This window comes from Rhodococcus aetherivorans (genome assembly GCF_011058165.1).
GTDB lineage: Bacteria > Actinomycetota > Actinomycetes > Mycobacteriales > Mycobacteriaceae > Rhodococcus > Rhodococcus aetherivorans.
Genome location: NZ_JAALEG010000042.1, coordinates 1 through 50,308 on the forward strand (window position 1 = coordinate 1; position 50,308 = coordinate 50,308).

A 50,308-nucleotide genomic window follows, 5' to 3' on the forward strand; every position below is an offset into this window, starting at 1 on the left:
ACCACGGCCCGGTTCTCCGGAGCGGTGTATCCCGGGACGACGGTGAGGTCGGGTGGGGTGGCCAACAACGCGCCCACGACGGGGTGGTCGTGGCGCTGGGCCCACGCCACGGTGATCATCACACCGGCGCTGTGCGCGACCAGCAGCACCGGGCCGGTCGTGCCGGCGACGACCTCGTCGAGGGCGGCGACGCGGGCGGCGAGACCGAACTTGTCGCGCTGCAGCGGCTCGACCGTGGTCACCTTCGGCAGCCGCGCGGCGAGCAGGGTCTGCCAGTGCTCGGCGACGTGGCCGCGCAGGCCCGGCACGATCACCACGGTCGTGGTATCGAGGGTGCTCACTTGTCGGCTCCGGTCTGCTGCGCGGGGGTGGCGGACAGGGTGGCGAGCTTGCGGACGCCGGCGGGGTAGACGCGCTTGCCGGCCAGCAGCACCGCGACCGCGCCCAGGTAGACGAGCGGCGCAAGTTGCAGAGCATTGGCGAGGCTGATCCTGTCCGCGAGGACACCGACGACGAACGGGCCCGCGGCCAGCCCGAGCAGGCTGTTGGCCAGGGTGGTGGTGCCGAACGCCGACGCCCGCACGGTGGGGTGGGTCAGATTGGCGACCATCGCGGTGACCGCGCCGGTGGAGCCGGCGGAGAAGAACGCGCCCAGTCCGAGCAGCACCAGCTGGGCGGTGCCGACCGGCAGCCGGAACCCGACGATCAGCAGTACCCCGGCGGCGAGGCTGATCGCGATCGCGACCGTCCACTTGCGGGCCGGGTCGATGCGGGCGGCCCGGTCGGCGACGATGCCGCACACGATCATGCCGGCGCCGATGAGCAGCACGAAGACCGCGGCCATCGCGGCGGCCTTGTCCGCGGCCAGCCCGTAGGAGCGGCCGAAGAAGCTGGGCAGCCACGCCATCAGCGCGGCGGCGGTGAACATCTGCAGCCCGCCGCCGATGTAGGCGCACAGCACCGCGGGGTTGGTGAACAGGCTCGAAATCGGGGCACGTGCAACCGGGCCCGGCGCCTCGGTGTGGGTGGTGTTCGTGTCGTCGTCGATGGCGTGGCGGGCGAGCTTGCGCTCGCTGACCAGGGCCCAGAACAGCGCGACCAGGATCAGCCCGAAGATCGCCATCGACGCGAAGGACCAGCGCCAGGACAGCTGCACGGCGATGACCCCGCCGAATGCGACGCCGATCACCGACCCGAACGAGCCGCCGGCCATGAACGCACCCGAGAGCGAGGCCCGCAGCCGCGGCGCGAACACGCTGAGCACGACCGCGATACCGACGCTGCCGTAGGCGGCCTCACCGACCCCGACCAGGAACCGGGCGCCGAGCATCTGCTCGTAGGAGCCCGCCACCGCGCACAGCAGGGTCGCCACGCTCCACAACGCGGCCATCACGACGAGGCTGCGCACCCGGCCCCACCGGTCGGCGAGCATCGACAGCGGCAGGGTGAGCAACCCGACCATCAACGCGACCACGCTGTTCAGCGATGCGAGGTGCGAATCCGACAGCGACCATTCGGCTTTCAGGAACGGGAACACCGCACTGAGGACCTGCCGGGACATGTAGTCCGACAGCAGCAGCCCGAAGGTGAGTGCGAACACGAGCCACGGGTAGAACCGGGATCGCCCGCTGCGGCGAGACGGCGCCGACACGGTCGCGGTCCGCTCCGGCGCGGTGGGGGTGAGAGAGGACATGATCTTCCTAAACCTCGGGTGGGGTGGGGAGGAGCGCGATGGCTGGGGGTGAAGTTTGTGGTGCTGACGGCCGGTGGGAGAAAGGGTTCCGCGTGCCCGGGGGCGCGGCACGGGGCGTGGTGTCACGCCCCGCGGGTCACGCGGATGCTGCGTCAGGCGTGCTGGGTGAAGCCGCGCTGGCCGGGGCGGCGGTTGGGTGCGAAGCCGATCTTGGCGAGGGTCTCCTCGGCGCTGGTGTAGTGCTCGTCGAGCTTGTAGATCTCGCGGGCCTCCTTGCCGGTGGCGACCTCGCGACCGAGTTCGTTCGCGATGCGGACGAGCTGTTCGACCTGCGCCACGGAGGTCATCTTCTCGCCCTTGCGGCCCCACAGGGTGTCCTCGGTGCCGCAGCGGGCGTGCAGGCCCATCGCGATGGCCATGGTGTTGACCGGCAGCACGCTGCGCATCAGGGTTTCCAGGGTGAGCACCGCCCCGTCGGGGGTGCGGCGGATGAACTCCATCATGTTGTACGGGTTGGGACCGTCGAAGCCGCCGCCGATGCCGACCCAGGTCACCATCAGCGGGCCGGTGTAGACGCCGCGACGGATCAACCGCTCCACGGTCTCGAGCTGGGCGATGTTGGCGAGCTGGAAGTGCGGCTGGATACCGTTGGCCTGCAGCCGGCGCAGGTGCTCCTCGACCCAGCCCGGCCCGGCCGGGACGGTCATCTCGCGGTAGGCGTCGTAGACCTCGGGGCGCTCGAAGGAGGTGCCGGCGATGTCGTCGGCGGTCATCAGCTCGACGATGTTCATCTGATTGGTGTTGATCGCGATGGTGACCTGGTCGGGCTTGGGGTCGAGTTCGGCGAGCATGTGGCGGGTGTCGTCGGAGAGCCACTTCGCGTCCGCGCCCTCGCCTTCGGGTGCGAACGAGATCGAGCCGCCGACCTGCAGGATCATCTCGGGTACCGCCTCGCGCAGCCGTGCCAGCAGCTCGTTGAACTTCGAGAGCCGCTTGGAGCCCTTGCCGTCGAGTTCCCGCACGTGGATGTGCAGCACGGTCGCGCCGGCCTCGTAGCAGTCCACCGCCTTCTGCACGTGCTCGTCCATGGTCAGTGGCAGGTCCTCGGCGAAGTCGTCGATGTCCCACTCCGGGCCGTAGGGGGCGACGGTGATGACCAGCTTCTCCTGGTTCTCCGGGAACAGGGCGTCGTCGTGGAAGTGCATGGTGGTGCTCCGATCAGAGTTGTGGTGGGGTTGGTGAGGGTGAACGGGACGGGGGAGGGGTCAGAAGGTGGCGTCGCCGACGATGCCGGCGCGTTCCATCTTGCGTACTGCGGGCCAATAGTCCTGCACCGCATAGTGTTGCGTGGATCGGTTGTCCCAGATGGCGACGCTGTCGGGGGTCCAGCGCCACCGCACCTGGTATTCCGGGATCGCGGCCTGGCTGATCAGGTAGCGCAGCAGATCCCCGGCGCCGGGGGCGTAGTCGATGCCGAAGCGGACGTTGTCGGGGGTGTGGTAGTTGACGAAATGGGTGGCGAAGGCGTTGACGAACAGGATCTTCTCCCCGGTTTCCGGATGGGTGCGCACCACCGGGTGCTCGGCGTCGGGGAACCGCTCGTGCAGCGCGTGCCGGGCCTCGAGGGGCATGTTCGCACCGAAGCTGGCCTCGATGCTGTGGCGGGCGCGCAGCCCGTCGATCCGGTCCTTCACCGATTGCGGCAGCCGCGTGTAGGCCAGCGCCATGTTCACCCAGACGGTGTCGCCGCCGACCGGTGGGATCTCCACGGCGCGCAGCACCGAACCCATCGGAGGGTTCTGCCGCCACGTGGCGTCGCAGTGGTAGGCGTTCTCGTAGTGCTCCGGCGCGCTGTCGAGGTCCTTGTAGATCCGCACCAGCCCGGGATGGTCGGGGTCGCTGCCGGCCACCGGGTGATCCTCGAGCGGGCCGAACCGTTCCGCCAGCGCGACGTGCTCGGCGCGGGTGAAGTCCTGCCCGCGCAGGAACAGCACCTTGTGACGCAGCAGCAGCGCACGCAGCTCGGCGAACAGGGCGTCGTCGCGCGACACCTCGCCCAGGTCCACGTCGAACAGCTCCGCACCGATCGTGGCGGTCAACGGCTCGATCCGGAACGGGGTCACCGTCCGTGTCCGCCGGGGCATCTCGATCGTGACAGACATTGCGTTGTCTCCTAGAAGAATTGGGGTTCGGTGACGGTGTCGGGTATTCGCCGGGTTCAGAGGGTGAAGACCGAGGTGCCGATGCTGGCGCCGGCCTCGAGATCGCGGTGTGCGGTCACCGCGTCGGCCAGCTCGTAGCGCTGGTTGATGTCGATGCGGATACGGCCGGCGGCGACGTGGCCGAACACCTCGCCGGCCAGTTCGGCCCGCTCGGCCGGGTCGGCGATGTAGTCCGCCAGCGCGGGACGGGTCACGAACAGCGAGCCCTTCACCGCCAGCGACATCGCGTCGATCGGCGGGATCGGTCCGGACGCGGTGCCGAAGCACACCAGCAGGCCGCGGCGGGCCAGCGAGTCGAGCGAGGTCGCGAAGGTGGAGGCGCCGATGCTGTCGAACACCACCGGCACTCCGACCCCGTCGGTGATCTCGCGGACCCGGGCGGGGACGTTCTCGCGGGTGTAGACGATCACGTGTGCACAGCCGTTGGCGCGGGCGATCTCGGCCTTCGCGTCGCTGGACACGGTGCCGATCACGTTGATGCCCAGCAGATTCGCCCATTGGGTGACGATGGAGCCGACCCCGCCTGCGGCGGCGTGCAGCAGCACCGTGTCCCCGGCGTCCAGCGCGACGATGCGCCGCAGTAGATACGCACTGGTGAGCCCGCGCATGGTCATCGACGCCGCGGTCTCGAACGCGATCCCGCCCGGGAGCGTGATCAGGTGCTCGGCCGGCATCACCCGCTCGGTGCTGTAGGCGCCCAGCGGGCTGCCGGTGTAGGTGACGCGGTCACCCTCCCGCACGTGCGACACGCCGGTGCCGACGGCCTCGACCACACCCGCCGCCTCGACGCCCATGCCGGCGGGCAACGCGGCCGGGTAGAGCCCGGTCCGGAAGTAGGTGTCGGCGAAGTTGAGGCCGACCGCACCGTGGCGGATCCGGACCTCGCCCGGGCCGGGTTCCCCGACCTCGGCGTTCTCCCACCGCAGGACCTCCGGTCCACCGGTCTCGTAGAAACGAACGGCCTTCGCCACGGTATTCTCCTTCTCGGTCCCGGGTGCTCGCGTCGTGACGACTCGGAGATCCGAAACGTTGTGCTGTGGAACAGCTTTTGGATTCGCTCGGGTGCGCCGGTTCGGCTTGTGAGGGCGGTCACCGGGTGGCCCGTGCTGTGATGAACCCAACTCTAGTCGGACCATCCCATGGATACTTATCCTGGCGGGACTCCAAATATTCGCTTCGGGACGCTGCGGCGATCCAGCGGCCTCGCCGGCCCGGGACGTGCATCCCGCCGGGTTCGAGCCGGCTGCATCCCGGATGCGAGGGGCGTGATGGTGTGGGACGGTGTCGGTCGATCGAGCCGACCGGGGCGGCGTCGGTGTGCGACAACGGTGCTCATCGGATTCGCGTGGACTGCAGGCGGTGTGGTCTGTGCGCCATCAACCCTGTCCCGATACGAATAGTCTGCTGACCCGATGAGATAAGTACGGTGGGTGCGGTTCGGCTACCGTGGAGTGGCAAGCCGAAGACCCACATGGGTTCTCGATCGAGTCCCGCACTCCGCGGGCCACGTCCCCAGCACCGGGATCGTCGATGCAGCCGGCCGAGGCGGCCACCTGCCCGACGTGCTCGAAAACACCCGTCGCCACCCCTCAGGAAGATCGATGACCAGGACCATCTATACCGCCGACCACCTCGCCTTTCGTGACACGGTGCGTGACTTCACGCAGCGCCACCTGATTCCGGAGCACGAGCGGATCATCGAGCAGCGGTTCATCGACCGCGAGATCTGGATCGAGGCGGGCAAGCTCGGCCTGCTCGGTCTGGAGGTACCCGAACAGTACGGTGGCAGCGCGGCGGGAGACTACCGGTTCAATGCTGTTGTGGGGGAGGAACTCTCGCGGGTGAGTGCCGCGATCGCGTCGAGTTTCGGCATCCACTACGACATCGTGGCGCCGTATCTGGTGGAGCTGACCACCGAGGAGCAGAAGCAGCGGTGGCTGCCGGGGTTCTGCACCGGTGAACTGGTCGCCGCGATCGCGATGACCGAACCGGCCGCGGGCTCGGACCTGGCCGGATTGAAGACCACCGCCCGACGCGACGGGGAGGACTGGATCCTCAACGGGTCCAAGACGTTCATCACCAACGGTTACCACGCCGACCTGGTGATCGTGGCGGCGAAGACCAGTCCGGAGAAGAAGGCCAAGGGCATCACCCTGTTCGCGGTCGAGACCGGCACGGCGGGCTTCGAACGGGGCCGCAAGCTGGACAAGGTCGGCCAACCCGAGTCCGACACCGCCGAGTTGTTCTTCACCGACGTCCGGGTCCCGGCGGCGAACGTGATCGGCGAGGTCGACGGCGGGTTCGCGCACATGATGCGAATGCTGCCGCAGGAACGGATCTGCGCGGCGGTGTCGAATCTCGCGCACGCCGAGGCGATCCTGGCCGAGACCCTCGACTATGCCCGGGCGCGCAAGGCGTTCGGCCAGGCGATCGGCTCGTTCCAGTACAACAAGTTCCTCTTCGCCGAACTGGTCACCACGCTCGAGGTGGCGCAGGCGTTCGTCGATCGGTGCGTGCAGGCACACACCGAGGGGCGGCTCACCGCGGTGGACGCCGCGAAGGCCAAGTGGTGGAGCTCGCAGGTGCAGAACCAGATCCTCGACAGTTGCGTCCAGCTGCACGGCGGCTACGGGTTCATGAACGAATACCGGGTCGCGCGGGCGTGGAAGGACGCACGGGTGACCAAGATCTGGGCCGGGTCCAACGAGATCATGAAGGAGATCATCGGACGGGACCTCGGACTGTGAGCATCACCGCGCCGGCCACCCACGCGAGCGAACCCACCGAGTGGCTCGCCCGGCTGACGCGCACCCGGTCCGACGCCGCCGCCCGCATCGCGTGGCTGACCGGGGTGCTCGGCTCCATTCGCTGGGCTCCGGCGCTGTGCGTGCCCCTTCGGCCCCACGCCGGTTCGGAGACGACCACCGACCACGACCCCTTTCTCGAACCACACCGGAGAACCACAGCATGACCAATCTCAGTACCAATCTCGTTGTGTCAGCGCGCAACTACCCCGGCAAGACCGCGTTGCGGTGCGGCGAGGACACGCTCGCGTTCGCCGAGTTCGACGCGGCCGCGGCGCGGGTGGCAACCCTGCTCGAGCGGGCCGGGATCGCACCCGGTGACCGGGTCGCGGTGATGCTGCCCAACACCGCGGCGTTCGCGATCGTGTTCTACGGCATCCTGCGGCGCGGCGCGATCGCGGTGCCGATGAACCCCCTGCTGAAGGCCCGCGAGATCGAGTTCTTCCTGACCAACACCGCCGCGTCGGCGCTGTTCGCGACCCCGGTGTTCGCCGAGCAGGCCCGCGCCGCGTCCGACGCGGCCGACGCCCGGTTGTGGCTGGTCGACGACGACGACCTCGCCCGGCTGACCGCCGACCTGCCGGCGCAGGCCGCGCCGGTGGCGCGGGCGGGTGAGGACACCGCGGTGATCCTGCACACCTCGGGCACCACCGGCAAGCCCAAGGGCGCCGAACTCACCCACGCCGGACTGGCCGGCAACGCAGAGGTGACCGCCCGCACCCTGATCCAGATCGGACCCGACGACGTCGTGATGGGCGCACTGCCGCTGTTCCACGTCTTCGGGCTCACCTGTGGGCTCAACGCCTCGGTCCTCGTGGGTGCCACGCTGACACTGGTGCCGCGGTTCGACCCACGAGTCGCGCTCGAGGTGATCGCCCGCGACCGGGTCACCGTGTTCGAGGGCGTGCCGACCATGTACGCCGCGATGCTCGGTGTCGCCGGGGAACTCGACGCGGCGGCGACGGCGAGCCTGCGAGTGTGCGTCTCGGGCGGCGCGTCGCTGCCGGTGGCAGTGCTCACCGACTTCGAGCGGACCTTCGACGCGGTGATCCTGGAAGGCTACGGGCTGTCGGAAACCTCCCCGGTCGCCTCGTTCAACCACCCGGACCGCGTCCGTAAGACCGGCTCGATCGGCACCCCGATCGAGGGCGTGCGGATGCGTGTCGTGGACGGCACCGGTGCCGAGGTTCCGGCCGACCAGCCCGGCGAGATCCAGATCGCGGGACCGAACGTGATGAAGGGCTACTGGAACCTGCCCGAGTCGACCGCGGCCGCGATCGACGCGGCCGGCTGGTTCGCCACCGGCGACATCGGCCGCATCGACACCGACGGCTACTTCTACATCGTGGACCGCAAGAAGGACCTGATCATCCGCGGCGGGTTCAACGTCTACCCCCGCGAGGTCGAGGAGGTCGTCTACGAGCACCCTGCCGTGGCGGAGGCCGCGGTGGTCGGCATCCCGCACGCCAGCCTCGGCGAGGAGATCGGCGCCGCGGTCACGCTCAAGCCCGGCGCGAGCGCCGATCCCGCCGAGATCGTCGCATTCGTCAAACAGCGGGTCGCCGCCTACAAGTATCCGCGCCACATCTGGATCCTCGACACCCTGCCGCAGGGGCCGACCGGCAAGATCCTGCGCCGCGACATCACCATCCCGACCTTCGAAAGCAGCAACCGACCATGACCACCACCACCACCAAGCCGGCACACCGCCCCGACGAGCTCGCCGCGCCGCTGGACCTGCTGCTGGCCGGCTCGGCCCGCGGCGTGGCCGGCCGGATGCTGCCCAACCGATCCTGGGCCCGGCTCGCGGGCGGGCTGGCCACCCGCCCGGGCACGCTCGCGCACCGCGGCGGAAACCTGGCCAAGGAACTCGCTGCGGTCGCCGCCGGCCGCGCCGACCGCGCACCCGGCAAGGGCGACAAACGATTCGCCGACCCGGCGTGGCAGAACAACCCCTGGTTGCACCGCAGCATGCAGGCCTACCTCGCCACCGCCGACACCGCCTATGCCCTGCTCGCGGACGCGGGCTTGGACTGGCGCGACACCGAACGGATGCGGTTCGTGCTCGACAACCTCGTCGAGGGCCTCGCGCCGAGCAACAATCCGCTGCTCAACCCGCTCGGGTGGAAGGCGCTCATCGACACCGGCGGCCTGTCCGTGCTGCGCGGGGCGCGCGCGTTCGCCCGCGACATGGCCACCAAGCCGCGGGTGCCGGCGATGATCGAAGACGGCGCCTACACCCTCGGCGAGACCGTCGCGGTCACACCCGGGGCAGTGGTGTTGCGCACCCCGGTGTTCGAGCTGATCCAGTACGCTCCGCAATCCGCGACCGTGCGCGAGGTGCCGCTGCTGATGGTGCCGCCGGTGATCAACAAGTACTACATCACCGACATCGCCCCCGGTCGCAGCATGATCGAGTACTTCGTCGCCCAGGGCCAGCAGGTGTTCGCCATCTCCTGGCGAAACCCCCACGCCGAGCATCGGGACTGGGACCTCGACACCTACGGCGGCGCGATCCTCGAGGCGATGGACGCCGTCCAGGGGATCACCGGCACCGACCGCACGCATCTGCAGGGCAGCTGCTCGGGCGGGATCCTGGCCGCGACGACCGCCGCGTACCTGGCTGCCACCGGCCACGGCGACCGGGTTGCCGGGCTCACCCTGGCGGTGACCGTGCTCGACCAGGCCCAGGCCGGGTTCGCCGCCGCCGCCCTCGACGCACGCACCGCCGAGACCGCGATCGAACGCTCGCAGTCCAGGGGCTTCCTGGACGGGGACGAGCTGGCCGAGGTGTTCGCCTGGCTGCGCCCGACCGACCTGGTGTGGCGCTACTGGGTCAACAACTACCTGCAGGGACGCCCGCCCGCGCCGTTCGACGTGCTGCATTGGAACGCCGACACCACTCGCATGACCGCCGGCCTGCACCGCGACCTGGTCCGTATCGGCGCTACCAACGCGCTGGCCACCCCCGGCACGATCGACCTGTTGGGCACCCCGATCGACCTCGGAGCGGTCACCGCCGACGCGTACGTGATCGGCGGCATCGCCGACCACATCTCGCCATGGCAGTCCTGCCACCGCAGCGCCGCCCTGCTCGGCGGCGCCGACACCCGGTTCGTGCTCTCCACCAGCGGGCACGTCGCCGCGCTGGTCAACCCACCCGGAAACCCCAAGGCGTCCTTCCGGGTCGGGCCCGTCGACGCGGACACCCCGGAGCAATGGTTCGACCGCGCGACGGTCACCCGCGACTCCTGGTGGCCGGACTACACCACCTGGCTCGCCGCGCGCAGCGGCGCCACCGTCGCCGCACCCACCACGCTCGGCGGCGCCGGCCACTCCCCGCTCGACCCCGCTCCCGGCACCTACGTACACCACATCTGACCCACCACGACCTCAGGAAGCGACATCATGACCACCACACTCGACAACCCGAAAGCACTGCTCGACCTGGTCGGGCACGAACTCGGCCGCACCGACTGGCGCGAGATCACCCAGGAGCAGGTGAACCGGTTCGCCGACGCCACCGGCGACCACCAGTGGATCCACACCGACCCCGACCGGGCGGTGGCCGGACCGTTCGGCACCACCATCGCGCACGGCTACCTCACCCTGTCGCTGACGCCGATCGTGCTCGCCGAGGTACTCGCCATCGACCACCTCGGGATGGCAGTGAACTACGGGGTGAACAAGGTCCGATTCCCCGCGCCGGTCCCGGTCGGAGCCGAACTGCGCGCCACCGTCACCCTCACCGCCGCAGTGGAGAAACCCGCCGGCATCGAGGCCGTGTTCACCCTCACCTACGAGATCCGGGGCGGGACGCGGCCGGTGTGCGTCGCCGAGGTCGTCGTCGTCTACCGATGACCGGAGACGCTCGCACCACGCAGCGCACCCTCACCGTGGGCCGGCAACGCATCCGGGTCCACATCCGGCGCGGGTCGGGGGTGCCGCTGGTGCTGTGCAACGGGATCGGCGCCGGGCTCGAGGTGCTCGACCCGTTCGTCGCCGCCCTCGACCCGGCCACCACGATCGTCCGGTTCGACGTCCCCGGCGTCGGCGGGTCGCGGACCTCGTTCGCGCCCTACGGGTTCGGCTACCTGGCGCGGCTGCTGGGACGGGTCCTCGACCGGCTCGGTATCGGCGTGGTGGACGTACTCGGCCTGTCCTGGGGCGGCGCGCTGGCCCAGCAGTTCGCCTTCCAGAACCCGCGCCGGTGCCGGCGACTCGTGCTCGTCGCCACCGCCACCGGGGCGCTCATGGTGCCCGGACATCCCCGGGTGCTCGCCAAGATGCTCACCGGTCGCCGGTTCACCGACCCCGATCACACCGCAGCGATCGCCGGCCAGATCTACGGCGGCACCGCGAGAAACCAGGGCAGCGACATCGCCGCCCTCTTCGACACCCAGTCCCACGCCGGATCGACGATCGGTTACCTGCACCAGCTGCTCGCCGGCGCCGTGTGGACCAGCCTGCCGATGCTTCCCCTCATCCGCCAACCCACCCTGATCGTCGCCGGCACCGACGACCCCATCGTTCCGATCGTCAACGCCCACATCCTGCACCGACTGCTACCCCACGCCACCCTGTACCTGCACAACGGCGGACATATCGAACCGATCACCAACGCCGGCAGACTCGCCCCGGTGATCGACGCCTTCCTCCACGAACCCGAACAACGATGATGACGATCACCCACGACCGCCGACGCACGCACTCGCGGCCGCCGCCCGCGCGGGGGACCGTCCCCGCGCTGCCGAACAGCCGTCGGTGCGACACGGTGCACGTGATCATCGGTGTCCCCGGCGGCGATTTCGATCGGCGCCATCCGGGGCGTGTCTCACCGCCGGATCGAGCGTATCTTGAGGTGACATAGGTGTTCTCTCCGGGGCGAGAGGTGGGGCCGGACATGAAGCCGTTGGCCCGCTACGCCGCGATCACAGGGTACGCCGACCTGTGCGCGTCGCTGGGCACGGATCCGACGCCACTGCTGCGCAGCGTCGGGCTCGATCCCGCCGGGTTGGGGCTGCCGGACCGGTGGATCCCCGCCGTCGCGATCGCTCGCCTGCTGGAACGCTCGGCCGCCGCGACCCGCTGCCCCGACTTCGCGCTGCGGCTCGTCGAGCGTCGGCGCTTTGCCAGCCTCGGCCCGGTGAGCCTGGTCATCCGGGAGGAACCCGACGTCCGCAGTGCGCTGAAGTTCCTGATGCGCTATCAGCACATGTACAACGAGGCTTTGCGGCTGCGGTTGGTCGAGGCAGAGGACGTGGCGACGATCCGGGTGGGGCTCGAGCTGGGCGAACCCGCCGACACCCGGCAGGCCACGGAACTGGCGATGGGGGTACTGCACGGGCTGTTACGCGATTTCCGCGGCGGCCGCTGGCAGCCCCTGGCGGTCTGCTTCACCCATTTCGCCCCCGAGGACACCAGCGCCCACCTCGAGGCGTTCGGCCCGATGGTCAAGTTCGACCAGGAGTTCTCCGGAATTGTCCTCTACACAAGCGATCTCGACGCTCCCAACGCCATGTCGGGTCCCTCGATCGGACCGTATGCGCGCCAATTCCTCGACACCATCGACACCCGGCCCGAGGCGACGCCCGTCACCCGGGTCCGCGAGCTGATCGAACTGCTGCTGCCCACCGGGCGATGCTCGGTCGAGCAGGTCGCCCGCAGCCTCGGGGTCGACCGGCGCACCGTACACCGCCATCTCGCCGAGGCAGGGCAGAACTACACCGCGGTGCTCACCGCCACCCGCGTGGACCTGGCCGAACACCTCGTCGCCGGCCGCCGCTACTCGCTCACCGAGGTCGCCGATCTGCTCGGCTTCTCCTCGGCAAGCAACTTCTCCCGCTGGTTCAGCAACGAATTCGACTGCAGCCCAAGGCAATGGCGCGCCCAACACCGGACGGACACCGCCGTGCAGGCCGGGAACGCGCTGGTATGACACCGGCATCCGCGCGAACGCGGCGTCCCATATCGAATACACCGTGTCCCGATAGGGACAGTATGCCCTGCCGAATCCGGATACCGTGAGGTGCGTCGCAATTCAGGCCCTGCGGGGAGGTCCCCAGCCGGGTCGGTGACCGTGGCCCGTTCGATCGCGGCGACGTTGATCCCGGCGAGCCGGTCACCGCGAAGTGTCCGTAATGCACCGACGTGGAACAGATCTCGGTCACCCACCGAGCCTGACGGACCCGACCCCACGTCGAATACCTCGACCGGGCCGGGATGCCCGGGCCGACATGACGAAGAAGGAGAGTGTGCAGCGTGCTGGATGCTACCGCGGCCGCGGAGTCCGACCGCAGGGATCCCGACCACGACACGTCGGGCGAAGCGGATACGCGGCCGGCCGCGGGCGTGGGGACCGGCCAGGCCGAGTCGGGCGGCCGAGGCGGAGACGGGCGCAGCGGCGGCCGCGGCACCCGGCTCAACGGGAAGGTCGCGCTCGAACGGGCGCGTGCATCGCTGCCCGGATTGGTGTTGTCTGCCGCCGCGGCGGCGGTGGCAGTTGTCGCGGCGCGCCTGTTGGGTGGGATCAGCCCTCTGCTGATCGCGATCCTGCTCGGCGCGGTGGTCGCGAATCTGGGAACGCTGCCGACGGTCTTCGAGCCGGGTGTGACCGTCGCCTCGCGGCGGCTGCTCCGTATCGGAGTCGCGCTGCTCGGTCTGCAACTGCTGCTGCCGAACGTGCTGGCACTGGGGTGGGGGACGCTCGCGGTGGTCGCTGCGGTGGTCGGCCTGGGCATCGCCGGGTCGATGGCGCTCGGGAAGTTGCTCGGGATCGGCTGGACGCAACGGCTGCTGATCGCGTGCAGTTTCTCGATCTGCGGTGCCGCGGCCGCGGCCGCGGTCGACGGCGTGGTGAACGCACGTAAGCGGGAACTGGTGACCACCATCGCGCTGGTCGTCGTCTTCGGCACCGTGATGATTCCGGCTCTTCCCGCGGCTGCGGCCGCCCTGGGTCTGGACTCGACACAGGCGGGAATGTGGGCCGGCGCGGCGATTCACGAGGTGGCGCAGGTGGTCGCGGCCGGCGGCGCGCTCGACGCGGGGTCGTCGGCCGCGGCGGTGGGCGGCGGTGCCCTGGCCATTGCAGTGACGGTCAAGCTGGCCCGGGTGGCGCTGCTGGCGCCGGTGGTCGCGTGGATCGGGGTGGCGTCACGACGCCGCACCGCCACGCCCACGCAGACGCGGCGACCGCCCTTGGTGCCGCTGTTCCTGGTCGGATTCCTCGCCTGCGTGGCGCTGCGGGCCACCGGTGTTCTCGGACCGGGGTGGCTCGACGCCGCGCGACTGACCCAGACCGCGCTGCTCACCGCCGCGATGTTCGCGCTCGGCACCGGGGTCCGGCTGTCCGTGTTGCGCGGTGTCGGGTGGCGGCCCTTCGCTCTCGCCGCCGCCTCGACGATCATCGTCGCCGCGACCGCGCTCACCGGGGTGCTGCTGGTCGGCTAGCCGGTATGTGGGCGCCGACCCGCCGACGACGAAGGCCCCGGCTGCGCGATGCGCGGTCCGGGGCCTTCGGGAGAGCCGATGACGGGAATCGAACCCGCGTATTCAGCTTGGGAAGCTGATGTTCTACCATTGAACTACATCGGCACGCTGGGCTTTTGCCGATTTCTCGGCTCCGTCCACGCTCGTCGCACACTGTAGCAGACTCCGCACGGACGACGTCACATCCACCCCGGAGCGTTCCGTTTCGAGGGGGAGGTTGTTGCGGCAAACGCCGAGTGGAGGCCTCCGGAACCACCCCCTCGTCGCCGGAACCTCCCGCTCGCACCCGCCGCGACAGCGGCGCGTCGCACCCCCACACTGGGAGCATGAAGGCCACGGGGGAGCGGTCCGAGGCGTCCGAGCTGGCTCGGCTGCTGCTGGACGAGGTGGGCGCGGCGACCGGGGGCGTGCAGGCGATGCACCGCAGCATCTCCGACCGGGTGTTCGGGGCGGTCGCACTGGGCGTCGGGACGCCGGCGCTCGCGGTGAAGGCCGCGCACGACGCGATCGCCGACGGGGTCTATTCCGCGATCAGGGGTGCCGCCGCGGCGACGGGGAAGCTGGCCGCGCTCGGGCTCGCGGAGTCCACCGGCGACCGGTTGCCGTCGGAGAGCGTCCGCGGGGCGATGGCGATCGCCGCGGTCGAGGGCCTCATCGGCGACGTCCTCGAGGCCGAGGGCTCACCGCTGGCGCTGCCGATGTCGGTGCGGGTGGACAGCCGGGCCGTGCCACTCACGACCGAGGGCCTCGCCCGCGCGTTCCCGCACGCGACGGGCCGCGTGGTGGTGTTCGTCCACGGTCTGATGGAGACCGAGACGACGTGGCGGTTCGGCGGCCGCCGCACCTACGGCGAACGACTCGTCGACGATCTCGGCTGCACGTCCGTGTTCGTCCGCTACAACACGGGCCGGCGCATCTCCGCGAACGGTCGGGAGCTGTCGGCGCTGCTCGACGCGCTCGTGCGGGCGTGGCCGCGCAAGGTCGAGCAGCTCGCGTTGATCGGCCATTCCATGGGTGGGCTCGTCGCGCGCAGCGCCTGCTTCTACGGCACCGAGACCGATGCGGCGTGGACTCATCGTGTGCGCCATGTCGTTTCGCTCGGATCCCCGCATCTGGGGGCGCCGCTCGAGCAGGCGGTGCACTACGCGAGCGCCGCGCTCGTCGCAGTCCCGGAGCTGCGGCCGTTCGGGACGCTGCTGCGACGGCGCAGCGCCGGCATCCGCGACCTGAACCAGGGCGCCGTGGTGGACGAGGACTGGTCCGGTCGCGGCATCGACGACCTGCGCCGCGCCGTGTGCCGGGAGGTGCCCCTGCTCGACGGGGCGATGCACTGCTTCGTGTCGGCGACCCTGACGCGCAGCCCGGCTCATCCGCTGGGGCGGTTGCTCGGGGACGGACTCGTCCTGGTGCCGAGCGCGTCGGGGCACGGCCGGACCCGGCGCATCGGCTTCCGCATGGAGGACGGCATGCACCGGGCGCCGGCGCACCATCTGACGCTGCTCAACGACGACGAGGTCTACCGGCAGCTGCTGATGTGGCTGCGTACCGGCCCCGGAGGGGCTAGACCAGCGGACGGCCCGTCCGGATCCGCCGGCGCAGATCGGCCATGAGCAGCCGGTAGGGGGCTTCGCGCAGCGCCACCGGGAGCCGCGAGTTGACCGCCCCGAGGGTGCGCATGAGCCGGTCGAAGCGGCGCTGGTCGCGCGGGCTCCACGGCAGCCGCATCCGGTCGCGGAACATCGGCGGCAGGAAGCCGGCGGTGAGGAACAGGTTGAGCCGGCCGAACAGCAGCGACATCGGGCGGGGCAGGAACCGCATGGCGGCGATGGCGTAGAGATGGTCGCGCACGACGTCGTCGATGTCGACCTTGGCGAGCGCTTCGTTCCAGTACTCCTCGAACGCCTCGCGGTCGATCGGCCACATGTCGGGCTCGACCTGCAGGGTGGTGCCGAAGGTGGCGCCCTTGCGGTAGTACCACTCGACGGCCTCGGCCGGGATCGGTCCGTAGAGCGCGTGGTGCACGTCCTCGAAGCCGCGGTAGATGCACGCGGCCACCCACAGCTGCAGTTCGGGGTCGAAGGCGTTGTATTCGACCGGGCTCGCCTCGGTGGAGCGGACGTGGCGGTGGGCGGTGTTGACGGCGCGCCGGAAGAGTTGCTTCTCCTCGTCGGTGCCGGTGGCCGCGACCGCCAGGTAGGTGAGGGTGGTGCGGGTGCGTTTGATCGGATGGTCGAACAGCCGGCCGGAGGCGACACGGCTCTCGACGACGCCGTAGCCGACGCCGGGGTGGGACAGCTGCATGATGACGTTCGCCGCGCCGGCCATGAGGCCGAGGCCGTCCATGACGTCGTCGAACTCGGCAGGCTTCTCGAGGGTGGTCACGAGGTCGATCCCTTCGTCCGTCCTATATGTGAACACGACTGTAGTCACATATATGATCGGGGTAAAGAGCTCTCCTGAGAAGATGGACGGATGGTGACAGGACGGCTCTACGGGGGACGCGGGGGAGAACAGCGGCAGGCGGAACGGCGGGCGCAGCTCATCGAGGCCGGGCTCGACATCCTCGGCGGACCCGACGGCGATCACACCCTGTCCGTCCGCGGCGTGTGCAAGCGCACCGGCCTGGCCTCACGCTACTTCTACGAAAACTTCCCCGACCGCGACGAACTCACCGTCGCCGTGTACGACCACGTGATCCAGCGGATCGCCGAGAGCACCCTGCGCGCGGTCACGGAGGCACCGCGCGACGAACGGTCGGTGGTCCGGGCCGGCGTGGAGAACATCGTCCGCGAGGTCGCCGAGGACCCGCGCATGGGCCGGCTGATCTTCTCCGTCAGCCAGGCCAACCCCCAGCTGGTGAGCCGGCGACTCGAGTCGTCGCGCATGTTCGCCGGGCTGGTGACGGCGCAGGCGGTGGACTTCTTCGAGGTGAGCTCGACGCCCCGGCTCGACCTCGCGGCGCACTTCGTCGTCGGCGGCCTCGCACAGGTGCTCACGGCGTGGCTCGAGGGCGACAGCCCGCTGAGCCAGGACGAGGTGATCGAGGCCTGCACCGATTTTCTGCTCACGATGTCGTCGCAGGCCCGCTGACGCGACCGGCGGCGACGGACATCCGGCGCGGCTGACAACCTCGAGCGCTCTCGGAGCCGCCCGGTGCGAGTTGTTAGCCTCTACCTCGTGCTGCTCTCCGATCGCGACATCCGCGCCGAGGTCGCCTCCGGGCGTCTCGGCATCGACCCCTTCGATGCGGCGATGGTGCAGCCGTCGAGCGTGGACGTACGGCTCGACAGCCTGTTCCGCGTCTTCAACAACACCCGCTACACGCACATCGACCCCGCGCAGCGCCAGGACGAGCTCACCTCGCTGGTGCAGGCCCCGCCCGGGGAGCCGTTCGTGCTGCACCCGGGCGAGTTCGTGCTCGGCTCGACGATGGAGACGTGCAGCCTGCCCGACGACCTCGCCGGCCGGCTCGAGGGCAAGTCGTCGCTCGGCCGCCTCGGGCTGCTCACCCACTCCACGGCCGGGTTCATCGACCCGGGCTTCAGCGGGCACATCACCCTCGAGCTCTCCAACGTCGCCAACCTGCCGATCACGCTGTGGCCGGGGATGAAGATCGGGCAGTTGTGCCTGTTCCGGCTGACCAGCCCGGCCGAGCACCCCTACGGCAGCGCCGCCGTCGGGTCGAAGTACCAGGGCCAGCGCGGCCCGACGCCGTCGAAGGCGTATCTCAACTTCGTGCGCGAACACCCCGACGCCCGCCCGAGCTGACCGGGCGGTTGTCGCGTCGAAGGGGCGGTTGCTGCGCCGGCCTCTCGGCGTTCGCCGCAACAGGCGCCCCCTCGACACGAGATCCTCCCGTTCAGCCGCCACTTCACAGTCCGGACCGCGATTTCCTGCCAGCGTTCGCACGGTGCCCGGCATAGTGTGAACGGGACAGGGGAGCCGGGTGCGTCCGTCCCGCGAACAGTTCGTCGATGCGGCACTGCGGTGCAGGAGGAGGCGGCCATGTACGGGTGCGAACGGATCGTCCCGGGCGGCGGACGCGGCCTCGGGGGTGTGCGATGACCGCAGCCCCGCATCCGGACGTCGCCGACCTCGTCCTCGCCGGCGGCGGGGTGAAGGGCATCGGCCTCGCCGGTGCCGTCGTGGCTCTGGCCGACGCCGGATACCGGCTCAACCGGGTGTCGGGCACGTCCGCGGGGGCGGTGGTCGGCGCCATCGTCGCGGCCGGATCGAAGGCCGGATGGACGGGCGAGCAGATGCGCGACGCCGTCTTCGGGATCAGGTACCGCAAGTTCCTCGACCCGGGGCCCGTCGAACGGATTCCCCTGCTGGGTCCCGCATTCGGGGTGCTCCGGGGGTCGGGGATCTACCAGGGCGACTACGCGCACGCCTGGATCCGGGACACGCTGAAGGACCTGGGCGTCAGCACCTTCGGGGATCTGCGGATGGAGGACGACGACATCCCGGAGGAGCGACGGTACCGGCTGGTGGTCACCGTCACGGACATCACGCGGGGCCTGCTGGTCCGGCTGCCGTGGGACTACCGGTCGGTCTACGGCCTCGATCCCGACGAGCAGTCGGTGGCCGACGCGGTGCGCGCGTCCATGTCGATCCCGTTCTATTTCCGGCCCGCGACGCTCACCGCCACGTCCGGGTTGACGTCGACACTGGTCGACGGCGGGCTGCTGTCGAACTTCCCGATCGACTCGCTCGACCGGATCGACACCGAGCAACCCCGCTGGCCCACCTTCGGCGTCACCGTGCTGCCGAACCTGCCCGCCGACAACGACAAGGTCCTCCCACCGCTGCGGCTGCTGCGTCCGTTCTCGGCCCTCGGCGACTCCCCGGAGCTGATCGAGGGCATCGTCACCACCGTGCTCGTCGGCCGCGACCAGGCCCACCTCAACCAGCCGTGGGTCAGCGCCCGCACGATCCGGGTCGACTCGACCGAGGTGGGGGTCCTCGACTTCCACCTCGACAAGTCCGAGATCGAGGCACAGTTCGCCAAGGGGTACGAGGCGGCGCAGGGGTTCCTGTCGACCTGGAACTGGGTGGAGTACGTCAAGCGCTACCGTTCCCACGGAAAGAGATGGTGATCCCATGACGGCGCCCGCAGACAGGATCGAATCACTCTTCGCTGCAACGAAGATCGGCGCCCTCGTCACGCTGAAGCGGGACGGGCGGCCGCAGCTCTCCAACATCGTGTACCACTACGACCCCGGCGCCCGGACGTTCTCGGTCTCCATCACCGACGGGCGGGCCAAGACCGCGAACATGCGCCGCGACCCGCGCGTGAGCCTGTATGTCAGCGCCGCCGACGGCTGGGCGTACGCGGTCGCGGAGGGCACCGCCGAACTGTCGCCCGTCGCGAAGGACCCGCACGACGACACCGTCGAGGAACTCGTCGCCCTGTATCGGGCGGTGCAGGGCGAACACCCGGACTGGGACGAGTTCCGGGACGCGATGGTCGCCGACCGCCGGCTCGTGCTGACGATGCGGGTCGAACGGTTCTACGGGATGGCCGGACCGACCGGCTGATCCGGACGATGGGGGAAGGCGATGCCGCGTGCGTCGACAACAGAATTCGCGGCCTCCACTGCGGGGAGGCAGTTCCTCCGCGCCTACGATGCCGTGCTCGCGAAGTGGCCGGCGGACGTCGGCGCAGTGACGGTCGAATCGGAATTCGGCACAACGCATATCAACGTCTGCGGCCGCGAGGACGCGCCGCCGGTCCTCCTGCTGCCCGGAGGGGGAGCGACGTCGACGGTGTGGTTCGCCAACGCCGCCGCGCTCGCCACCCGGTACCGGGTCCTGGCGGTGGATCCGATCGGTGACGTGGGACGGAGTGTCGCGCACGGAAAGCCGATGCGCAGCGTGGACGATCTGCTGTCGTGGCTCGACGGCATCGCGGCGACGCTCGGCCTGTCCTCGTTCCGGCTGGCCGGCCACTCGTACGGGGCGATGATCGCGCTCGCCTACGCGCTCGAACGCCCCGAGCGGATCTCGAACATAGTGTTGCTCGATCCGAATTCGTGCTTCGCCGGGATGCGCGCACAGTACCTCGCCCGCGCGATCCCCCTGCTACTCCGGCCGAGCGGCCACCGCCAGCGCAGCTTCCTCGCGTGGGAGACCGGCGGCCGGCCCCTCGACGCGGACTGGCTGAACCTCGCCGCCCAGGGCGCCGAGCACTTCCCGGCGGCGAAGCTGGTCGTCCCGAAACGCCCCGCACGTCCCACCCTCGCCGGTCTCGCGGTCGACACGACGGTGATTCTCGCGGCCGGCAGCAAGATCCACGACAGCGCGCGGGTGGCGGCCGCGGTCGCGGCGACGAGCTCGCGGCTGCGGCCGGTGATCGTCGAGGGAGCAACGCACCACACGATGCCCATGGTCCCGGCCGCGGAGGTGAATTCCACCCTTCTCGGCACGCTCGGCTGACCACCTGTTCCCGCACGGTCTCGTTCAGTGGGAACGGCGATGTGCGGCATGTCACAAGCCCCTACGTTCGGTCGGTAACAGGCCGTGCGCATCGACGTCCGTCCTGAAATCGACTGTGCGCGCGAGCGCTTCGAGGAAGGGGCGAGATGCCGGTCGCAACGGGCAGGTTTTCCATCCGGCGGTGGACGGCCGCCCTCGGGACGTGCGCGGTGCTGGTGGCCGCGTGCGGCTCCGAGGTGTCCGAGCACTCGGGTGTCACCGACCCGACGATCCCCCTGCGCTACGCGACGGTCTTCGGCGCGTCCTCCTTCGACCCGCACAAGACCAAGATCACCAGTGACGCCACGATGCTCAACCTGGTCTACGACCGGCTCGTGCACCGCGACGTCGACGCGCAACCCGTCCCCGGCCTGGCCGAATCGTGGGAGCTGACGGACGAGTCCCTCACCCTGCATCTGCGCGAGGGGGTGAGCTTCGCCGACGGTTCCCCCGTGGACGCGGCCGCCGTCCGGGCCAACCTGAACCGCGCCCTCGAACCGGACTCGGTGACCGCACCGATGCTCGCCGGGGTCACCGGCATCACGACCCCCGACGATCGCACCGTCGTGCTCGCGCTGGACCGGCCCGGCGCCCAGCTCGTCCTCGCGCTGTCCGACCTGGCCGGGATGATCGTCGACCCCGACGCATTCGGAACCCCGGAGAAGAACGCCGCGCTGGCGCTCACCCCGGCCGGTGCCGGCCGCTACACGGTCACCCGCGCGCAGCCGGGCGCCGAGTACGAGTTCGCCGCGCGGCCCGGCTACTGGGATCCCGACGCGGTCCGCACCGACAGCGTGGTGTGGACCGTGATGACCGATCCGCAGGCCCGGCTCAACGCCGTGTCCTCCGGAGACCTGGACGCCGCCATCACCACGCCACTGACCATCGATGCCGCCGAGCAGCAGGGCCTTCGGGTCGAGACGGCGCTGCGGCTCGACCACATGGCCGTCAACCTCAACCGGTCGCGCGGGGAGTTCGGCAAGCCGGAGGTGCGGCAGGCGCTGGCGTACGCGATCGACCGGCAGTCCATCGCCGACACCGCGATGGAGGGCCACGCCGAGGCCGCGACGCAGAACTTCCCGAAGGACTACTTCGCCTACGAGCCCGACCTGGCCGGAGCCTACCCGTACGACCCCGACAGGGCGCGGGAGCTCCTGGCACAGGCGGGACTGCCGAACGGGTTCTCCTTCACTGCGATCCTGCTCAACCTGCCCGAGAACGTGCAGGTGGCCCAGATCGTGCAGCAACAGCTCACCGAGGTCGGCATCGACATGCAGTTGAAGCCGATGCCGCCGTCCGAAGCCTCCCCGACGTTCAACCGCGGGGACGCCGACGCCGTCGTCACCACCTTCACCGGCCGGTCCGATCCCGCCCTGCTGTTCTCCTCGCTGTACGGGGCGGAGTCTCCGCAGAACCCGTCCCGCAGCACGGCCCCCGGATTCCAGGAGGCCCTGGATGCGGCCAACCGCGAGTCCGATCCGCAGGCGCGCGCCGGCAAGCTCGGCAACGTGTCGAAGCTGGTCAGCGACAACGCGCTCGCGATCCCGCTGGTGTTCTTCGAGCTCGGCTCCACCCTGACCGATCAGGTCGTGGGCTACGAACCCACCCTGCTCGTCGACGAGTGGCGCGGCGTCGGCGTCGCCGCCCCGTGAACCCCTCGACGACCCGAACCCCCCCGAGGAATCTGATGTTTCACAGATCGATGAAGGCCGCCCTGTCCGTGCTCGCCGTCGCCGTCGCGGTGGCCGGGTGCGGCAGTTCCGCGGCGACGGACGCCGCGCAGACCGTCGACCCGAACGCGACTTTGCGCTATGCCACCACCTACGGTGCGTCGTCGTTCGACCCGCACAAGACGAGGATCACCAGCGACTCGATCATGCTCAACCTGGTCTACGACCGGTTGGTGCACCGTGATCGGGACGCGAATCCGATTCCCGGGCTGGCCGAATCGTGGGAGTTCGCCGACGACGGGTCCACCCTGACGCTGCGCCTGCGGCAGGACGTGACGTTCTCCGACGGCACCCCGTTCGACGCCTCCGCGGTGGTGGCCAACCTCGAACGGGCGATGCAGCCCGACTCGATCACCGCCGCCATGCTCGCCGGCGTCGCCGCCGTCGAGGCCCCCGACCCGCAGACCGTGGTCCTGCGACTCGACGGCCCGGGCGGGCAACTCGTGCTCACCCTCTCCGATCTGCCCGGAATGATGGTCAACCCCAACGCGTTCGGCACCCCCGACAAGGACGCCGCCCTGGTGCTGACCCCCGCCGGCACCGGACGCTACACCGTCGCGCACGCACAGCCCGGTGCGCAGTACGAGTTCGTCGCCCGGGACGGCTACTGGGATCCGGAGGCGGTGCAGGCCCGCGCCTTCGAGTGGATCGTGATGACCGATCCGCAGACCCGGGTGAGCGCGGTGGCCTCCGGTCAGCTCGACGCCGCGATCGCCACCCCGCTGTCCGTCGACCCGGCCGAACAACAGGGCCTCGAGTCGCACGTGCAGACCACCCTCAACAACTACGTGCTCAACCTCAACCGGACCCGCAGCGAGTTCGGGAACCTCGAAGTGCGGCAGGCACTCGCCCACGCCGTCGACCGGGAGGCCGTCGTCGAGACCGCACTCGAAGGACACGGCGAGGCCGCCAGCCAGAACTTCCCCTCCGGGTACTTCGCGCACAACGCCGCCCTCGACGGCCAGTACGCGTTCGACCCCGAACGCGCGAAGGCCCTGCTCGCACAGGCCGGTGTGCCGAACGGATTCTCGTTCGTCGCCGGCGCGTCGAACCTGCCGGAGAACCAGCTCATCGCGCAGATCATGCAGGAACAGCTGGCGCGGGTGGGGATCACGATGGAGATCCGGTCGATGACGCCGACCGACCTCAATCCCGCATTCAACCGCGGCGAGCTCGACGCCATCCTCACCACCCTGACCGGTCGCGCCGAACCGTCGCTGCTGCTGACCTCGTACTACGGGCAGGACTCGCCGCAGAACCCGTCGCACGACGATATCCCCGGCTTCCGGGCGGCGATGGAAGCAGCCAACCGGGCCACCGATCCCGGCGAACGTGCCGCCCTGCTCGGGGAGGTGAACGCGGTGGTGATGGATCACGCCGCGATGTTGCCCGTCGCGTTCGCCGACCTGGGTGCAATCACCTCCGGCACCGTCGTCGGCTACGAGCCGAGCCGGGTGCTCGACGAGTGGCGCGGCGTCGGGGTGGCCGCGCCGTAACACCCGTCTTCCTCCCACCCCGCGTCCCGTCTCCATCCCACGCCGAGAATCGGAGAACATCATGGCCCGTCGTACGAGACTCGCCCTGGGCGCCGCGCTGGCCGTCGCGCTCCTCGCCGGGTGCGGGTCCGCCGGCACCGCGACGTCGGACGCCGTCGACCCCCAGGCGACGCTGCGGTACGCCACCACCTACGGGGCGTCGTCCTTCGATCCGCACAAGACCCGGGTCGCGCAGGACAACATCATGCTGACCCAGGTGTACGACCGGCTGGTGCACCGCGACCGGGACGCGAACCCGATTCCGGGACTGGCCGAGTCGTGGGAGTTCTCCGACGACGGCCGCACCCTCACCTTCCACCTGCGGGAGGGACTGCAGTTCCAGGACGGCACCCCGCTGGACGCACAGGCGGTCAAGGCCAACCTCGAACGCGCCCAGGAGCCGGACTCGATCACCACGACGATGCTCGCTCCGGTCGAGGCGATCGAGACCCCCGACCCCACCACGGTGGTGCTGCGGTTGACCGGACCCGGCACACAACTCGTCCTGACCCTGTCCGATCTGCCCGGAATGATGGTCAGCCCGAATGCGTTCGGCACGCCGGAGAAGGACGCCGCCCTGGTGCTGCGACCCGTCGGCGCGGGCCGGTACATCGTCGCCGACGCCCAGCCCGGCGCATCGTACGACTTCGTGGCCTGGGACGGCTACTGGGATCCGGAGTCGGTGACCGCCGGACGCTTCGAATGGGAGGTCGTCACCGACCCACAGACCCGCATCAACGCGATGGCGTCGGGCGAACTCGACATCGCGATGGCCACGCCGCTCTCGATCGACCCCGCCGCCGCACAGGGCCTGGACTCGCAGGTGCAGACCAGCCTGAACCACTACGTCCTGCACTTCAACCGCACCCGAAGCGAATTCGGCAATGTCGACGTGCGCCGGGCGCTGAGCACCGCGATCGACCGGCAGGCTCTTGTCGACTCCGCCCTCGAAGGTCACGGCGAGGCGGCCAGCCAGAACTTCCCGCAGGGCTACTTCGCCTACAACCCGGAACTGGCCGACCGCTACGCCTACGAGGAGCGGGCCGCCCGCGAGACGCTCGCGGCCGCCGGCCTGCCCGACGGGTTCACGTTCACCGCCGGGGTGATGAACCTGCCCGAGAACGAGCGGATCGCGCAGATCGTCCAGCAGCAGCTCGACGCGATCGGGGTCACCATGCAGATCCGCCTGCTCAGCCCGGCCGAGATGTCACCGGTCTTCAACCGGGGGGAGCTCGACGCCGTGCTCACCACCTTCTCCGGACGCGCCGATCCGTCGCTGCTGCTGGCCACCTACTTCGCCCCGGATTCGCCGCAGAACCCGTCGCACGACGTCACTCCCGGCTTCGCGGAGGCCCTGGCCGCCGCGAACGCCGAACCGGACCAGCAGACCCGGGGACGGCTCATCGGCGACGTCTCCGCCACGGTCGTGGACCAGGCACTGATGATCCCCCTGGCCTTCGCCGACCTCGGCGCCACCCTCACCGACCGGGTCGTCGGATACCAGCCGTACCGCGCATTGGACGAATGGGGAGGGATCGGCCTCACGGCCGCCGAATGACCGCTGCGGCAGCGCCCCGAGCGACACCTCGAGAGATGTAAAGGACCGGCAGGATGCTTCGATTGATCGGCCAACGGCTGCTCGCGGTGCTACCGCTGCTGCTGATCGCCACCGCCATCACGTTCGGCCTGATATTCCTGATCCCGGGCGATCCAGCCCATCGGATCGCCGGGGAGAGCGCGACACCGCAGCAGATCGAGGCGGTGCGCGTGGATCTCGGCCTCGACCAGCCCGTCGTCGTGCAGTATCTCGACTTCCTCGGCGGTCTGGCGCGAGGTGACCTGGGGACGAGCTTCACCTATCAGGCCCCCGTGCTCGAGATGATCGTCGACCGGCTGCCGGTGACCGTGTCGTTGACCCTCGTGTCGGTGCTGGTCGCGCTGGCAGTGGGTATTCCGGCCGGCATCATCGGCGGCAGCCGCCCTGGCAGCTGGCAGGACCGGACCACCAGCCTCGGGTCCACGCTGGGCGTCGCGACACCGAACTTCGTGCTCGGTCTCATCCTGGTGCTGGTGTTCTCCCTGCAGTTGAAGGCACTCCCCGCGACCGGGTACACACCGCTCGCAAAGGGGCTGTGGCCGTGGCTCAGCCACCTGCTGCTCCCGGCGATCGCGCTGGGACTGGCTGCCGCGGCCGAGATCGCCCGCCAGTTGCGCAGTTCCATGATCGACGTGATGCAGCAGGACTACGTCCGCACCGCCACGGCCAAGGGGCTCGGGCGACGTGCCGTCCTGTGGAAGCACGCCCTCAAGAATGCGTTCATCCCCACCGCGACGGTGCTCGGCATGCAGATCGCCTTCCTGCTCGGCGGCACGGCGGTCATCGAGTCGGTGTTCGGGCTCAAGGGACTCGGGGACTTCGCCGTGCAGGCGGTGCTGTCCGGCGACCTGCCCGCCATCCAGGGCGTGGTGATCTTCGGTGTCTTCGCGACGGTCGTGATGAGCCTGCTCGTCGACATCTCGTACGGCTACCTCAACCCCCGGACCAGGAGCGCCGCATGAGCGAAACCATCACGCCGCCGAAGACCGTCGAGGATGCGTCCCCGGTTGTCGTCGAATCCCCGCGCCGCCGGTTCCTGCGTCGGTTCCGTGGCCGCCGCGCAGCCGTCGCGGCGGCCGTGTTCCTGACGCTGATCACGGTGCTGGGTCTCGCCGCGCCGCTGATCGCGCCGCATGATCCGCTGGTGCAGGAACTGACGGCGCGCCGGCTGCCGCCGCTGAGCGAGGGCTATCTGCTCGGCACGGACAACCTCGGCCGGGACACGCTGTCGCGGTTGCTCTACGGCGCGCGGGTCGCCGTCTCGGCCGCGGCGATCTCGGTGTCGGTGGGGCTGGCGTTCGGCGTGATCCCCGCGCTGACGGCGGGGTTTCTCGGCGGCCGCTGGGACGCGCTGCTGTCCCGGATCGCCGACGCCTTCCTCAGCTTCCCGCCGCTGCTGCTGGCGATGGCGATCGTCGGCGTCATGGGGCCGAATCTCACCAACGCGATGATTGCCATCGGAATCGTCTTCGGGCCCAGGTTCTTCCGCGTGGTGCGCGGCGCGGTGATCGCGGTGCGGGAGAACACCTTCGTCGAGGCGTCCCGCAGCATCGGCACCCCGACCGCGTGGATCGTGCGCAAGCACATCCTTCCGCACACCCTGTCCCCGCTGATCGTGCAGGTCAGTCTCGCCTGCGGCTTCGCCATGCTCGCCGAATCCTCGCTGAGTTTCCTCGGCCTCGGTGTCCAGCCGCCCGACCCGAGTTGGGGGCGGATGCTCGCCGAGGGACGCGAGGCCTGGAACTACACCGCCTGGCCCGTTCTGATTCCCGCCGTCGCCATCGTCCTTGCCGTGCTTGCCTGCAACACCCTCGGTGACGGCATCCGCGATTCGGTGGGCCGCGAGAACCGGAGCGAACGATGACCGAACCACTGCTGAGCGTCCACGGCCTCGGCGTCGAGTTCGCCACCGCGTCCGGCTGGACGCCGGTCCTGCAGGACGTGTCCTTCGACGTCGCGGCCGGCGAACTGGTCGGGCTGGTCGGGGAGTCGGGCTCCGGCAAGTCCGTCACGTGTTCCTCGGTGCTGCGGCTGCTGCCGCCCCGGCAGTCCCGAACGGTCGCCGGCAGCATCCGGTTCCAGGGACGGGACCTGCTGACCATGCCTGCTCGCGAACTGGAGTCCGTGCGCGGCAACGACATCGCCATGATCTTTCAGGAGCCGATGACCAGCCTGAACCCGGTGTTCACGGTCGGTGACCAGATCACCGAGGTGGTGCGCCGGCACCGCCGCATGAGCCGGAAGGACGCCACGGCCCGGGCCGTGGAGGTACTCGACCTCGTCGGAATCCCGAATGCCGCACGCCGGGTCCGGCAGTATCCGCACGAGTTCTCCGGGGGCATGCGGCAGCGGGTGATGATCGCGATGGCCCTGGCGTGCGAGCCGAAACTGCTCGTCGCCGACGAACCCACCACCGCGCTCGACGTCACCATCCAGGCACAGGTGCTCGATCTGATCCGCGAGATGGCCGGACGATTCGGCATGGGGGTGCTGTTCGTGACCCACGACCTCGGCGTGGTCGCCGACCTGTGCACGGAGGTGGTGGTGATGTATGCGGGACAGGTGATCGAACGGGCCCGCACCGAGGCGCTCTACGCGGCGCCCCGGCATCCGTACACCGAGGGCCTGCTGCGATCGGTGCCCGACATCGGCGGCCGGACGGACCTGCACACCATCCCCGGCTCACCACCGCCGCCCGGCTCGATCCCCGTCGGCTGCCGGTTCGCACCGCGCTGCGCGCACCGGGCCGACGAGTGCGCGGTCGACGTGCCGCTGCGGCCGGTCGGCGACGACCGCGTATCGCGCTGCGCGCGGGTGACCGATCTGATCCTGGAGGGAACCTCATGACTGTGGACGTCGTCGAATCGGCCGCGAGCGCACCGCTGCTCAGCGTGCGGGGCCTGCGGGTCGAGTTCCCCGTCCGGGGCCGGATGTCGCGTAAGAAGCGGACGATCCGCGCGGTGGACGAGGTCGGCTTCGACATCCGGCCCGGCGAGACCTTCGCCCTGGTCGGGGAATCCGGATCCGGAAAATCCACCACCGCCTGCGGCATCCTGCGGCTGGTCGACGTCGCCGCCGGCTCGGTGGTCCTCGACGGCGTCGACCTCACCACGCTGAACCGGTCGGAACTGCGGGATGCGCGGCGCAACATGCAGATGGTGTTCCAGGACCCGTACTCCTCGCTGGATCCGTCGCGCACGGTCGGGGACGCCATCGCCGAACCGCTCGAGGTGCACACCGACCTGGACGCCGAGGCTCGGCGTCGGAAGGTGCGCCGCCTGCTCGAACAGGTGGGGTTGCGGCCTGAGCACGCCGAGCGCTACCCCTACGAGTTCTCCGGCGGCCAGCGTCAGCGCATCGCCATCGCCCGGGCCATCGCGGTGGAGCCGAGGCTGGTGATCGCCGACGAGGCGGTGAGTGCCCTCGACGTGTCCACCCAGAACCAGGTCATCGCGCTGCTCGAGGAGTTGTCCGCCGAGCTGGGCATCGCATATCTGTTCATCGCCCACGACCTGGCCGTGGTCCGGCACATCGCCCACACCACGGCGGTGATGTACCTGGGCCGGATCGTGGAGTGGGGGCCGTCGGAACGGCTGTTCACCGAGCCCGCGCATCCGTACACGCAGGCGCTGCTGTCCGCGGTGCCCGTCCCGGACCCCGTGCGGCAACGCACCCGCGTACGGATCCGGCTCGACGGCGAGCTGCCCGACCCGGCGAATCCCCCGGCCGGATGTGCGTTCAGCTCCCGCTGCCCGCAGGTGATGCCGGTGTGCCGGGAACGCCGACCGGAGACCACCGAGGTGCCCGGCGGCGGGCAGGTGGCCTGCCACCTCGCGTGACGCGTTCGCCGGTGCGACGATCACGCGGCCGGCGAACCCCGGAACTCTCTTCCTCCACCTCGATCCAGCCGGTTCAGTGGAACGTGCCGACGTGCTCTGCCTGGTGCAGCGCCCAGGCGGCGTTGACCAGTCCGATGTGGCTGAACGCCTGGGGGAAATTGCCCAGCTGTTCCCCGGTGGCGGAGTCGATCTCCTCGGCGAGCAATCCCACGTCGTTGACGTAGCCCACCGCGCGTTCGAAGACCTCGGCACCTTCGTCGGTGCGACCGGCCAGGGCGAGGGCCTGGGCGAGCCAGAAGGTGCACAGCAGGAAGGTCCCCTCCTGGCCCTCGAGGCCGTCCACCCCCGCCGTGGTGTGGTAGCGGTGAACCAGGCCGCGGGCGTCGGTGAGCCGCTCGCGGACGGCATCGATCGTGGACAGCACCCGCGGGTCGTCCGGGGGAAGGAAACCGACGATCGGCAGCAGCAAGGCGGTGGCGTCGAGGTTCGATGCGCCGAAGGACTGCGTGAACGAACCGAGGGCCTCGTTCCACCCCTGCGTGAGCACCGCATCTCGGATCTCCTGGGCAGCGGCCGTCCATGCCTCGACATGGCCGTCGGCGTGGAGCCAGTCGGCCAGGGCGACAGCACGGTCGAGGGCCACCCAGCACATGACCTTGGAGTGCACGAAGTGCCGCGGCTCGCCGCGGACCTCCCAGATGCCGTTGTCGGGTTGGCGCCAGCGTGCCGCGGCGGCGTCGGCGAGGCCCACCAGGAAGTTTCGAGTCGGACTGTCGAGCGAGCCGACCTGGTCACGGAGCTGGGCGGCGGCGTCGAGCAATTCGCCGTAGGTGTCGAGCTGGGGCTGGGTCCAGGCACCGTTCCCCACCCGGACGGGCTTGCTGCCACGCCAGCCGGAGAGGTGCGGAAGGGTCCGCTCCGACAGGTCGTGCTCCCCGCCGATGCCGAACATGATCTGGAGGGGGCGGTTGGTGTAGGAGCAGGCAGCGGCAGTGGCCATGAAATCGAAGAACTCGTGTGCCTCGTCCGGACAGGCAGCGACCCACAAGGCCTGCATGGTCATGCTGGCGTCGCGCACCCAGGAGTAGCGATAGTCCCAGTTGCGCGCACCGCCGACCTGCTCGGGAAGCGAGGTGGTGACTGCCGCCACGATCGCGCCGGTGGGCTGGTAGCTCAAGGCCTGCAGCACCCGTCCCGAGTGGTGGACCAGGTCGCGCGCGCGGCCCTGGTAGGCCTGGTGCTGCGCCGACCAGTCCTGCCAGCCGGTCGTCGTGTCGTCGACCGCTGCCCTGACGGCGGCTCCGGGACGCACCGGCGGGACGGGTGCGCCGAGTGCCGCGTGCTGCAGCGCGAAGTACGCGCTCTCCCCGGCGTGCAGGTCGAACTGGGCCCGGGCTGCGCCGCCGCCGACCTCGAGGGGCACCGTGCTCGACAGGGTCAACCGGCTCGCCCCACCGGCGGCCGTGATCCCGCCGTCGACGGCGGTCAGTACCGGCGCGACGAGACCGTACTCCGGACGAGGCCGGAACAGCAGCTCCGCGCTGACGCTGCCGCGGGTGCAGGTGACGGTCCGGGCCAGCATGTGCGGCGCATGCTCCCCCAGGCGATGGGGGTCCTGCGCATCCCCGAGGATCAGGGCATCGCGCAGCTCGAGGATCCCCCCGCCGGTGTGGAAGAGCGTGCGAAGAACCATGCTGCCCTCGACGTACTCGCGCCGAACCCGGAATTCGCCGGCCGGCCGGATCGACCAGTGCCCGGCGTTGTCGTCGAGGATCGCGGCGAAGATCGAGGGGCTGTCGAAGCGGGGCATACACAGCCAGTCGATCGAACCGTCGGACGACACCAGTGCGGCCGAGTGCCGATCCGAGAGCAGTGCGTAGTCGCCGATGGGCAGCGAACTCATGCCGGTGCCGGCCCGGTCGTCGCCGTTGGTGCGTCGCGGGTCTCCCGGTCGGCGGGGTCACCGGCTGCGAGGGCGGTGTCCACCACGATCTCCGAGTGCAGGGTCCGGTGCACCGGACAGCGGTCGGCGATGTCGAGCAGACGCTGCCGCTGTTGCTCGTCGAGAACACCGGCGAGGTGGATCACGCGTTCGATCTTGTCGAGCCGCCCGGTCCGGGTCTCGCAGTCCTCGCAGTCCGCGGCGTGGATCCGGCTGTGACGCAGGGAAACCGTCACGTTCTCCAGGGGCCATTGCTTGCGGTCGGCGTACATGCGCAGCGTCATCGATGTGCAGGCGCCGAGGGAGGCGAGCAGCAGGTCGTACGGCGAAGGCCCGGTGTCGTCGCCCACCGGTGTGGGCTCATCGGCGGTGATCAGGTGCCGGCCGAGGGTGATGCGCTGCCCGAACCGGGTGGCTCCGTTCCCGGTGACCTCGACGACGCCTTCGGCCGAGGCCGGCGCGGTGGGCGCCTGCGCCGCAGTGTTCTCGTCGAGGTACCTGCTCGCCCATGTCGCCAGCAGCGAGGCGGCGAACCGGGCGTCGGACTGCCGGGAGAGCAGGTGGTCGGCGCCGTCGAGGGAGAGGAAGGACTTGGGGTGGCGGGCGGCCGCGAAGATCTGTCGGGCGTTGTCGATGCCGACCGTGTCGTCGGTGGGGGAGTGCATCACCAGCAGTGCGGTACCGGGCCGGTGGATCCGCTCGGTCCCGGCCGGGGCACCGATCGTGATCACGGCTCGCGTCTCGGGCACGTGCTCGCTCGCCGCGAGGACGGCCGTGCCGCCGCGGGAGTGGCCGATCAGGATGCTGGGAGCGGCATGGTGGGTACGCAGGAAATCCGCCGCACGCACGAGGTCGGCGACATCGGGACCGGAGGTGGTGCCGGCACAGTCCCCGCCGGACCCACCGCGACCGGCGAAGTCGAAGCGCAGGACGGCGATGTCGTGCTCGGTGAGGACCTCCGAGATCCGCGCCGCCGCCGGTACGTCCTCGCTGGAGGGGAAGCAGTGCGCGAACAGTGCGAACGCGCGCGGCGTGCCCTCCGGCAGGTCCAGCCGGCCCGCCAGTTCCGTAGCGCCGGAGCCGGCGAAGTGGAGTCTCTCGCTATGCATGCTGCCGCTCCCTTTCACCCTCTCGCCCGAGGCTATCTCGTCCTCGGGAAACCCGGTGAGAACCGCGGAAGATCCGCACCCGCAGGGGTGATCACGGCGTCTCGCCCGGTGCGCCGGGCCGCGGATCAGTACAGCGGGCCGCCGCCGAATGCGGCCCGATGCGAATCCGGTTGATTGCCTTCGACGTCGACGACCCCGTAGTCGAGGGCGGTCTCGGCGGTGATCAGGGTGCGCCCGCTGCGCTCGTTCACCTTCGGATCGTTCGCCAGCGCGACGATCACGCGGCCGACGAACTCCGGGGTCTCGGCGTTGGCGAGGGAGAAGCCCTCGAAGTTGTCGATGCCGCGGGCGAGCATCGCCTCGTTCTTCACCAGTCCCGGCCACAGCGACAGGGCGGTGACGCCGGTGCCGGCGAGATCGACGGCCATGTCGGCGGCCATCTTGTCGAGGCCGGCCTTCGAGATGCCGTACAGCACCGAGTGCAGGTAGCCGCGGGTGCCGAACGACGAGATGTTGACGATCATCCCGCTGCCGCGCGGCACCATCAGCTGCGCGGCGTCGACGGAGGCCACGTAGTGGGCGCGCAGTCCGACGCCGACGAGACTGTCCCAATCGCTGATCGGGCGTTTCCAGAACGGCTCGGAGAAGCCCGCGAACCCGGGCGGGCTCGCCCACACGTTGTTCACCAGCAGGTCCAGCCGGCCGCCCTGCTCGTCGGCGATGCGCCGGAACAGTGCCCGGATCTGCTCGTCGTCGGTGTGGTCGCACTGCACCGCGATGCCGAGCCCGCCGCGTTCGGTGACAGTCGCGGCGGTCCGGTCCAGGGGGCTGGCGGTGCCGACCGGGCCCCGCGCGGTGACGTAGACGGTCCAGCCGTCGGAGCCGAGGGCGCATGCGATGCCCTTGCCGACGCTGCGGCTCGCGCCGGTGACGAGGGCGACCCTGCGTTCGGTCATGTCAGAACACCACTTTCACGTCGTCGGTCAGTGCCCGTTCGATGGACCAGTGGACGCGCACGTGGCACCGGGCGATCTTCCACCTGCCGTCTTCGATCGCATAGTCGTCGTCGTAGTCGAGTGCGCTCACCCGCTCCGTGCGGGCACGCAGGTCGACCTGCCGGAACCGCAGCGTCCAGGCGCCGGTGGCGGTGCCGTCGCCGGTGAGTTCGATGCTGGGGTGCATGCCGTGGTGCATGTCGAGCACGATGTACCGGTCGTCGACGCGTTCGAGGGCGATGCGGGCGTAGACGTCGACGAGAGCGTCGGCGTCGTCGAAGCTGCCGAGGGCGGGGCCGTAATAGATGTCGGCGCCCGTCGCGACGAAACAGTCGCGCATGGCCTTCGGGTCCTTGGCGTCGCACGCGCGGAAGTACCGGTGCTTGAGCATCCGGATCTCCTCGAGCGCTTCGAGGCGGGCCAGTCGCTCTTCGACGGTCATGGCGTCGTCCTTCCGTCCTGCGGATACAGCGGCGAGCGGACCGTAGCGCCGGGGGGCTCCTCTCGGCATCGGTCGTCCCGGTGATCGGACCGTGGCGCCATCCTGTCATAGAACTTGTTGCAGAAATATCGGCGCAACACCTTCCGTGGCGATACACACGTGTGCAGAATGCTCGGCATGCCGATGCGCACCGCCCGACTGCTCACCGCGGCCCTGACGATGCTGCTCATGCCCCTCGTCGCAGGTCCCGTCGCGGCCGCCGCTCCGACGGGGTCCGTGTCAGGCACGGGCGACGACGGGTTCTACCTCCCGCCCGATCCGTTGCCCGCCGGTGCGGCCGGCGACGTCCTGCGCGCCGAACCGGCCGTCGCGCCGGCGCTCGACGCCACCGCCACCCGCGTGATGTACCGCAGCGAGAACGCCACGGGCAGCCCGACCGCCGTCACCGGCACGGTGTTCGTGCCGTCGCAACCCTGGGCCGGTGACGGCCCGCGCCCGACGATCGTCCTCGGCCCGGGCACGCAGGGCATGGGCGATCAGTGCGCGCCGTCGAAGTTGACCCATCACGCCCAGGAGTACGAATACCTGCACATCGTGCCGCTGCTAGCGCGGGGCTACGCCGTCGCGATGACCGACTACGAGGGCCTCGGCACGCCCGGTGTACATCCCTACCTGAACCGCGTCTCGCAGGGGCACGCCATGCTCGACATGGCCCGTGCCGCCCTGCGGCTGACCGACCGCGGCATCGACGAGGGCACCCGCATCGGCTTCTGGGGCTACTCACAGGGCGGCATGTCGTCGGCGGCGGCCGCGGAGCTGGCGGACACCTACGCTCCCGAGCTGCCCGTCGTCGCCGCGGTCGCGGGTTCACCGCCGGCGTCGCTCGCCGATCTCGCCGTCGCCGGCGACGGCTCGCTGCTCTCCGGCGGAATCGGCTGGGTGGTCAACGGATTCGCCGCCGCCTATCCGCAGTTGCGGGAGGAACTGCTGAGTGTGTTCAATCCCGCCGGACGCGACATCCTCGCGCGCGCCGAGACGTACTGCATCTACGACGCGCCGCGCATGAATCCGTTCTTCCCGACGACCTGGTACACGGTCGACGGCCGGCCGATCGCCGACCACCTGGCCGCCGAACCGTGGGCGTCGCTGGTGCACGAGCAGCAGCTCGGCAACATCGCCCCCGCCATCCCGACGTTCGTCGCGCAGAACACGACCGACGACTTCGTCCAGGTGAGCGGCGTCGACACCATGGTCGGGAAGTGGTGCGCGGGAGGCACATCCGTCACCTATCGCCGCTACGGCATCCCGCCGGTGCTCACCGGGACGGGTGCGGGTCACGGGATCGGCCTGATCCCGGCCGCCGTGGAAGGCCTGGACTGGATGGACCGGCGGTTCGCGGGCGCGCCCGACGAGAACACCTGCACCGGCTGACGGCCGCCGGCCGACCGCGGTGACATGATGCGGTCGACGACCGCGGTGACATGATGCGGTCGACAACCGCAGCACCGGGAGGACCTCGTGATCGACGAATCGGAGATGACGCACCTGCGGCGGTGTGTGGAACTGGCGCGGGAGGCGCTGGACGCCGGCGACGAGCCGTTCGGCTCGGTGCTGGTGTCGGCCGACGGCACGAGCCTCGCCGAGGACCGCAACCGCGTCGCGGGCGGGGACCGGACCCGGCACCCCGAGTTCGAACTGGCCCGCTGGGCCGCCGAGCACATGGGCGAAGCCGAGCGCGCCGGCGCGACGGTGTACACGTCCGGCGAGCACTGCCCGATGTGCGCGGCCGCGCACGGATGGGTGGGGCTGGGCCGCGTCGTGTACGTGGCGTCCTCGGCGCAACTGGTCGGCTGGCTGGAGGAGCTGGGCGTGCCGCCGGCGCCCGTCCGGGCCCTGCCGATCCAGAAGGTTGCGCCCGGGGTGACCGTCGAGGGGCCGGTACCGGAACTCCTCGACGAGGTGCGTGCCCTGCATCGTCGGTGTCACGGACACGCGGTGTGACTGTTCCGTGACACGCTGGGTCACGGCCGGGTGACAGCCAATCGATGTTGATCACGGGTTGTGTTCGACTGCGGCGCTTTGCAGTTCCTGTACCCGTACCTGGGTCGACCATTGAACCGGTCGGGCTGGTCAACGGTCGAAAGGAACGCCCATGAAGGGCTCGAAGCTCGGACGCGCAGCGGTCGTCCTCGCGGCGCCGCTCGCATTGATGACGGGCCTCGCGCCCACGGCATCGGCAGTGGACCCCTACCCGTACGGCAGCTGGAGCGTGAGCGTGCGGGAGCACACGGTCACGGTCAAGTTCATCTACTACCGCGCCCCCGAGGCGGACTACCCGCACTACTGCAACGCGGTGATCAACGGAATCCCCGACGTGCGAGTGGCCGAGATCTACTACGCCGACTACGAAACCGTGAACTTCGACAACGTGCCCGACGGCGACTACACGGTCGACGCGGACTGCCAGGACGACGACCACGTGTACCGGAGCGTCGGTTCGATCGACGTCTCGATCCCCGGCCCGGCGCAGACACGGTTCGTCGGCAGCCACCACTTCTCCTTCGGCTGAGCGAACCGGCACCGGGGAAGGACTTGCTCGCATCTTCGGGATTCGCACAGGCCACGGCGTGGGCAGATTCCGAAGATGCGAGCAAGTCCATGTGCCCTCGACACCCTCCGGGCCGCCGCGTGATGGTGGACACGGTACGAGCGACGTCCCTACCATGCCGTTATGGCGGGGGCAGGGGCGCTGATCGGACGCACCGAAGAATTGCGTCTGCTCGAGGAGGCGCTCAACGGCACCGACGGCTACCGCGGATGTGTGATCGCCGGCCAGGCTGGGGTGGGCAAGAGCCGACTGGCGCACGAGTTGGTGCTCCGCTCATCGTCGGCCGCCATCTCCGTGCGGTCGGCGGTGGGGACGGCATCGGCGCGGACGGTGCCGCTGGGGGCATTGGCCGGATGGTGTGACCACCCCACCTCCAACCCCCTTCAGCTGATCGACCAGCTCGTACAGTCGTCCACTTCCGAAAGCCCCGACGAGGTGTTGTCGATCGACGATGCGCATCTGCTCGACGAACTGTCGGCATTCGTGATCCACCATGTGGCGTTGCGAGGGACTGCCCGGCTGATCGTCACGGTACGGTCCGGGGAGCCGGCACCTGATGCCGTCACCGCCCTGTGGAAGGACGGCATGCTGCTGCGGCTCGATCTTCAGCCCTTGTCGCGATCCGAGTCCGACGCACTGCTCGCCAGTGTGCTCGGCAGTCCTGTAGACGAGAAGTCGGCGTCGAAGATATGGGATCTGACGCGCGGCAATGCCTTGTACCTGCGGCATCTCGTCTCACAGGAGGTAACCAGCGGCCGACTTCGAGAATGTCACGGATTGTGGTTCTGGCAGGAGGAATTCACCGTTTCCGACAGTATTGCGGACCTGCTCGGCGAACAGATCCGCCGCCTCCCGGAGGCGGTGCGCACGGTTCTGGACTTGGTTGCGGTGGCGGAACCGTTGCCCGTCGCGGTGCTGTCGGAGCTGTCCGACCTCGATGCGGTGGAAGAGGCGGAGAACCGCGGGCTGATCCGAATAGACGCAGCAAGTCGGCCGAGAGCTGCGCGAATGGCTCATCCGCTGTACGGAGAGGTGCGTCGAGCACGTGCCGGGGACACGCGACTGCGGCGCCTGCGAGGGCGTGTCGTGTCGGCGCTCGCGGCTCTCCCCCCGTCCGGACCCGAGGACGTCGTACGGCGGGCGGTCCTGCACGCTGACTCGGACCTGCCGATCGACCCCGACCTGTTCCTGCGCGCCGCTCGGGGCGCGATGGCGCTGCTGGATCTGTCCCTCTGCGAGAGGCTGGCACATGCGAGTTCCCTCGCCGGAGGCGGGGCCGAAGCCGACCTCTGTCGTGCTCACGCCCTCCTGCTGCTGAACCGGGGAACCGAGGCCGAGGATGTGCTCGCCGCCATGCCGCTCGAAAGCCTGACGGACGATCGGTTCGCGCGTCTGCTGACGCTCCGGGCCACGAACATGCTGTGGATCCTGGCGCGGCCGGAGGAGTCGAAACGGATCGTCGACAACGCGCTCGGCGACGCCCCGCCGACCGTGGCGGAGTCGTTGCGCGCCGTTCGAGCCGTACAGAGAGCTGTCGCGGGTGATCCCCTGCCCGCACTCGAACTCGGCCGGGATGTCGACACGACACGGGTGCCCGCGTCGGCGGCGATGTGCGCGATCTGGGGAACTGTCATCGCGGCAGGGGATGTGGGCGAGTCGAACCTGGTCTCGGAGACCGCATCGAAGGGCTACAGACTGGCGGAATCCTGGCAGGAAGCCTCGTACCAGCGTGTCGGCCTCGTCGAGTTCCATGTCGGTGCCTTGCTCCTCGCCGGCGAGGTGGCTGAAGCCGAAGCCGTTGCCGCTCGCACCTACCGCGAGTGTATCCGGCTCCCCGGTGTGACGAGCGCGGTGGGAACGGCGATCGCGGGCATGGCTGCCCTAGGGCAAGGGCGACTGGCACTCGCCCTCGAACGCCTCGATCGGGCCTTTGCCGAGTTCACGTCGCTCGACTACCCGGTCCTGATGTATCGGTACGGCATACTTCTCGCTCAGGCACTGGCGATGGCAGGTCGCGGTACTGCGGCGACGGCGCTGCTGTCCAGCGTCGACCAGAACCGGCACCCGGCCTTCGACTTCGTCGACTCGGAGCGGTTGCTCGCCCACGCCTGGGGCCATGCGGCGCTGGGGGCAGTCAGCACAGCGGCGGCGGTCGCGCTCCGGGCCGCGGAGTTCGCCGCCGAGCATCGGCAACATGCCCGGGAAGTGATGTGCCTACAGGTCGCAGTTCACCTGGGGGACGCGACGGGAAGAAGGCGGCTGGCGCATCTTGCGGAGAGCACGAGAAGTCGTCGCGCGTGCATCGCGGCCGCATTCGCCTCCGCTGCGTCCGACCACGACGGAAAGGCGTTATCCGAGGTTGCAACGCAATTCGAGGAAATGGGGGATACGGCTGCAGCGGCTGATGCCGCTGCGCGCGCCGCTCTCGCGTTCGCTCGCGCGAATCTGCGCGGGTCGTCGTTGACACTGGGCGCCCGCGCGCAACGCCTTGCCCGGGAATGCGGAGGGCTGACCACCCCCGCCCTCCGCGAGACGGCGGACCGCGACCTTCCCCTGACGCCCCGTGAGCGCGAGATCATTTCGATGGTGATGCGGGGACTGACGAACCGTCAGATTGCCGAAGCGCTGACGATGTCGGTACGAACGGTCGAAGGCCATCTGTATAGGGCACAGAAGAAGACCGGAACCCGCAACCGGCACGAGCTCGCGGCTCTGCTGCGCGAGCAATGCCGTTGACGCACAACCGAAACGGGAGACCGATGTCATCGATTGGGGTGGGTGCCCAGGAGTTCTCCGAGCTCGTCCCGGCTGCAGACCCCGGTTCTCCGGCAGGCGCGGTACAGATGACCTTCCACGGTGCGCACGGAAACCCCCAGTCGCTCGGCGATTTCCCGATTGGACAAGCCCCGTTGCACGAGCTCCACGATCTCTCGCTGGCGTCCGGTCAACGGAACCGGCTCCAGATAGGCCCGCAACGCGGGGGTGCTCGCTCCCTCGCACGCGTCAGCCAATCGTCGTGCGACGGCACACGCAGTCAGCGCGGGCCCGCGGCGGCCGGCCCGCCGGAAGTTCGCGGCGGCGTGGGCCGCGGCGTCCGCAGCCGCGACGAGATCTCCGAAGACCTCGTACGCACGGGACGCTTCGAGCAGTGCGTCGCCGTCCCGTCCGGCCAGCGCGGTCGCGTGGGCAGCGGCGGCAGCCACCCGTGGACCCGAGACGACGGTCGACAACTGCCGTAGCCGACGCGCCGTCGTCGCGTCGCCGAACTGGGTGGCGATTTGCAGACATTGCACTTCGCGGGCGGGTCGGCCCTGGTCTGCGGCCACGTCGGCCGCTCTGCGCACGGTGGTGATCGCCTCGCTGAGCGCGCCGGCCGCGGCCCTCACCCATCCCTCGGCGGCGGCGATATCCGGGTCCCACATCGCGAAGCCGGGCCCGATGCGGACATCGACTCCGGCGAGAATGCGTTCGGCCTCACTGGGCTTGCCGGACATCGACAGCGTGGCAACGAGCAGCGTGGCGGAGAGAAGGCCGGGCGTGGTGTTGTCGGCGGATCCGGTGGATTGCGCAACGGCCTCCCGGAGATGGCGTTGAGCCGTCGCGAGACGGCCGTGCGCGGCCTCGCACATCCCGAGCATGAAGTTGACGCCGACCGCGTGAGGCATGTCGAGGCCATGTTCGTACAGGCGGTGGGTGACGGTGTCGGCGTCGGCGAGCCGTCCTGCCAGCAGATACGCGGTCAGCTCCAGCAAACCGAGTCCGAAGCGCAGGTGCGCGGCCTCGAACGAGCCCTCGGCGAGGGCGTAGCCGGTCGCCGCGACGTCAGAAACGGCATCGACGTCGCCTACGTCGCCGAGACCGATGACGAGGCTCCAGATCGCCATCATCGTCTCGTAGTCGTCGATCCCGCCGTCGTGAAGAGCATCGCGTGCGAGGTTGACGGCGGTGCGGCAGTGCCCGCCCGCCGCGGCGGCGGCCGAGCGCAGTGCCCGGTGTGCGCTGCGCCGGTCGAGGCTCGCGGCCAGCTCCCCGGTGGCAGTCAGAATTTCTTCGGCCTTGCACGGTGCTCGCTCGACCCAGGTCGAGTTGCCCGCTCGGATGAGTGCGATTCGCAATCGAAGCGCACCGTCGGGGACCGTGCTCGCCAGTTCGGAGAGGAGATGATCGGCCTCCTGCCCCCGCTCGAGCAATCCGAGAGTGAAGGCGCGCGTCAGGTGGGCCGCGGCACCACCTCCCGCGGCTACGGCTGCGCGGGCGAACTGGTCGGAAAGGTGCGCGTCGAGCAGTTGCATCGCTGCCGATGCCGCCTCGAGGAGGGTTGCCGCTGTGGCCTGACAGTCGGAGTTCATGGTCAGGAGGGTCCGCCGCACGGTCGTCCGGGGATCGGTGTCGCCGGTGGCGGTGAGCGCGGCGGCGACGCGACCGCGGATGGTCCGAAGCCGGAGGGTGCCGGCTTCGGCACGGCGGACCTCTCCGATCAGCGGGTGAGCCAGCCGTACGGTCGGTGCGCGGCTGTCGGTCTCCACCACAACGAGCCTGCTCGCTTCGGCTGCGTCGAGTGCGGCGGGATCGACCACTGTTCGCAACACCGCGAGGTCGAGGGGTTCGCAGGTGGACAGAACGTCGAGCACCTCGCAGACCGACGCCGACTGCCGGCCGATGCTCGCTTCCACCAGACCGAGAAGGGTCGGTGACAGGCCCGACGGACCTGGCCACAGCCAGACGCCCGACGACTGCGTCAGCCGACCGCTTGCATATTCGTCTTCCAGAAGGTGGCGCAGATAGAGCACATTCCCCTGCGTGCAGGCCCAGAGTCGCTCGGCGCTGGACGCCTCCATCGGAGCTTCGAGCACCGTCTCGACGAGCGTGCGTGTGTCGTCCCGGGACAACGGACGCAGGTCGAGTCTGCGCAGCGGTCCATTCTTGCAGCACCGGACGAGCGCATCCGGCCAGCGTTCGCCGGCGCGGATGGTCAGAACCACTGTCGCCAGTCCGTGGAGCACAAGCCGGTGGACAACAAATGCCGACATGTCGTCGAGCAGGTGTGCATCGTCGACACCGACGACCAGATGCGGCCGGTCGGGTCCACCGACCAGCCCGGTGAGAACGTCATGAACTCGCATGAGCGGGTCAGCACCGAAGTCGGTGACGACGTCGGTGAACGCACCCAGCGGGACGCTTCGGGACGACTCCGTTCCTGCCGTCCAGTAGGTACGGCATCGGCGGGTGCGCGCCTGCTCCAGGGCCTCGCGCGCGAGCCGGGTCTTGCCGACGCCAGGTGCTCCGGCGATGACGATGCCGGCGCAGGAGCTGTCCCCGGCGATCACTGTGCGGACGATTCGCAGTTCGTCCCCCCGGCCGGTCAGCGGCCACGCGCTGATCACATGCGAATTCTAGGTCACCACAGCAGCGGTGCTCCACCGTCGGGCCACACCTGCAGGGCATCTGGTTCGGCCTCGGCGATGCGCGCGGATCCCTCCGGCGCGTCCGGGTCCACGTACCCGGCGAGCGGTTCGTCACCGGCAGCCCCTGCCCGCATCCGCAGCGCTGCCGCGTACGGCTTCGGCAGCTCCTTCGACATCGCGTCCCAGGTCTCGAAGCTCTCGTTCATGCATCGAGGGTTGCGCCGCGGCACGGGGACGGCACGCGTAGGGAGGTACTCCATTCGGATCCGTCCCGGCCGGACCGGTACGTCCGCCTCGTGCCCCATGCGTACCCCGGCTCGGCGCGAGGGTCGGACTGGGGTAGCGCACTACTCGCGTCCCCCGGCGGCGGGCGTCCGATGCTGAGTATGCGGTCCGGAGATTCGGCCCCGCCCGGGGGCGGTCACCACTGCGTCACACTACTGCTCGGTCCTGCCGGACCACCCGAACGACAAGGACAGCCATGTCATGCAACAGCATCCGCGGCCCAGTGGCACCGCGGCAGCCGGGCCGAACGCCCGCGCCGTGCACATTGTCACGGGAGCCACCGACCGTCCGGGGAACGTGGCTGCTGGGCTCCACGAGGGAGCTGCTTCGCGATCCCCTCGAACTCGGTCTGCGCGGGTACGCCGAGGGAGGCGACGTCGTACGCTACGCCGTCGGGCTGCCGGGCCGGCGCCGCGAGTTCTTCACAGTCAACCACCCGGACGGGGTGGGGGAACTGCTGAACGCTCCGAACCACCTCAACTACCGGAAGGACTCGGAGTTCTACCGCGCGATGCGCGACCTGTACGGGAACGGCCTGGTCACGAGTCAGGACGAGACATGGTTGCGTCAGCGTCGATTCATCCAGCCCCTGTTCACCCCGCAGAGCGTGGACGGCCACGTGACGACGATGGTCGACGGAGCCGAGCGTGTGGCCATCCGGTGGCACAACTGTCCGAGTCGCCTCGTCGACCTCGGTGCGGAGATGACGGCGCTGACGCTCGGTGTCGCCGCTCGCATCCTGTTCGGCGTGCAGGCGCCCCAGATGCTGCCGGTGCTGCGCACAACGTTGCCCGTCCTCGGACGTGCCGTCCTGCAGCGGGGTGTGTCCGCGGTTCGGTTTCCCTCTGCGTGGCCGACGCCCGGGAATCGGAGAATCGCGCGCGCGGAATCCCGTCTCGACGGGCTGTGTGACGCGATTATCGAGCGCCGCCGCGCCGCCGCTGAGCCGGGGGTCGACCTGATCGGGCGCCTGGTGGCGGCCCAGGAATGCGGTGACGCGTTGTCCACCGCTGAGATTCGCGATCAGGTCAAGGTGTTTCTGCTGGCCGGACACGACACGACGGCCACCATGTTGACGTTCGCACTCCACCTGCTCGGCAAGAACGCGGGTGTGCAGAATCGAGCTCGGGACGAAGCCGAACAGGTGCTGGTCGGCGGAACACCGACGGCCGCCGATGCCCACGCGCTGACGTATACGACGATGGTGCTCAAGGAGGCCGCGCGGATGTACCCACCCTCGCCGTACCTGACGCGGCGGGCCGTCGAGGAGAGGGAGGTGTGCGGGTATCGGATCCCTGCCGGTGCGGACGTCAACCTGGCGCCGTGGGTGGTGCACCATCGTGCCGATCTGTGGCCGGAGCCGTTCCGGTTCGACCCGGAGCGTTTCACCCCGGACAGCGAGAGGGAGCGTCACAAGTATGCGTGGTTCCCATTCGGTCACGGCCCCCGTGGCTGTATCGGTCAGCGCTTCGCGATGCTGGAGGCGGCGGTAGCCCTGGCGATCCTGGTGCGTGAGTTCGAGTTCTGTTCCCTTTCGGACTCGGTGGCGCTCACCACCGATCTGCTGCTGCACCCGGCCGGTGAGGTGCCGTGCCGCGTCCGCCGGCGCGTACCGGTGCGCCCGGCGAACCGTCACACGGACCAGTGGCCGTGAGAGGACTGTGGAAACGGGCACAGACGGTTGATTCCCCGAGGTAGTGGCGCCTACCCGCCCCATCACGGATTCGTGCGTGTTTCCGGAGGTTGCGCGGTGCACGCCGTGGGCAGATTCCGAAGGTGCGAGCGAATCCGTGCGTCCTTGACATGCGCCGGGCCACACCCCAAACTGACAACGTGCGTAGTCAAAGCGAGCTCGTCCCGCTCGGCCCCGACAGCCTGACGTGGAAGTACTTCGGCGGCTGGCGCGGAATGTTGTTCGGCCCCTGGGCCGGATCGATGCAGAACATGCACCCGGGCCTCGGCGCGGCCGTGGAGGAGCACTCGCAGTTCTTCGACGAGCGCTGGGAACGCCTGTACCGGTCGCTGTACCCCATCTACGGCGTCGTCTTCGACGGCCCGCGCGCCCCGGAAACCGCCGCCCAGGTGCGTGGCTACCACGACACGATCAAGGGGATCGACAAGAAGGGCCGGCGCTACCACGCCCTCGACCCCGACACGTTCTACTGGGCGCACGCGACGTTCTTCTACAGTCTCGTGGTCTCGATCGAGTGGTTCGACGGCCCGCTGTCCCTCGCGGACAAGCACAGGCTGTTCGACGAGCACGTCCAGTGGTACCGGCTCTACGGGGTGTCGATGCGACCCGTCCCCGAGAGCTGGGAGGACTTCCTCGCCTACTGGGACCGCATGTGCCGGGAGGTGCTCGAGGACAACAAGGCGACCCGCGACGTGCTGGACCTGTCGCACCTCGACCGGCCGCCGTTCCTGCGGTGGGTGCCCGCGAGTGTGTGGACGGTGCTGCGGCCACCGATGACCCGTGGGTTCCTCTGGCTGACGATCGGCCTGTACGACCCGCCGGTGCGCGCGCTGCTGGGCTACACCTTCTCCGAGCGGGAAGAACGGCTGCACCGCGCCATCGGCCGCTCGATCGGGCTGGGGGAGAAGCTGATTCCGCGACGCTACCGCTACCATCCGCGGGCCCGGGCCGGCTGGGACCGCGCATCGGGCCGCATCCCGGCGGACGCGCCCGTCGTGCACACGCCCGATCGCAACCTGCCGCCGGCGCATCTGCTGGACAGTCCGATGCACTACACGGGGGCACACGAGAATGTGAGCGGCGGCACGCGCTGAACCGTCGCGGGCGGTGGCGTCATGGCTGGACCGCTCGCAGGGGTGCCGGAATCCGGTCAGGGGCGCAGTAGGACCTTGGTGGCGCGCCGCTTGTCCATGGCTGCGTAGGCTTCGGCGACCTGCGCGAGGGGCAAGGTGAGGTCGAAGACCTTGCCGGGCTCGATGCGTCCGTTCCAGACCCGGTCGAGCAGGTCGGGGAGGTAGGCCCCGCACCGGGGCGGATCCGCCGCGCAGCCCGACGTTCTTCTCGAGACGGAATCACGGACTCGATAGAAGGTCTTGTTCTTGAGCATTGCGTAGAGGATGTCGCAACGTCGCCGGGCCAGGCAGATCAGGGCGACGTTGTGCTTCTTACCTTCGGCGTGTTTGCGGTCGTAGTAGGCACGGCTGGTCGGGTCGTGCAACGCCGCGAACGCGGACAGGAACAGCGCTCGTTCGAGCTTGCGGTTGCCCGACCGCGCCGGGTGTTCGCCGCGGATCGAGGAGCCGGACCGGTGGGTGACCGGGGCGATGCCGCGTAGGCGGCCGGATGGGCCGCGGAAGTGAACGCCGAACCGTCGCCGACCTCGAGCAGGATGCGAGCTGCAGTGCTGACACCGATGCCGGGCATCGACATCAGGACTCGGGAAAGAGGGTGGTCGTCGAGCATCCTTTCGACGTCTTCGGCGATGCTCTTGCGCTGTTGCAGAACCTCTTTCAGCGAGTCTGCGCGTTTCGGCAGGACGATCTCGGTGGCGTTGCTGCCTACCACCCGTCACGGTTTGGGCAGCGAAGGCGGCGAGGGACGTGGAGGGGCAGGTGAGCACGCCGCGGACGGTGATCGGTGCGGTGGCCACCTCGTACACCGCCTGCGCCGTCGCCGCCAGGCCGGCACCGGGTGGTGCCGGTATCGGGCAGGTCCACGCGCCTCGCCGCGGCGCCACCGACCTCAAGCCAACTTCTTTCCCCAACGCGACGGCGGCGCCCGACCGACCGTGCGAGGCAAAGACTTGTTCCTGAACGTGCTCGCGATCAGTTGGGTGCGGGAGGCCGCCTTGACCGATGAGACGTCCGGCGGCGCGCTCGAAGACATCATGCGGGCGGGTTGGGCCACGTGACCTCACGGTCAGCGGTCTCGACACGCTTTGTCACGTCGGTCGAGAAGCTTTCGGGTTGCGACCGACAACGCTGCCCGCGGTTCTGGGGGCGGTCTAGAGCCTCGACCGCGCCCGCGGTCCCCTCGCGTGCGGGGCGCGGCGAGATGGTGAGTGACGTGCAGGCCCCCAGCGCAACGCATACCCGCGTAAATGCAGAGCTGGACGTCCGTAGCCTCAAGTGTCATGTACCGCGCAACTCCTCCCGCGCAATGGAGTTGAGGGTGCAGTTTCCGGTGGGTGGGGATGGTGTGGTCGTGCCGACGTTGGCGGTGTGGGCCCGGTGTCCGAGGTTGTCGGGGCGGTGAGGATCGGTGCCGCTACGTCACCGCGGTGCTCGTCGCCGGCCGCCGGCGGGGGTGCGTGGTCGGGGACGGGGCGCTGGTTATGAGCGCACGTGCATGCGTTCTCCTTGGGGGCCGAAGATTGCGAGCACTTCGCAGGGGGTGGGTCCGGGGTTGCCGATCCAGTGCGGTGTGCGGGTGTCGAATTCGACCACTTCTCCGGGTTCGAGCACTATGTCGCGGCTGCCCAGGATCAGGCGCAGCCGGCCGTTGAGCACGTAGAGCCACTCGTAGCCTTCGTGGGTTTGCAGCGTCGGGTGGGCGACGTCGTCCACGGTGGGCAGCACCATTTTGAAGGACTGCAGGCCCCCGGGGCGGCGGGTCAAGGAGATGAAGGTCCGGCCGTGCCGGGTCACCGGCTTGGACCGGATTCTGGGGTCGCCGGTGTCCGGGGCGTCGACGAGTTCGTCCAGTGCGACCCGGTGGGCGCGGGCGAGGGGGAGCAGCAGCTCGAGGGTGGGCTTGCGCTGTCCGGATTCCAGTCGGGAGAGGGTGCTGAGCGAGATGCCGGTCTCCTCCGCCAGGTCGCTCAGGGTGGCTTCCCGTTCGAGTCGAAGCTGTCGCAGTCTCGGGCCCACGTTCTTCAAGACGTCCTGGTCTTCCATTTCGCTCAGTGTGCCGCAGCTTTGCCATTACGGCAAGGATGTTTGCCATATCTCGGGAGGGGTTTGCACCCTGGAGGCATGACGGAGAACGAGAGTTTCGATGTGGTGGTGGTCGGCGGCGGCGCTGCCGGTTTGAGTGGTGCGATGGTGCTGGGGCGGTCCGGTCGCCGGGTGCTGGTGCTCGACGCGGGTGAGCCTCGCAATGCTCCGGCCGAGCACGCCCACAACTATCTCGGCCGGGAAGGGGTGCCCCCGCTCGACCTGCTGGCCGACGGCCGGGCCGAGGTGGCGGCGTACGGGGTGGAGCTGGCGAGCGACCGCGTGACGGCCGTGACCCGCACCGAGCACGGTTTCGCCGTGGCCACCAACAGCGGACGCGAGGTCACCGCCCGGCGGGTGCTGGTCACCACCGGGGTGGTGGACGAACTGCCCGATGTCCCCGGCCTCGCCGAACGCTGGGGCCGCGACGTGCTGCACTGCCCCTACTGCCACGGCTGGGAGGTGCGCGGTCGAGCGATTGCGGTACTGGCGACCAGCCCGGTCGCGGGACACCAGGGTCTGCTCTGGCGCCAGCTCACCGGCGACGTCGTCCTCGTCGTCGCCGACGGGGTCGAGCTGCCGGCCGCCGACGTGGAGCGGATGGCCGCGATCGGGGTGCGGATCGAGCACGGCACTGCGCGGGAGGTCGTCACCGACGGCGACCGGCTGATCGGGGTGCGTCTGGCCGACGGCTCGCTGCTCGAGCGCGAGGCGATCGTGGTGGCCTCGCGGCCGCAGGTATGCCTCGACTTCCTGACCTCCCTCGGCCTGGAGCCGCAGCACGTCGAGTGGGGCGGGGTGCCGGTGGGGTCGGTGATTGCGGTCGACCCGGTGGGGGCGACCGCGGTGCCGGGCCTGTACGCGGCCGGCAACGCCACCGACATCGGCATGACCCTGATCGGCGCGGCCGCTCACGGCACCCGGGTGGGAGCGTTCGTCAACGCCGACCTGGCCGCCGAGGACGCCGACCGCGCGGTCGGCGAGCGCCGGGCCGAGCTGTTCGAGCAGCCCGCCTGGGAGGATCGCTACTCCGGGGAGCGGGTCTGGAGCGGACGCGTCAACCCCCAACTCGAGGCCGAGGTCTCGTCCCTGACACCCGGACGGGCCCTGGACGTGGGCTGTGGTGAGGGCGCCGACACGGTCTGGTTGGCCGGCCGCGGCTGGTCGGTCACGGCCCTGGACTTCGCGGTCGCCGCCCTGGAGAAGACGGCCGCGCACGCAGCCGAGGCCGGCGTCGGTGACCGTGTCACCACGGTTGCCGCCGACGTCCGCAGCTGGCAGCCCGGCCAGCAGCGATGGGATCTGGTGTCCTCGCAGTTCCTGCATCTTCCCGACGGCGGGATGGTCGAGCTGACCCGGCGCCTCGGCTCCGCGGTCGCCCCCGGTGGCACCTTGCTGGTGGTCGGTCACCACCCCGACGACCTGGCGACCGGGCTGCGCCACGGTCACCACTGGTTCCTCTTCACCCCCGAGTCGCTGATTCCGGCGCTCGAGGACGGTCAGTGGGAGGTCGAGCTCTGCGAGGTCCGGTCCCGGACCACGGCACACCCGCACTCCGGGGAGCAGGTCACCGTCCGCGACTCGGTGCTGCGGGCGCGACGACGCGGCTGAGCCGGAACGGTCGTGACGAGACAGGCCATCGACCGTGCGGTCGACACCCGCGCCGGCGCACCGACGGCCGCCGTTGCCGAGCCCGTGGCACCGCGCGACGGTGCCGCTCGTGTCGCGGCGGACCTCGCCCACTTCGACGAGGTGACCCCACCGCCGGTACCTCCGGCCGGCGGTGCGACCCGCACAGCAGACCATCGCGCAACTGCCGGCGTTCCTCGACAGCGCCGACCTCGCTCCGGTCGTCAAGGCGGCCGCCCAACTCGAGATCACCCACCCGGAGTGGACCTTCGCGGTCTTGGCCGATCAGACCGGGGCCAAGGCGACGAGCACAGCCTCGCACCGGTACAAGAAGGCCAGGACATCGCTCTCGCCGCCGGATTCAGCATCCCGCCGCTGCCCGACCTGGGCGAAACCCTCGCCGGCAAGGGCGTCGTCGATGTGGACGCGATACCGTTCCGGGCGTGCGCGGAGCTGGTGGTGCGCTGACGGCCGGCACAAGAATCCCTATGCCGCCTCGGTGTCTGTCCACGACGACTACCGGCGGATGCGGCTACTGGTGACCGACGACGGCAAGGCCGGCGCCGCCCTGCACGGCGACGAGATCGTCTCGGTGTCCGCGCACCGGGACTGCGCCCACCCGCGCGCGGCACGCGCGATGGTCCGGTACGCCACCGCGCTCGATGGCCGCCGTCTGGACTGTTCGACACCGTGCTGCCGGACCTGTATGCCGAGGCCGGGCTCGTGCCCGCCGCGCGAGTGCGGTGGAACGACGACTACTCCCCTGCCGGCTGGGACTACGACAACTTCCGCGCCTTCAATCATGGCCGCCGGGACGTGGTGTTCCTGGCCGACGACCCCGACCGGGTCGGCGGCGGGTATCCCCGGGGGCTATGAGCTTGCGTCTGCCGTGACGTACCCGCCCGTACCATCCCCCGTGCACTCGATAGCTGTTCTTCGCACAGGCCAGGTGCGATCGCGGTGACGGGTTCGGAGGGACGCAATCGGCGACAAGCGAGACCGGACACGGACATGCCGGAGGTGGTTCCTAAGCTGGAGTTGCCCGGTTTCCGTCGACGGGCGGAAGGACGTCCGCAGGGAGAGTGGAGTGGGTGTGGAGCCGAGGGTGAGCGAACCTGAACTCAGGGATCGCGTGCAACGCCTGCTTGCCTTTCTGGCCGAGCTCGTCAAAGCACGGAGCGCACCTGTCCGTACCCTCGACAAACACCGTGCCGTGATGTCTCTCGACGAGGGAAACCTCGACGTCGGCCTGACCGCCGATGCCGCGGCAGGCGACGTCTTCCTCCGTGCGCGGCGTCTTGTTCTCGAAGATCCACCGCGTCCTCCCGCGCTGGTCGCGAAGTATGTGCAGGGAGCAATCGACAACTCTGCCGCTGAACCCCCGCTCGACCCACAGGCCCCCGACGCCGTCGACGGCGTCGAGACCTGGTTGGCGCAATGGCGGGCATGGGCGGCTGTGGATCGGGAACGACGGCCCGCGTCGCAGCTGTACACGTTCCTGCAGCATGCGATGCTGGACCTCGACGCCCAACCGGAATCGCTCGAGCTCGTCGTCGCATCGGGGTTGCTGCACCTCTCCGACGATGTTGCAGGCGCGCGG

Annotated in this window: 43 protein-coding genes, 1 tRNA gene and 3 pseudogenes; 31 read left to right on the forward strand and 16 right to left on the reverse strand. The window is 69.8% G+C overall.

Features of this window, described 5'->3' with window-relative positions:
• From G6039_RS17085 to G6039_RS17105, 5 genes are all read right to left on the reverse strand, one after another.
• A partial coding sequence (locus G6039_RS17085) for an RBBP9/YdeN family alpha/beta hydrolase (protein WP_338148580.1) occupies positions 1 to 341 on the reverse strand: 341 nt, incomplete at its 3' end.
• Complete coding sequence (locus G6039_RS17090) at positions 338 to 1,693, reverse strand: MFS transporter (protein WP_006937064.1); 1,356 nt, start codon at positions 1,691 to 1,693, stop codon at positions 338 to 340. The genes G6039_RS17090 and G6039_RS17085, both read right to left, overlap by 4 nt.
• 152 nt (positions 1,694 to 1,845) lie before the next feature.
• Positions 1,846 to 2,898: a beta-keto acid cleavage family enzyme gene (locus G6039_RS17095; RefSeq protein WP_006937062.1), complete on the reverse strand. Its 1,053-nt coding sequence runs from the start codon at positions 2,896 to 2,898 to the stop codon at positions 1,846 to 1,848.
• Positions 2,899 to 2,958: 60 nt separating this feature from the next.
• Positions 2,959 to 3,855: a TauD/TfdA dioxygenase family protein gene (locus G6039_RS17100; protein WP_043798470.1), complete on the reverse strand. Its 897-nt coding sequence runs from the start codon at positions 3,853 to 3,855 to the stop codon at positions 2,959 to 2,961.
• Between the two features lie 56 nt (positions 3,856 to 3,911).
• Positions 3,912 to 4,886 carry a quinone oxidoreductase family protein gene (locus tag G6039_RS17105; RefSeq protein ID WP_006937059.1) on the reverse strand — a complete coding sequence of 325 codons (975 nt, stop codon included), beginning with the start codon at positions 4,884 to 4,886 and terminating at the stop codon, positions 3,912 to 3,914.
• A 630-nt stretch (positions 4,887 to 5,516) separates the two neighbouring features.
• Here G6039_RS17105 and G6039_RS17110 point away from each other — a divergent pair.
• From G6039_RS17110 to G6039_RS17145, 8 genes are all read left to right on the forward strand, one after another.
• On the forward strand, positions 5,517 to 6,662 hold the full coding sequence (locus G6039_RS17110; protein WP_006937057.1) for an acyl-CoA dehydrogenase family protein: 1,146 nt from the start codon (positions 5,517 to 5,519) through the stop codon (positions 6,660 to 6,662).
• Positions 6,659 to 6,886, forward strand: coding sequence for a hypothetical protein (locus G6039_RS17115; protein ID WP_006937055.1), 228 nt, complete (start codon positions 6,659 to 6,661; stop codon positions 6,884 to 6,886). The genes G6039_RS17110 and G6039_RS17115 overlap by 4 nt, the downstream gene beginning before the upstream one ends.
• On the forward strand, positions 6,883 to 8,400 hold the full coding sequence (locus G6039_RS17120) for a long-chain-fatty-acid--CoA ligase (RefSeq protein WP_043798467.1): 1,518 nt from the start codon (positions 6,883 to 6,885) through the stop codon (positions 8,398 to 8,400). The genes G6039_RS17115 and G6039_RS17120 overlap by 4 nt, the downstream gene beginning before the upstream one ends.
• Positions 8,397 to 10,100: a PHA/PHB synthase family protein gene (locus G6039_RS17125; RefSeq protein ID WP_043798465.1), complete on the forward strand. Its 1,704-nt coding sequence runs from the start codon at positions 8,397 to 8,399 to the stop codon at positions 10,098 to 10,100. Before G6039_RS17120 ends, G6039_RS17125 begins: the two co-directional genes overlap by 4 nt.
• Before the next feature lie 27 nt (positions 10,101 to 10,127).
• Positions 10,128 to 10,580, forward strand: a complete 453-nt coding sequence (locus G6039_RS17130) for a MaoC family dehydratase (protein WP_006937051.1) — start codon at positions 10,128 to 10,130, stop codon at positions 10,578 to 10,580.
• On the forward strand, positions 10,577 to 11,398 hold the full coding sequence (gene phaZ / locus G6039_RS17135; RefSeq protein WP_043798462.1) for a poly(3-hydroxyalkanoate) depolymerase: 822 nt from the start codon (positions 10,577 to 10,579) through the stop codon (positions 11,396 to 11,398). The genes G6039_RS17130 and phaZ overlap by 4 nt, the downstream gene beginning before the upstream one ends.
• A gap of 224 nt (positions 11,399 to 11,622) precedes the next feature.
• Complete coding sequence (locus tag G6039_RS17140; RefSeq protein WP_006947579.1) at positions 11,623 to 12,657, forward strand: AraC family transcriptional regulator; 1,035 nt, start codon at positions 11,623 to 11,625, stop codon at positions 12,655 to 12,657.
• A gap of 314 nt (positions 12,658 to 12,971) precedes the next feature.
• Positions 12,972 to 14,168 (forward strand): YeiH family protein, encoded by a 1,197-nt coding sequence (locus G6039_RS17145; RefSeq protein WP_043798458.1) that lies wholly within the window; start codon positions 12,972 to 12,974, stop codon positions 14,166 to 14,168.
• Between the two features lie 73 nt (positions 14,169 to 14,241).
• Here the strand turns inward: G6039_RS17145 and G6039_RS17150 are convergent.
• Positions 14,242 to 14,312, reverse strand: a tRNA-Gly gene (locus G6039_RS17150).
• Positions 14,313 to 14,533: 221 nt separating this feature from the next.
• Between G6039_RS17150 and G6039_RS17155 the strand changes: the two genes are divergently transcribed.
• The gene (locus G6039_RS17155) at positions 14,534 to 15,817 is read left to right on the forward strand and encodes an esterase/lipase family protein (RefSeq protein WP_043798456.1); all 1,284 of its coding nucleotides are present in this window, start codon (positions 14,534 to 14,536) and stop codon (positions 15,815 to 15,817) included.
• On the opposite strand, the gene G6039_RS17160 is transcribed toward G6039_RS17155, so the two are convergent.
• On the reverse strand, positions 15,768 to 16,589 hold the full coding sequence (locus G6039_RS17160; protein ID WP_006947582.1) for an oxygenase MpaB family protein: 822 nt from the start codon (positions 16,587 to 16,589) through the stop codon (positions 15,768 to 15,770). The genes G6039_RS17155 and G6039_RS17160 overlap by 50 nt on opposite strands.
• Before the next feature lie 90 nt (positions 16,590 to 16,679).
• Here G6039_RS17160 and G6039_RS17165 point away from each other — a divergent pair, with 90 nt between their 5' ends.
• From G6039_RS17165 to G6039_RS17220, 12 genes are all read left to right on the forward strand, one after another.
• Positions 16,680 to 17,297, forward strand: coding sequence for a TetR/AcrR family transcriptional regulator (locus tag G6039_RS17165; protein ID WP_006947584.1), 618 nt, complete (start codon positions 16,680 to 16,682; stop codon positions 17,295 to 17,297).
• An 87-nt stretch (positions 17,298 to 17,384) separates the two neighbouring features.
• On the forward strand, positions 17,385 to 17,975 hold the full coding sequence (gene dcd / locus G6039_RS17170; RefSeq protein WP_006947585.1) for a dCTP deaminase: 591 nt from the start codon (positions 17,385 to 17,387) through the stop codon (positions 17,973 to 17,975).
• Positions 17,976 to 18,268: 293 nt separating this feature from the next.
• On the forward strand, positions 18,269 to 19,306 hold the full coding sequence (locus tag G6039_RS17175) for a patatin-like phospholipase family protein (RefSeq protein ID WP_043798453.1): 1,038 nt from the start codon (positions 18,269 to 18,271) through the stop codon (positions 19,304 to 19,306).
• A gap of 4 nt (positions 19,307 to 19,310) precedes the next feature.
• Positions 19,311 to 19,748 (forward strand): PPOX class F420-dependent oxidoreductase, encoded by a 438-nt coding sequence (locus tag G6039_RS17180; protein ID WP_006947587.1) that lies wholly within the window; start codon positions 19,311 to 19,313, stop codon positions 19,746 to 19,748.
• Positions 19,749 to 19,769: 21 nt separating this feature from the next.
• Positions 19,770 to 20,645, forward strand: a complete 876-nt coding sequence (locus G6039_RS17185) for an alpha/beta hydrolase (RefSeq protein ID WP_043798450.1) — start codon at positions 19,770 to 19,772, stop codon at positions 20,643 to 20,645.
• Positions 20,646 to 20,791: 146 nt separating this feature from the next.
• Positions 20,792 to 22,336, forward strand: a complete 1,545-nt coding sequence (locus G6039_RS17190) for an ABC transporter substrate-binding protein (RefSeq protein WP_043798448.1) — start codon at positions 20,792 to 20,794, stop codon at positions 22,334 to 22,336.
• Positions 22,337 to 22,386: 50 nt separating this feature from the next.
• On the forward strand, positions 22,387 to 23,910 hold the full coding sequence (locus tag G6039_RS17195; RefSeq protein WP_037201145.1) for an ABC transporter substrate-binding protein: 1,524 nt from the start codon (positions 22,387 to 22,389) through the stop codon (positions 23,908 to 23,910).
• 61 nt (positions 23,911 to 23,971) lie between these two features.
• Complete coding sequence (locus tag G6039_RS17200; RefSeq protein WP_006945902.1) at positions 23,972 to 25,507, forward strand: ABC transporter substrate-binding protein; 1,536 nt, start codon at positions 23,972 to 23,974, stop codon at positions 25,505 to 25,507.
• Positions 25,508 to 25,560: 53 nt separating this feature from the next.
• Complete coding sequence (locus G6039_RS17205) at positions 25,561 to 26,508, forward strand: ABC transporter permease (RefSeq protein ID WP_006945898.1); 948 nt, start codon at positions 25,561 to 25,563, stop codon at positions 26,506 to 26,508.
• Entirely contained in the window at positions 26,505 to 27,410 is a 906-nt protein-coding gene (locus G6039_RS17210) for an ABC transporter permease (RefSeq protein WP_006945896.1), read from the forward strand. The genes G6039_RS17205 and G6039_RS17210 overlap by 4 nt, the downstream gene beginning before the upstream one ends.
• Complete coding sequence (locus G6039_RS17215) at positions 27,407 to 28,393, forward strand: ABC transporter ATP-binding protein (RefSeq protein WP_043798445.1); 987 nt, start codon at positions 27,407 to 27,409, stop codon at positions 28,391 to 28,393. Before G6039_RS17210 ends, G6039_RS17215 begins: the two co-directional genes overlap by 4 nt.
• Positions 28,394 to 28,395: 2 nt before the next feature.
• On the forward strand, positions 28,396 to 29,385 hold the full coding sequence (locus G6039_RS17220) for an ABC transporter ATP-binding protein (protein WP_080688493.1): 990 nt from the start codon (positions 28,396 to 28,398) through the stop codon (positions 29,383 to 29,385).
• A gap of 73 nt (positions 29,386 to 29,458) precedes the next feature.
• Here G6039_RS17220 and G6039_RS17225 read toward each other — a convergent pair whose 3' ends face one another.
• The 4 genes from G6039_RS17225 to G6039_RS17240 form a co-directional block, all read right to left on the reverse strand.
• The gene (locus G6039_RS17225; protein WP_043798440.1) at positions 29,459 to 31,288 is read right to left on the reverse strand and encodes a glycoside hydrolase family 15 protein; all 1,830 of its coding nucleotides are present in this window, start codon (positions 31,286 to 31,288) and stop codon (positions 29,459 to 29,461) included.
• A complete protein-coding gene (locus tag G6039_RS17230) occupies positions 31,285 to 32,436 on the reverse strand; it encodes a bifunctional alpha/beta hydrolase/OsmC family protein (RefSeq protein WP_006945888.1) in 1,152 nt (383 codons plus the stop codon). Before G6039_RS17230 ends, G6039_RS17225 begins: the two co-directional genes overlap by 4 nt.
• A gap of 125 nt (positions 32,437 to 32,561) precedes the next feature.
• On the reverse strand, positions 32,562 to 33,392 hold the full coding sequence (locus G6039_RS17235; RefSeq protein ID WP_043798439.1) for an SDR family NAD(P)-dependent oxidoreductase: 831 nt from the start codon (positions 33,390 to 33,392) through the stop codon (positions 32,562 to 32,564).
• 1 nt (position 33,393) lies between these two features.
• Positions 33,394 to 33,873, reverse strand: coding sequence for a nuclear transport factor 2 family protein (locus tag G6039_RS17240; protein WP_043798437.1), 480 nt, complete (start codon positions 33,871 to 33,873; stop codon positions 33,394 to 33,396).
• Between the two features lie 168 nt (positions 33,874 to 34,041).
• Between G6039_RS17240 and G6039_RS17245 the strand changes: the two genes are divergently transcribed.
• The 4 genes from G6039_RS17245 (at position 34,042) to G6039_RS31100 (ending at position 39,217) form a co-directional block, all read left to right on the forward strand.
• A complete protein-coding gene (locus G6039_RS17245) occupies positions 34,042 to 35,304 on the forward strand; it encodes a lipase family protein (RefSeq protein WP_043798435.1) in 1,263 nt (420 codons plus the stop codon).
• Between the two features lie 87 nt (positions 35,305 to 35,391).
• A complete protein-coding gene (locus tag G6039_RS17250; protein WP_043798432.1) occupies positions 35,392 to 35,874 on the forward strand; it encodes a nucleoside deaminase in 483 nt (160 codons plus the stop codon).
• A gap of 151 nt (positions 35,875 to 36,025) precedes the next feature.
• On the forward strand, positions 36,026 to 36,442 hold the full coding sequence (locus tag G6039_RS17255; protein WP_043798431.1) for a hypothetical protein: 417 nt from the start codon (positions 36,026 to 36,028) through the stop codon (positions 36,440 to 36,442).
• Positions 36,443 to 36,604: 162 nt separating this feature from the next.
• Positions 36,605 to 39,217, forward strand: a complete 2,613-nt coding sequence (locus G6039_RS31100; RefSeq protein ID WP_043798428.1) for a helix-turn-helix transcriptional regulator — start codon at positions 36,605 to 36,607, stop codon at positions 39,215 to 39,217.
• Between the two features lie 26 nt (positions 39,218 to 39,243).
• Here the strand turns inward: G6039_RS31100 and G6039_RS31275 are convergent, their stop codons facing one another.
• A complete protein-coding gene (locus tag G6039_RS31275; protein ID WP_043798427.1) occupies positions 39,244 to 41,865 on the reverse strand; it encodes a helix-turn-helix transcriptional regulator in 2,622 nt (873 codons plus the stop codon).
• A 14-nt stretch (positions 41,866 to 41,879) separates the two neighbouring features.
• The gene (locus G6039_RS17270) at positions 41,880 to 42,092 is read right to left on the reverse strand and encodes a hypothetical protein (RefSeq protein ID WP_043798425.1); all 213 of its coding nucleotides are present in this window, start codon (positions 42,090 to 42,092) and stop codon (positions 41,880 to 41,882) included.
• A 344-nt stretch (positions 42,093 to 42,436) separates the two neighbouring features.
• On the opposite strand from G6039_RS17270, the gene G6039_RS17275 reads away from it, so the two are divergent.
• Positions 42,437 to 43,825, forward strand: a complete 1,389-nt coding sequence (locus G6039_RS17275; protein WP_235194032.1) for a cytochrome P450 — start codon at positions 42,437 to 42,439, stop codon at positions 43,823 to 43,825.
• Positions 43,826 to 44,004: 179 nt separating this feature from the next.
• Positions 44,005 to 44,958: an oxygenase MpaB family protein gene (locus G6039_RS17280; protein WP_043798711.1), complete on the forward strand. Its 954-nt coding sequence runs from the start codon at positions 44,005 to 44,007 to the stop codon at positions 44,956 to 44,958.
• A 56-nt stretch (positions 44,959 to 45,014) separates the two neighbouring features.
• Here G6039_RS17280 and G6039_RS30285 read toward each other — a convergent pair.
• From G6039_RS30285 to G6039_RS17290, 3 genes and pseudogenes are all read right to left on the reverse strand, one after another.
• A pseudogene (locus tag G6039_RS30285) lies at positions 45,015 to 45,198 on the reverse strand (IMP dehydrogenase); the annotation flags it as partial.
• 26 nt (positions 45,199 to 45,224) lie between these two features.
• Positions 45,225 to 45,709: pseudogene (locus G6039_RS17285) on the reverse strand (transposase); the annotation flags it as partial.
• A gap of 767 nt (positions 45,710 to 46,476) precedes the next feature.
• Positions 46,477 to 47,040, reverse strand: a complete 564-nt coding sequence (locus tag G6039_RS17290; RefSeq protein WP_043798421.1) for a helix-turn-helix domain-containing protein — start codon at positions 47,038 to 47,040, stop codon at positions 46,477 to 46,479.
• 78 nt (positions 47,041 to 47,118) lie between these two features.
• Between G6039_RS17290 and G6039_RS17295 the strand changes: the two genes are divergently transcribed.
• From G6039_RS17295 to G6039_RS17310, 4 genes and pseudogenes are all read left to right on the forward strand, one after another.
• The gene (locus G6039_RS17295; protein ID WP_043798420.1) at positions 47,119 to 48,690 is read left to right on the forward strand and encodes an FAD-dependent oxidoreductase; all 1,572 of its coding nucleotides are present in this window, start codon (positions 47,119 to 47,121) and stop codon (positions 48,688 to 48,690) included.
• Positions 48,691 to 48,969: 279 nt separating this feature from the next.
• Positions 48,970 to 49,176, forward strand: a complete 207-nt coding sequence (locus G6039_RS17300; RefSeq protein ID WP_029545710.1) for a hypothetical protein — start codon at positions 48,970 to 48,972, stop codon at positions 49,174 to 49,176.
• Between the two features lie 222 nt (positions 49,177 to 49,398).
• Positions 49,399 to 49,584: a hypothetical protein gene (locus tag G6039_RS30290; protein WP_051446019.1), complete on the forward strand. Its 186-nt coding sequence runs from the start codon at positions 49,399 to 49,401 to the stop codon at positions 49,582 to 49,584.
• Positions 49,585 to 49,813: 229 nt separating this feature from the next.
• Positions 49,814 to 50,308, forward strand: a pseudogene (locus G6039_RS17310) (AAA domain-containing protein); the annotation flags it as partial.

Bases quoted from the DNA above. Each gene is read 5' to 3' on its own strand.
- G6039_RS17125 (WP_043798465.1), top strand. From the start codon at position 8,397: ATGACCACCACCACCACCAAGCCGGCACACCGCCCCGACGAGCTCGCC.
- G6039_RS17190 (WP_043798448.1), top strand. From the start codon at position 20,792: ATGCCGGTCGCAACGGGCAGGTTTTCCATCCGGCGGTGGACGGCCGCC.
- G6039_RS17215 (WP_043798445.1), top strand. From the start codon at position 27,407: ATGACCGAACCACTGCTGAGCGTCCACGGCCTCGGCGTCGAGTTCGCC.
- G6039_RS17110 (WP_006937057.1), top strand. From the start codon at position 5,517: ATGACCAGGACCATCTATACCGCCGACCACCTCGCCTTTCGTGACACG.
- G6039_RS17100 (WP_043798470.1), bottom strand. From the start codon at position 3,855: ATGTCTGTCACGATCGAGATGCCCCGGCGGACACGGACGGTGACCCCG.
- G6039_RS17295 (WP_043798420.1), top strand. From the start codon at position 47,119: ATGACGGAGAACGAGAGTTTCGATGTGGTGGTGGTCGGCGGCGGCGCT.
- phaZ (WP_043798462.1), top strand. From the start codon at position 10,577: ATGACCGGAGACGCTCGCACCACGCAGCGCACCCTCACCGTGGGCCGG.
- G6039_RS17245 (WP_043798435.1), top strand. From the start codon at position 34,042: ATGCTCGGCATGCCGATGCGCACCGCCCGACTGCTCACCGCGGCCCTG.
- G6039_RS17130 (WP_006937051.1), top strand. From the start codon at position 10,128: ATGACCACCACACTCGACAACCCGAAAGCACTGCTCGACCTGGTCGGG.
- G6039_RS17210 (WP_006945896.1), top strand. From the start codon at position 26,505: ATGAGCGAAACCATCACGCCGCCGAAGACCGTCGAGGATGCGTCCCCG.
- G6039_RS17270 (WP_043798425.1), bottom strand. From the start codon at position 42,092: ATGAACGAGAGCTTCGAGACCTGGGACGCGATGTCGAAGGAGCTGCCG.
- G6039_RS17090 (WP_006937064.1), bottom strand. From the start codon at position 1,693: ATGTCCTCTCTCACCCCCACCGCGCCGGAGCGGACCGCGACCGTGTCG.
- G6039_RS17185 (WP_043798450.1), top strand. From the start codon at position 19,770: ATGCCGCGTGCGTCGACAACAGAATTCGCGGCCTCCACTGCGGGGAGG.
- G6039_RS17140 (WP_006947579.1), top strand. From the start codon at position 11,623: ATGAAGCCGTTGGCCCGCTACGCCGCGATCACAGGGTACGCCGACCTG.
- G6039_RS17200 (WP_006945902.1), top strand. From the start codon at position 23,972: ATGGCCCGTCGTACGAGACTCGCCCTGGGCGCCGCGCTGGCCGTCGCG.
- G6039_RS17155 (WP_043798456.1), top strand. From the start codon at position 14,534: ATGAAGGCCACGGGGGAGCGGTCCGAGGCGTCCGAGCTGGCTCGGCTG.
- G6039_RS17235 (WP_043798439.1), bottom strand. From the start codon at position 33,392: ATGACCGAACGCAGGGTCGCCCTCGTCACCGGCGCGAGCCGCAGCGTC.
- G6039_RS17195 (WP_037201145.1), top strand. From the start codon at position 22,387: ATGAAGGCCGCCCTGTCCGTGCTCGCCGTCGCCGTCGCGGTGGCCGGG.
- G6039_RS17255 (WP_043798431.1), top strand. From the start codon at position 36,026: ATGAAGGGCTCGAAGCTCGGACGCGCAGCGGTCGTCCTCGCGGCGCCG.
- G6039_RS17175 (WP_043798453.1), top strand. From the start codon at position 18,269: ATGACCGCAGCCCCGCATCCGGACGTCGCCGACCTCGTCCTCGCCGGC.
- G6039_RS17095 (WP_006937062.1), bottom strand. From the start codon at position 2,898: ATGCACTTCCACGACGACGCCCTGTTCCCGGAGAACCAGGAGAAGCTG.
- G6039_RS17230 (WP_006945888.1), bottom strand. From the start codon at position 32,436: ATGCATAGCGAGAGACTCCACTTCGCCGGCTCCGGCGCTACGGAACTG.
- G6039_RS31100 (WP_043798428.1), top strand. From the start codon at position 36,605: ATGGCGGGGGCAGGGGCGCTGATCGGACGCACCGAAGAATTGCGTCTG.
- G6039_RS17180 (WP_006947587.1), top strand. From the start codon at position 19,311: ATGACGGCGCCCGCAGACAGGATCGAATCACTCTTCGCTGCAACGAAG.
- G6039_RS17290 (WP_043798421.1), bottom strand. From the start codon at position 47,040: ATGGAAGACCAGGACGTCTTGAAGAACGTGGGCCCGAGACTGCGACAG.
- G6039_RS17225 (WP_043798440.1), bottom strand. From the start codon at position 31,288: ATGAGTTCGCTGCCCATCGGCGACTACGCACTGCTCTCGGATCGGCAC.
- G6039_RS17240 (WP_043798437.1), bottom strand. From the start codon at position 33,873: ATGACCGTCGAAGAGCGACTGGCCCGCCTCGAAGCGCTCGAGGAGATC.
- G6039_RS17165 (WP_006947584.1), top strand. From the start codon at position 16,680: ATGGTGACAGGACGGCTCTACGGGGGACGCGGGGGAGAACAGCGGCAG.
- G6039_RS17120 (WP_043798467.1), top strand. From the start codon at position 6,883: ATGACCAATCTCAGTACCAATCTCGTTGTGTCAGCGCGCAACTACCCC.
- G6039_RS17205 (WP_006945898.1), top strand. From the start codon at position 25,561: ATGCTTCGATTGATCGGCCAACGGCTGCTCGCGGTGCTACCGCTGCTG.